37 protein-coding genes and 1 pseudogene are annotated in these 42,439 nt (G+C 59.8%); 24 read left to right on the top strand and 14 right to left on the bottom strand.

Annotated features, from left to right (window positions below; all coding sequences use genetic code 11):
- Window positions 1-140: 140 nt before the first annotated feature.
- Both E1K68_RS01380 and E1K68_RS01375 read right to left on the bottom strand, forming a co-directional pair.
- Window positions 141-1,361 carry a CaiB/BaiF CoA-transferase family protein gene (locus tag E1K68_RS01380; protein WP_212613689.1) on the bottom strand — a complete coding sequence of 407 codons (1,221 nt, stop codon included), beginning with the start codon at window positions 1,359-1,361 and terminating at the stop codon, window positions 141-143.
- 13 nt (window positions 1,362-1,374) lie between these two features.
- Entirely contained in the window at window positions 1,375-2,556 is a 1,182-nt protein-coding gene (locus E1K68_RS01375; RefSeq protein ID WP_003187423.1) for an acyl-CoA dehydrogenase, read from the bottom strand.
- A gap of 157 nt (window positions 2,557-2,713) precedes the next feature.
- Between E1K68_RS01375 and E1K68_RS01370 the strand changes: the two genes are divergently transcribed.
- The 19 genes from E1K68_RS01370 (at window position 2,714) to lptE (ending at window position 23,199) form a co-directional block, all read left to right on the top strand.
- A complete protein-coding gene (locus E1K68_RS01370) occupies window positions 2,714-3,613 on the top strand; it encodes a LysR family transcriptional regulator (protein WP_212613688.1) in 900 nt (299 codons plus the stop codon).
- 452 nt (window positions 3,614-4,065) lie between these two features.
- On the top strand, window positions 4,066-5,187 hold the full coding sequence (locus tag E1K68_RS01365; RefSeq protein WP_003187419.1) for a Re/Si-specific NAD(P)(+) transhydrogenase subunit alpha: 1,122 nt from the start codon (window positions 4,066-4,068) through the stop codon (window positions 5,185-5,187).
- Between the two features lie 15 nt (window positions 5,188-5,202).
- Window positions 5,203-5,523, top strand: a complete 321-nt coding sequence (locus E1K68_RS01360; protein ID WP_003187417.1) for an NAD(P) transhydrogenase subunit alpha — start codon at window positions 5,203-5,205, stop codon at window positions 5,521-5,523.
- Window positions 5,523-6,959, top strand: a complete 1,437-nt coding sequence (locus tag E1K68_RS01355) for an NAD(P)(+) transhydrogenase (Re/Si-specific) subunit beta (RefSeq protein WP_003187415.1) — start codon at window positions 5,523-5,525, stop codon at window positions 6,957-6,959. Before E1K68_RS01360 ends, E1K68_RS01355 begins: the two co-directional genes overlap by 1 nt.
- Window positions 6,960-7,195: 236 nt before the next feature.
- Window positions 7,196-8,689, top strand: coding sequence for an acetyl-CoA hydrolase/transferase family protein (locus tag E1K68_RS01350; RefSeq protein ID WP_212613687.1), 1,494 nt, complete (start codon window positions 7,196-7,198; stop codon window positions 8,687-8,689).
- Window positions 8,690-9,007: 318 nt separating this feature from the next.
- Complete coding sequence (locus E1K68_RS01345; protein WP_212613686.1) at window positions 9,008-9,223, top strand: DUF1127 domain-containing protein; 216 nt, start codon at window positions 9,008-9,010, stop codon at window positions 9,221-9,223.
- Window positions 9,224-9,553: 330 nt separating this feature from the next.
- Window positions 9,554-9,874 carry a DUF2388 domain-containing protein gene (locus E1K68_RS01340; RefSeq protein ID WP_034136006.1) on the top strand — a complete coding sequence of 107 codons (321 nt, stop codon included), beginning with the start codon at window positions 9,554-9,556 and terminating at the stop codon, window positions 9,872-9,874.
- Window positions 9,875-9,980: 106 nt separating this feature from the next.
- Window positions 9,981-10,289, top strand: coding sequence for a DUF2388 domain-containing protein (locus E1K68_RS01335; protein WP_014716356.1), 309 nt, complete (start codon window positions 9,981-9,983; stop codon window positions 10,287-10,289).
- Window positions 10,290-10,328: 39 nt separating this feature from the next.
- A complete protein-coding gene (locus tag E1K68_RS01330; RefSeq protein WP_003187408.1) occupies window positions 10,329-10,649 on the top strand; it encodes a DUF2388 domain-containing protein in 321 nt (106 codons plus the stop codon).
- Window positions 10,646-12,607, top strand: coding sequence for a DUF4105 domain-containing protein (locus E1K68_RS01325; RefSeq protein ID WP_212613685.1), 1,962 nt, complete (start codon window positions 10,646-10,648; stop codon window positions 12,605-12,607). The genes E1K68_RS01330 and E1K68_RS01325 overlap by 4 nt, the downstream gene beginning before the upstream one ends.
- Window positions 12,608-12,985: 378 nt before the next feature.
- Window positions 12,986-14,293, top strand: coding sequence for a CitMHS family transporter (locus E1K68_RS01320; protein WP_212613684.1), 1,308 nt, complete (start codon window positions 12,986-12,988; stop codon window positions 14,291-14,293).
- Between the two features lie 67 nt (window positions 14,294-14,360).
- Window positions 14,361-15,128 carry a TerC family protein gene (locus E1K68_RS01315; RefSeq protein WP_003187403.1) on the top strand — a complete coding sequence of 256 codons (768 nt, stop codon included), beginning with the start codon at window positions 14,361-14,363 and terminating at the stop codon, window positions 15,126-15,128.
- Between the two features lie 272 nt (window positions 15,129-15,400).
- Window positions 15,401-17,059, top strand: coding sequence for a Na/Pi cotransporter family protein (locus E1K68_RS01310; RefSeq protein WP_003187402.1), 1,659 nt, complete (start codon window positions 15,401-15,403; stop codon window positions 17,057-17,059).
- 58 nt (window positions 17,060-17,117) lie between these two features.
- Entirely contained in the window at window positions 17,118-18,500 is a 1,383-nt protein-coding gene (locus E1K68_RS01305) for a pitrilysin family protein (protein ID WP_003187401.1), read from the top strand.
- A gap of 68 nt (window positions 18,501-18,568) precedes the next feature.
- Entirely contained in the window at window positions 18,569-19,600 is a 1,032-nt protein-coding gene (locus E1K68_RS01300) for a DUF5924 family protein (protein ID WP_003187399.1), read from the top strand.
- 54 nt (window positions 19,601-19,654) lie between these two features.
- Window positions 19,655-20,803, top strand: coding sequence for an ABC transporter permease (locus tag E1K68_RS01295; protein WP_034129245.1), 1,149 nt, complete (start codon window positions 19,655-19,657; stop codon window positions 20,801-20,803).
- Complete coding sequence (locus E1K68_RS01290; RefSeq protein ID WP_003187395.1) at window positions 20,800-21,603, top strand: ATP-binding cassette domain-containing protein; 804 nt, start codon at window positions 20,800-20,802, stop codon at window positions 21,601-21,603. The genes E1K68_RS01295 and E1K68_RS01290 overlap by 4 nt, the downstream gene beginning before the upstream one ends.
- A 1-nt stretch (window position 21,604) precedes the next feature.
- Window positions 21,605-22,543, top strand: coding sequence for an MlaD family protein (locus E1K68_RS01285; RefSeq protein ID WP_003187394.1), 939 nt, complete (start codon window positions 21,605-21,607; stop codon window positions 22,541-22,543).
- Entirely contained in the window at window positions 22,540-23,199 is a 660-nt protein-coding gene (lptE, locus tag E1K68_RS01280; RefSeq protein WP_212613683.1) for an LPS assembly lipoprotein LptE, read from the top strand. Before E1K68_RS01285 ends, lptE begins: the two co-directional genes overlap by 4 nt.
- Here the strand turns inward: lptE and E1K68_RS01275 are convergent.
- The 5 genes from E1K68_RS01275 to E1K68_RS01255 form a co-directional block, all read right to left on the bottom strand.
- Complete coding sequence (locus E1K68_RS01275; protein ID WP_003187391.1) at window positions 23,168-24,397, bottom strand: spore maturation protein; 1,230 nt, start codon at window positions 24,395-24,397, stop codon at window positions 23,168-23,170. The two genes, lptE and E1K68_RS01275, sit on opposite strands and share 32 nt — an antisense overlap.
- A gap of 97 nt (window positions 24,398-24,494) precedes the next feature.
- Complete coding sequence (gene gltP / locus E1K68_RS01270; protein ID WP_003187390.1) at window positions 24,495-25,826, bottom strand: glutamate/aspartate:proton symporter GltP; 1,332 nt, start codon at window positions 25,824-25,826, stop codon at window positions 24,495-24,497.
- A gap of 712 nt (window positions 25,827-26,538) precedes the next feature.
- Window positions 26,539-27,006: an inhibitor of vertebrate lysozyme family protein gene (locus tag E1K68_RS01265; protein ID WP_032894297.1), complete on the bottom strand. Its 468-nt coding sequence runs from the start codon at window positions 27,004-27,006 to the stop codon at window positions 26,539-26,541.
- A gap of 2 nt (window positions 27,007-27,008) precedes the next feature.
- On the bottom strand, window positions 27,009-27,173 hold the full coding sequence (locus tag E1K68_RS01260) for a DUF1328 domain-containing protein (RefSeq protein WP_003187386.1): 165 nt from the start codon (window positions 27,171-27,173) through the stop codon (window positions 27,009-27,011).
- An 82-nt stretch (window positions 27,174-27,255) separates the two neighbouring features.
- Window positions 27,256-27,540, bottom strand: a complete 285-nt coding sequence (locus E1K68_RS01255) for a hypothetical protein (protein WP_003187385.1) — start codon at window positions 27,538-27,540, stop codon at window positions 27,256-27,258.
- Window positions 27,541-27,929: 389 nt separating this feature from the next.
- Here E1K68_RS01255 and algB point away from each other — a divergent pair, with 389 nt between their 5' ends.
- The gene (algB, locus tag E1K68_RS01250; protein WP_003187383.1) at window positions 27,930-29,276 is read left to right on the top strand and encodes a sigma-54-dependent response regulator transcription factor AlgB; all 1,347 of its coding nucleotides are present in this window, start codon (window positions 27,930-27,932) and stop codon (window positions 29,274-29,276) included.
- Between the two features lie 10 nt (window positions 29,277-29,286).
- A complete protein-coding gene (locus tag E1K68_RS01245) occupies window positions 29,287-31,074 on the top strand; it encodes a KinB sensor domain-containing domain (protein WP_003187382.1) in 1,788 nt (595 codons plus the stop codon).
- Window positions 31,075-31,187: 113 nt separating this feature from the next.
- Here E1K68_RS01245 and E1K68_RS01240 read toward each other — a convergent pair whose 3' ends face one another.
- The 6 genes and pseudogenes from E1K68_RS01240 to E1K68_RS01215 form a co-directional block, all read right to left on the bottom strand.
- Complete coding sequence (locus E1K68_RS01240) at window positions 31,188-31,964, bottom strand: N-acetylmuramoyl-L-alanine amidase (RefSeq protein ID WP_003187380.1); 777 nt, start codon at window positions 31,962-31,964, stop codon at window positions 31,188-31,190.
- An 89-nt stretch (window positions 31,965-32,053) separates the two neighbouring features.
- The gene (locus E1K68_RS01235) at window positions 32,054-34,102 is read right to left on the bottom strand and encodes a diguanylate cyclase (protein WP_003187379.1); all 2,049 of its coding nucleotides are present in this window, start codon (window positions 34,100-34,102) and stop codon (window positions 32,054-32,056) included.
- Window positions 34,099-34,977 (bottom strand): endonuclease/exonuclease/phosphatase family protein, encoded by an 879-nt coding sequence (locus E1K68_RS01230; RefSeq protein WP_003187377.1) that lies wholly within the window; start codon window positions 34,975-34,977, stop codon window positions 34,099-34,101. The genes E1K68_RS01235 and E1K68_RS01230 overlap by 4 nt, the downstream gene beginning before the upstream one ends.
- 10 nt (window positions 34,978-34,987) lie before the next feature.
- The gene (gene dsbA / locus E1K68_RS01225; RefSeq protein WP_003187375.1) at window positions 34,988-35,623 is read right to left on the bottom strand and encodes a thiol:disulfide interchange protein DsbA; all 636 of its coding nucleotides are present in this window, start codon (window positions 35,621-35,623) and stop codon (window positions 34,988-34,990) included.
- Window positions 35,624-35,790: 167 nt separating this feature from the next.
- Window positions 35,791-36,417: a c-type cytochrome gene (locus tag E1K68_RS01220; protein WP_003187372.1), complete on the bottom strand. Its 627-nt coding sequence runs from the start codon at window positions 36,415-36,417 to the stop codon at window positions 35,791-35,793.
- Between the two features lie 33 nt (window positions 36,418-36,450).
- Window positions 36,451-36,658, bottom strand: a pseudogene (locus tag E1K68_RS01215) (cytochrome).
- Between the two features lie 192 nt (window positions 36,659-36,850).
- Between E1K68_RS01215 and yihA the strand changes: the two are divergent.
- The gene (yihA, locus tag E1K68_RS01210; protein WP_073526417.1) at window positions 36,851-37,492 is read left to right on the top strand and encodes a ribosome biogenesis GTP-binding protein YihA/YsxC; all 642 of its coding nucleotides are present in this window, start codon (window positions 36,851-36,853) and stop codon (window positions 37,490-37,492) included.
- Between the two features lie 271 nt (window positions 37,493-37,763).
- Here yihA and polA read toward each other — a convergent pair whose 3' ends face one another.
- Window positions 37,764-40,559, bottom strand: coding sequence for a DNA polymerase I (gene polA, locus E1K68_RS01205; protein ID WP_212613682.1), 2,796 nt, complete (start codon window positions 40,557-40,559; stop codon window positions 37,764-37,766).
- Window positions 40,560-40,633: 74 nt separating this feature from the next.
- Between polA and E1K68_RS01200 the strand changes: the two genes are divergently transcribed.
- Together E1K68_RS01200 and E1K68_RS01195 are read left to right on the top strand one after the other, a co-directional pair.
- Window positions 40,634-40,924: a DUF2782 domain-containing protein gene (locus E1K68_RS01200; RefSeq protein ID WP_003187366.1), complete on the top strand. Its 291-nt coding sequence runs from the start codon at window positions 40,634-40,636 to the stop codon at window positions 40,922-40,924.
- 56 nt (window positions 40,925-40,980) lie between these two features.
- Window positions 40,981-41,934 carry a homoserine kinase gene (locus E1K68_RS01195; protein ID WP_003187365.1) on the top strand — a complete coding sequence of 318 codons (954 nt, stop codon included), beginning with the start codon at window positions 40,981-40,983 and terminating at the stop codon, window positions 41,932-41,934.
- The last annotated feature ends 505 nt before the right edge of the window (window positions 41,935-42,439 follow it).

The following is a 42,439-nucleotide window of genomic DNA, read 5'->3' as shown; positions in this document are numbered from 1 at the left end:
TTTCGACTGCGCCGGAAGTGGGGCGAATTATAGACAGATATAATTCGCCGTCAACTCTTAATTTTGCTTTCCTATCAATAAGTTAGCTTCGGTTAAAAAACAACCAGCTCACCAGTGCGCTTCTATATAGAAGGGAACGCTCAAATAACACCCGCCTCCTTCAATGCGGCCACATGAGCAGCTCCCAGCCCCAGAACCCCCTGCAGCACCTCAAGCGTATGCTCCCCCAATAGAGGAGGCGCACTCCGGTACTCAACAGGCGTCTTGGATAAGCGTATCGGGCTCGCAACCTGGGGCACCGTCCCCGCCAATGCGTGAGGCAGCTCAATCCCCAAACCACGCGCCTGGACCTGCGGATCGGAAAACACCTGCGCCAGATCATTGATCGGCCCACATGGCACGCCCACTTGCTCCAGCTGCGACACCCACTCAGCGGTCGTCTTGAAGACCGTCGCTTGACGGATCAAAGGAATCAGCTCCGTGCGATTAGCCACCCGCGCGCGATTAGTGGCGAAACGCACGTCATCCGCCCATTGTGGCTGCCCGGCGACTTCAGCGAACTTACGGAACTGCCCGTCATTGCCTACGGTGAGGATGAAATCTCCATCGGCAGTGGGGAAATCCTGATAGGGCACAATATTAGGGTGAGCATTTCCCAAGCGCTTGGGCGGCATCCCAGTTGTCAGGTAATTCATTGCCTGATTCGCCAGGCAAGCCACCTGCACATCCAGCAACGCCATGTCGATATGTTGCCCACCACCATCGTGATCGCGATGAGCTAGCGCAGCCAGGATCGCCACGGTCGAATAAAGCCCGGTCAAGATATCAGTCAAGGCTACCCCAACCTTTACCGGCCCGGCACCTTCATCCCCTTCAGGCCGCCCCGTCAGGCTCATGAGCCCACCCAGACCCTGGATCATGAAATCGTAGCCGGCGCGCATCGCATAAGGGCCCGTCTGACCAAACCCCGTGATGGAACAGTAAATCAGCTCCGGGTTGACCTCTTTGAGGGATTCATAGTCCAGCCCATACGCCGCAAGGCCGCCCACCTTGAAGTTTTCGATCAGTATGTCGGACTTGGCAGCCAGATCGCGTACCAGTTTCTGGCCTTCCGGCCGCGTAAAGTCGATGGTCACCGACTCTTTATTACGGTTGGCCGACAGGTAATACGCCGCCTCACTGGTATTCTCGCCATCCGCACCCTTAAGGAAGGGCGGCCCCCAAGCGCGCGTGTCATCGCCGCTGCCCGGCCTTTCGACCTTGATCACCTCGGCCCCAAGGTCTGCAAGAATCTGCCCGGACCAAGGGCCCGCGAGTACTCGCGACAAATCCAGCACTCGCAGATGCGAAAGCGCGCCCATGCCCATGCTCCTATTAATAGAACGCTTGAAGACCGGTTTGCGCGCGCCCCAGAATCAAGGCATGCACGTCATGGGTCCCTTCATAGGTGTTGACCACTTCCAGGTTGACCAAGTGGCGCGCCACTCCGAATTCGTCGGAGATACCGTTGCCGCCCAGCATGTCCCGGGCCATGCGCGCGATATCCAATGACTTGCCACACGAGTTACGCTTCATGATCGATGTGATCTCAACCGCCGCCGTACCCTCATCCTTCATCCGACCCAGGCGCAGGCAACCTTGCAGGGCCAAGGTAATCTCGGTCTGCATGTCTGCCAGCTTCTTCTGGATCAGTTGAGTGGCAGCTAGTGGGCGACCAAACTGCTGGCGATCAAGTGTGTACTGCCGCGCGGTATGCCAGCAGAACTCAGCAGCCCCCAGCGCCCCCCAGGAAATCCCGTACCGTGCCGAGTTGAGGCAGGTAAAAGGCCCTTTCAAGCCACGCACATCCGGGAAGATATTTTCTTCCGGCACAAATACGTTATCCATGACGATTTCACCGGTAATCGAGGCCCGCAGACCCACCTTGCCGTGGATAGCGGGAGCGCTCAGGCCTTTCCAGCCTTTTTCCAGGACGAAGCCACGGATATCACCTGCATCGTCTTTGCCCCACACAACAAACACATCCGCAATCGGACTGTTGGTAATCCACATCTTCGCGCCGGTCAGGCTGTAGCCGCCATCCACTTTGCGTGCACGAGTAATCATCGCACCCGGGTCGGAACCATGGTTGGGCTCGGTCAGCCCGAAGCAACCGATCCATTCACCAGAGGCCAGTTTGGGCAAGTACTTCTGTTTTTGCGCCTCGGTACCAAACTCATTGATCGGCACCATGACCAGGGAAGACTGCACACTCATCATCGAGCGATAGCCGGAGTCGACACGCTCGACCTCACGCGCAATCAAACCGTAGCTGACGTAGTTCAAACCACTGCCACCGTACTGCTCAGGGATCATCGCCCCCAGCAAACCGGTCTCGCCCATCTCACGGAAAATAGCGGGGTCTGTCTTTTCATGACGGAAGGCTTCGAGCACACGAGGAGCCAGCTTGTCCTGAGCAAATTGCTCGGCGCTGTCACGCACCATGCGCTCTTCTTCGGTGAGCTGTTGATCCAGCAGCAGTGGATCGATCCAGTTGAAGCTTGCCTTGCCAGCCATGAATAAGTCCTCGCGGAAAAAATCAGAAGTCGTGGAACCAGACTAGGCGCGGTCAGCGCAGAGGGCAAACGAGGTTTTTGCATAGGCTTGTGCTAATTTCTCACTTCGTAACACTAAAAAAGCGCAGAAATGCGCTTTATCTGTGAGGGCAACGTACATGCGCCGGAAAATCCCCAGTACCACCGCACTCATCAGCTTTGAGGCAGCAGCCCGGCACGAGAGCTTTACCAAGGCAGCACTGGAGCTTTCCATCACCCAAGGCGCGATTTGCCGACAGATCGCCAGCCTGGAGGAGTTTTTGAGTGTCGAGCTGTTTCGCCGCTCACGCCGTGGAGTGAAGCTGACGGAGGCGGGGCTGTCTTATAGCCGCAGGGTTGCAACGCAACTGGACGCCGTAGAGCGCGACACCTTGTCGGTGATGGGCCAGCAAGGCGCCAATGTCATCGAACTGGCGGTGGTGCCCACCTTCGGCACGCAGTGGCTGATCCCACGCCTGAAAGACTTTCAACACCAGCACCCGGAAGTCACGGTGAACCTGACAAACCGCACGCGCCCCTTCCTGTTCGCTGATACCGAGTTCGATGCGGCGATCTACTTCGGGGATGCCGATTGGTCGGGTACGCAATCCCACCGGTTAATGGGCGAAAACCCGGTACCGGTATGCAGCCCGCGCTTACTCGGCGACCGCACGCATTTCACCCCTCAACAGATCGCCGAGCTGCCCCTGCTGCAGCAGACCACACGTCCCTACGCCTGGCGCCAATGGTTCAACGCCCAACAACTGAACATCCCTCGCGACATGACAGGCCCTCGATACGAGCTATTCTCGATGCTGTCTCAAGCGGCCATGCATGACATGGGCATCGCACTGATTCCTCCCTTCCTCATACAGCGGGAGCTGAAGGAGCAACAACTGGCAATCGCCAGCACCGAAGCACTGACCAGCGAAAAGGCTTATTACCTGATGATTCCTGACAAAAAGGTCGAATCCGCTTCTCTGCATGCATTCAGGGACTGGCTGCTCGACCAGTCAAGACGCTACAACCCATGTAAATGAAGGACACAACGCAAGTGCTGACTTTGTAGTCAAATAAATTCAGAACCTACAGATGTACGTATATGTCGCATTTAAACAGACTGTACTTGTCAGCCAAAAATAAGGCTAAAAGCCATGTATCTCATGGCTCTTAGCGACTCTTACCGGCCAATGCACGACTATTCACACTGGCAATGGAAAAACGGACCGAAAACGCCTGAACACCTTTAAAGGCCTGTATTTAAAGAGGTTATTTCAGCTTGTTGCGACAATCAGTCACAGGGTGACTTGTAGTTAATTTTTCGTCACCCGTCATAATCCCTTGATGGCCGTAAAGTTCGCCTGCAAAATGCCGCGCCCCGCTGTCATTTCAGCGGGATCGTGCTGATCGGCCGCCCCAGTTGCGCCACTCGCGGTGCACTGGCCTTTTTACAAAAAGATCAAAAGCAAAAAGATCATGCAGGAGATTTGACGTGCACATTGGTGTTCCTCTCGAAACCCAGACCGGTGAAACGCGGGTGGCTGCCACCCCGGAAACCATCAAGAAGCTGATCGGCCAGGGCCATAAGGTCACTGTACAAAGCGGCGCAGGCATCAATGCCAGCATCGTCGACAGTGCCTATGAAACGGCAGGCGCCACCATTGGCAGTGCCAACGACGCGTTTGGCGCCGAGCTGATCCTTAAAGTGGTTGCCCCCAGCGACAGCGAACTGGCGCTGATCAAAAGTGGCACCGTGTTGGTGGGCATGCTCAACCCGTTCAGCAACGAAACCATCGCCAAGCTCGCCGAGCGCGGCATCACCGCTTTCGCCCTGGAAGCCGCGCCGCGCACTTCACGCGCCCAAAGCCTTGATGTGCTGTCTTCGCAGGCCAACATCGCCGGTTACAAGGCCGTGTTACTGGCCGCTCATCACTACCCGCGCTTCATGCCGATGCTGATGACTGCCGCTGGCACTGTAAAAGCCGCGCGCGTACTGATCCTCGGCGCCGGTGTGGCAGGCCTGCAAGCCATCGCCACGGCCAAGCGCCTGGGCGCGGTGATCGAAGCGTCCGACGTACGCCCGGCGGTAAAGGAGCAGATCGAATCCCTGGGCGCCAAGTTTGTCGACGTACCGTACGAAACCGATGAAGAGCGTGAATGCGCCGTTGGTGTCGGCGGCTACGCGCGCCCGATGCCCAGCAGTTGGATGCAGCGCCAGGCCCTGGCCGTGCACGAACGCGCCAAACAGGCCGACATCGTCATCACCACCGCCCTGATTCCGGGCCGCAAGGCTCCGACCCTGCTGAGCGCCGATACCGTGGCGCAGATGAAACCCGGCTCGGTGGTCATCGACCTCGCTGCAGCCCAGGGTGGCAACTGCCCGCTGACTGTGGCCGACCAGGTCGTGGTGGAAAACGGCGTGATCATCTGCGGCCCGACCAACCTGGCAGGTGCGGTCGCCGCCGACGCCTCTGCCTTGTATGCGCGCAACCTGCTGGACTTCCTGAAGCTGGTCTTCACCAAGGAAGGGCAGTTTGAAATCAACCTCGAAGACGACATCGTCGCCGCGTGCCTGATGTGCCGCGACGGCCAAGTCATCCGCAAAAACGCCTAAGCAGGGACTCAGACGATGGAAGAGCTTATCTCCCCCGGTATCTACAACCTGATCATCTTTGTGCTGGCGATTTATGTCGGTTATCACGTGGTCTGGAACGTAACACCCGCATTGCACACGCCGCTGATGGCCGTGACCAACGCCATTTCCGCGATTGTTATCGTCGGCGCCATGCTGGCTGCCGCGCTGACCGTCACGCCGTTGGGTAAGACTATGGGCACACTGGCCGTGGCCCTGGCGGCGGTGAATGTCTTCGGTGGCTTCTTGGTCACCCGCAGGATGCTTGAGATGTTCAAGAAGAAAGCCCCGAAAGTAAAAGAAGAGGCGCCCAAGTAATGAGCATGAATCTCGTGACGACGCTCTACCTGATCGCGTCGATCTGTTTCATCCAGGCCCTCAAAGGCCTCTCGCACCCGACCACTTCGCGGCGCGGCAACCTGTTCGGCATGCTCGGCATGGCGCTGGCGGTGCTCACCACCGTCGGCCTCATCTATAAGCTGGGGGCTGAACTGGCGACTGCCGGTATCGGCTACGTCATCGTTGGCCTACTGGTCGGCGGCACCGCCGGCTCGATCATGGCCAAGCGCGTCGAAATGACCAAGATGCCAGAGCTGGTCGCCTTCATGCACAGCATGATCGGCCTGGCAGCGGTGTTCATCGCCATTGCCGCCGTGGTCGAACCGCAGTCCCTGGGCATCGTCAAGCAGTTGGGCGATTCGATCCCGGCCGGTAACCGCCTGGAACTGTTCCTCGGTGCTGCCATCGGTGCTATCACCTTCTCCGGCTCGGTGATCGCGTTCGGCAAGCTGTCGGGCAAGTACAAGTTCCGCCTGTTCCAGGGCGCACCGGTACAGTTCGGCGGGCAACACAAACTGAACCTGGTGCTCGGCCTCGCAACCCTGGGCCTGGGCCTGGCGTTCATGTTCACCGGCAACCTCACTGCGTTCGCGCTGATGCTGGCCTTGGCCTTTGTACTGGGTGTGCTGATCATCATCCCGATTGGCGGCGCCGACATGCCCGTGGTGGTGTCGATGCTCAACAGCTATTCCGGCTGGGCAGCGGCGGGCATCGGTTTCTCGCTGAACAACTCGATGCTGATCATCGCTGGTTCCCTGGTGGGCTCCAGCGGCGCGATCCTGTCGTACATCATGTGCAAGGCGATGAACCGCTCCTTCTTTAATGTGCTGTTGGGCGGTTTCGGCAATGCGCCGGATGCTGGCGCCGCGGCGGGCTCCAAAGAAGCACGCCCGGTGAAGTCCGGCTCCGCGGATGACGCCACCTTCCTGCTGACCAATGCCGATACCGTGATTATCGTCCCAGGCTACGGCCTTGCGGTCGCGCGGGCACAACACGCGCTCAAGGAGCTGACCGAGAAGCTGACCCACCGCGGCGTCACCGTGAAGTACGCGATCCACCCGGTGGCGGGCCGTATGCCGGGGCACATGAACGTATTGCTGGCCGAGGCCGAAGTGCCCTACGACCAGGTGTTCGAGATGGAAGACATCAACTCCGAGTTCGGCCAGGCCGACGTGGTGCTGGTGCTGGGCGCGAACGACGTGGTCAACCCGGCTGCCAAGAACGACCCGAACTCCCCCATCGCCGGTATGCCGATTCTCGAGGCGTTCAAGGCCAAGACCATCATCGTCAACAAGCGCTCGATGGCCAGCGGCTACGCCGGCCTGGATAACGAGTTGTTCTACCTGGACAAGACCATGATGGTCTTCGGTGATGCCAAAAAGGTCATCGAAGACATGGTCAAAGCCGTCGAATAACACTGCGCCAGCGCAATACCCGAAACCCTGGCCTGCTGTAGGCTGGGGTTTTTTTATGGTTCCCAAGCTCTGCGTGGGAACGCGTCCCGGGATGCTCTGCGTCCCGCTTTGCACACACATGAAACCCGACCAAAGGCTCTAAATCGCGACCTGGCATTCGACCATGGTAGCGGGCCGAAACTTTTTGAAATCACTACACTGCCCACCTTGCTTTCCGTAGCCAGAGATAACAATTCATGTACCGTGATCGTATCCGCTTGCCTTCGTTGTTGAACAAGGTCATGAGCGCGGCAGACGCCGCTGCACTGATCGAGGACGGCATGACCGTCGGCATGAGCGGCTTCACCCGTGCCGGTGAAGCCAAGGCCGTCCCCCACGCCCTGGCCGAACGCGCCAAGACTTCGCCGCTCAAAATCACGCTGATGACCGGCGCGAGCCTGGGCAATGACCTGGACAAGCAGTTGACCGAAGCCGGCGTACTGTCACGACGCATGCCCTTTCAAGTCGACAGCACCCTGCGCAAGGCGATCAATGCCGGCGAGGTGATGTTTATCGACCAGCACCTGTCGGAAACCGTCGAGCAACTGCGCAACAATCAGCTCAAATTGCCCGACATCGCCGTGATCGAAGCCGTCGCGATCACTGAGCAGGGGCATATCGTGCCCACCACCTCCGTAGGCAACTCGGCCAGCTTCGCGATTTTTGCCAAACAGGTGATCGTCGAGATCAACCTGGCGCACAACCCGAACCTGGAAGGGCTGCACGACATCTACATCCCGACCTACCGGCCGACGCGCACGCCGATCCCGCTGGTGAAAGTCGACGACCGCATTGGCAGCACTGCGATTCCGATCCCACCCGAGAAAATCGTCGCCATCGTCATCACCAACCAGGCGGACTCCGCCTCCACGGTAACGCCGCCTGATAGCGACACCCAAGGCATCGCCAACCACCTGATCAACTTCCTCAAGCAAGAAGTCGATGCCGGGCGCATGACCAACAAGCTCGGCCCGCTGCAAGCCGGCATCGGTAATATTGCCAACGCGGTGATGTGCGGGCTGATCGAGTCGCCGTTCGAAGACCTGACCATGTACTCGGAAGTGTTGCAGGATTCGACCTTCGACCTGATCGACGCCGGCAAGCTGAGCTTTGCCTCCGGCAGTTCGATTACCTTGTCGGAGCGGCGTAATGCCGATGTGTTCGGCAACCTGGAGCACTACAAGGACAAATTGGTGCTGCGCCCGCAGGAAATTTCCAACCACCCTGAAGTGGTACGGCGCCTGGGCATCATCGGTATCAATACCGCGCTGGAGTTCGATATCTACGGCAACGTCAACTCCACCCACGTCTGCGGCACGCGGATGATGAACGGCATCGGCGGCTCCGGGGATTTCGCCCGCAATGCGCACCTGGCGATCTTCGTCACCAAGTCCATTGCCAAGGGCGGCGCAATTTCCAGCGTGGTACCGATGGTCAGCCATGTGGATCACACCGAGCATGACGTGGACATTCTCGTCACCGAAGTAGGCCTTGCCGACCTGCGGGGCCTGGCGCCACGGGAGCGCGCTCGGGTCATCATCGATAACTGCGTGCACCCAGCCTACCGCGATGCCCTGAACACTTACTTCGATGCCGCCTGCGCCATCGGTGGGCATACCCCGCACATCTTGCGCGAAGCACTGAGTTGGCACATTAACCTGGAAGAAACCGGGCACATGCTCGTGGCTTGATGAATACAGATCCGGGCTGATGCAAATACAGTTTCATCAGCTCGGTGAACCCACTCGTACTTCTGGAAAAAACTGTACTGCTGTACTGGTCATTTCCTACCGAAATATCCCACGCCTCAGCTTAAAAACGCCTATTTCGCACCTTTTAAGTGCGCACAGGTACAGTTGCCCCAATTTCGTACCGTACAGCCCTCTTAAACAGTTAACTGGCCTCTCACAATACAGGTGAACTGTATCTAGAGAGTCTTGCGCTGGAGGAGGATCATTGGCATCAGTTAAACCACTACCTAATCCCGCCACAAGCGGAAGGATGTCATCATGGAACGTACACTCAGTTCCGAACTGTTCATCGAAGAAAAAGCTGTAAACACCCAGGCTTCCCTGCCTTTGCGCGTTCTCGCCAACCTGATGTTGTGGCAGCGCCGCATCTCCAGCCGCCACCAACTGGCTCGCCTGGATTCGCGTCTGCTGGCTGACGCCGGTATCAGCGAAGCTCAACGCTACGAAGAGCTGAGCAAGCCGTTCTGGCGCTAAGTGGCGCCCGCTGGCCCTGACCTGACGGGTCCACTGCCAGCACCCTGATTTGTCAAAGCAAAGCCCGCCCCGGGTAACCGGAGGCGGGCTTTGTTGTATCTGCGATAGCGCATTGGATTGGCTCGATTCAAGCACACAGATACAGTTTTAAATTAATAAAATATGACAGGTACAGTTTAATTACAGGCTTCCGAATAGCTGGGCACACGCCTAATATCGGTTCACCACGTGGCGAACCCTGTAGAGCGTGCGTCTGATGCTCGACAGTCCCAGTCCGTTTCATTGTGGCCGTTTCGCGCCACCTTATTATTCGTCTACAGGAGTTACCCCATGTCCCGTCTTCGCCTGCTGTGCACTGCCGCTGTGCTGACCCTGGCTGCCAATGCCAACGCGAGCAGCCTGATCATGACGACCGACTCGATCGTCGGCGCTCTGAAGGCAACCTCCGATGCTACGTCTGACGCCACCTCATCCCTGCGCGACAACAAGGTCGTACAAGCGGCCCGTGACGACGCCGCCAGCTTTGTCGCCAGCGAAGGCGCCATCCGTGGCGTGAAACTGGAAAGCGCCCTGGCCCAGATCCGCCAACAAGCGCCGCAATTGAATACCGCTACCGATGCACAGCTGGCTCAGGCCATCCTGGCTATCTGACCCACGGCAACCAGACGGGAGCGCCCGCCGCTCCCGAATGGCTCGACGCTGGCTCTCGCCCGGCGGTTGCGCTAGCCTTGGCGCTCGCTTTCCATTGTCGAGTCCCATGGCTTTTTCATACCGTTTATTGATTGTTCCTGTACTGTTTTGCGCCTGCTGGTCACCCATGGCTTCAGCGTTGGATGTGTCCACCCAGAGCACGGTTGTCAGCGTGTATGCCACCAGCAAAGTGACCTCTGCGCCGTTCGACAATAAGTTGGTCCTGGCCGCTCGGGATGATGCTGCCGCTTTCATTGCCACTGACGGCCAATGGCGGGGCGCACGCCTGGAGTCCGCGCTGGACTATCTACGCCGTACCCAGCCAAAACTTCATGCAAGCGACCTTGAACTGGCGCAGGCAATTCTCGTCCAATAATCATCGTTGTATTTCTATCTTTGTCATTGGAGTCATCCCATGCGTAGCCCGCTGATCGTCGCCGCCCTCGGCCTGCTGTTTTTGGCCGATGTCGCCCAGGCGCAAACCTTGAAGGCCACCAGCAACATCGTCGTGCGTGCCTCGGCACGCACCATTGATTTCACCTCGGACACCACCACCTCCATCCGCGACTCCAAGATCGTGCGCGAAGCCCACGATGACGCCGCCAGTTTTGTCGCCACCAATGGCGAGATCCGTGGCGCCCAGCTGGAAGCCGCGTTCGATACCCTTCGCACCCGCGTGCCAGAAGCCCGTGATGCCAGCGACCAGACCCTCGCAGAAGCTATCCTCGCTCTGTGAGGCGCTTCAAAACCTGGCTCCTGGCCGGGGCCGTGCTGCTGTGCGCAAGTACGGCCCAGGCCGGCCTGCAACTGCGGCTCAAGACCGAAGGCTTGAGCCCGGCCGAACAGCAGGCCAGCCAGGCACTGCTCGATGAAGCGCTGCGCTCCTTACCGCCGCGCTTTGTCGAGCAGTTGGATCGACGTATTGATGTCGGCTGGACCGACAAGATGCCTGAAAACGCTTACGGCCAGGCATCCCTGGTGTCAGAACTGGACCTCAACCAGAACCTGCTCGCCAGCCTGACTGACGGCAGTGCCGCCACCCAGAAAACCAATCGCCCCCACGGTACTGTGCGCCGGGAAATGCTCGCCACCGTGCTGCATGAACTGACCCACATCTATGACCGTGCGCGCCTGTGGTCCAAGGACGAGCGCACGCTGATCCAACGCTGCAGCCGTCAGAACAACATCACCGGCTTGATCGGCTTGCCCGACCAGTGCCGTGGCCAGAACGACCGCCGCTTTACCCTCAGTGACGACCCGCGCCTGCTGGACCTTGCCGGCTGGCCACAATATGTGGGTCGGCGCGGCGAGCGTGAGCAGCACAACCATCAGGTGGTACGCAGCCCGGACATCTACGAAACCACCAGCCCGCTGGAGTTCGTGGCGGTCAACATGGAGTACTTCCTCCTGGACCCCAGCTACGCCTGTCGCCGCCCCGCGCTGTTCCGTTATTACAAGGATCACTTCGGCTGGGCTCCACCCGAACAGGACACCTGCGCCAGCACCTATGCCTTCCTGAACGCAGGCAACGATTTCGCCAAGACGCCCCTGGGCCAGATCGATCCGGAACGCGTGTATGAAATCGACTATTTGCTGGCCGAAGCCAACCAGAACCTGGTGAGCCGTTGGGGCCACAGCATGTTGCGCCTGGTGATTTGCGCCCCGGGCCGCCCGCGTGGCCCGGATTGCCGGCTAGATCTGGACCGGCACCTGGTCTTGTCTTATCGCGCCTTCGTCGGTGACGTTCAGCTGTCGAGCTGGGATGGCCTGGTGGGCAAATACCCGTCACGGCTGTTCGTGCTGCCGCTGGCCCAGGTCATTGATGAGTACACCAAGACCGAACTGCGTGGCCTGGCGTCGGTGCCACTGAAGCTCAGCCGCCAGGAAATCAACGACACCGTCGAACATGCCGCCGAGATGCACTGGAGCTACGACGGCAACTACTTCTTCATTTCCAACAACTGTGCGGTCGAAAGCCTGAAACTGTTGCGCAGTGGCAGTGCCAACCCGCAATTGACCGGCCTGGACAACATCACCCCCAACGGCTTGCTGGAAGTGCTCAGCGCCCGCGGCCTGGCCGATACCAGTGTATTGAACGACAAGCGCGAAGCCCTGCGCCTGGGGTATCACTTCGACTCGTTCCGCGAGCGCTACCAGGCCATGTTCGATGTGCTACGCAAGCAACTGCCTATCAAGCAGACCCAAGTCGAAGACTGGTTGTCCCTGGACGCGCAAGCGCGTCGCCAATGGTTTGCCCAGGCCGACCTGCGTACCAGCGCCGCACTGTTGCTGCTGGAGCAGGCCAGCTATCGCAAACAACTGATGCTCGCCCAGGATGAGGTCAAACAACGCTATCTCAATGCCCGCGAGCTGAAATACGGCGGCATGGAGAAAGCCAACAACACGCTGCAGCAAATTCTCGCCAACAGTGGCTTTCTGAGCCGCCCGGCCGAGTTGCTGGACAGTGGGGGTTATGGCCTGCCGCAACCTTCGGAAGCCAAGCGCCTGGAATCAGAAAGCGCCGAACGCCAGAAGCAGTTGCAGTCGTTGACCGGCGAGCTGGATAAGGAGGTGAGGGCGCTGCTCGATCCGTCTCGCGCCGCCGAGATTGCCGCCTGTGAGGCCAACCTCAAACAAGTGGGTGAGCATTTGCGGGCGCTGCATAAAGCCGCCGGCGGCCTCGAACTGCCCTGAATTTTATTAGCAACCACCTTCCAAATGTGGGAGCTGGCTTGCCTGCGATGACGGCGTCACAGCCATAAGAGATATTGGCTGATACACCGCCATCGCAGGCAAGCCAGCTCCCACATTTTGTTCTGCGCCAACCTGAAGATTGGTGCCTGCCCTTCATCAGCTGTTTTCCCAGCGAAAGCTGGCTGAAAGCTTCCCCGTCTAGGATCGCCTCCACTGCCGGCAACAGACCGGCTGTTAACAACAACAATGGTGATTCCCGATGTCCGCTCGTACCCGCCTGTTCGCTCCAACTCCACCCGTACGCCTCGTGCCTTTCGTTCTGCGCTGACCGCCACTCGGTCCGCCATTCCCTAGCCGCGCTACGCCTGGAGTATTCCTATGCTGACTTTCCTTGGCTTTGCCATGGTCATCACGTTCATGTTCCTGATCATGACCAAGCGCCTGTCCGCGCTGATCGCCTTGATCATCGTGCCGATCCTGTTCGCGCTGTTCGGCGGTTTCGCACCGAAGATCGGCCCGATGATGCTCGAAGGCATCACCAAGCTTGCGCCGACCGGCGTGATGTTGATGTTCGCCATCCTCTATTTTGCTTTGATGATCGACTCCGGCCTGTTCGACCCGGCCGTGCGCAAGATCCTCAAGATGGTCAAGGGCGACCCCCTCAAGGTGTCGGTCGGCACTGCCGTGCTCGCGTTGGTGGTATCCCTGGACGGTGACGGTGCCACCACCTACATGATCTGCGTCGCGGCCATGCTGCCGCTGTACCAGCGCATCGGCATGAGCCCACGGATCATGGCCGGCCTGATCATTCTCGCCGGTGGCGTGATGAACATGACCCCCTGGGGCGGCCCGACGGCGCGCGCCGCCAGTGCGCTGCATGTAGACCCGTCGGACATCTTCGTACCGATGATCCCGGCCATGGCCGCCGGTGTCGTGGCGATCCTGGTGATTGCCTACATGTACGGCAAGCGCGAACGTGCGCGCCTGGGTGAATTGCACCTGCAGGGCGACGAGATCGACCACAGCGAAATCAGCGTGTCGCAATTCCCCGACGCTCGCCGCCCAAAACTGATCTGGTTCAACGGCGCCCTGACCCTGGCGTTGATGTGCACCTTGATTGCCGGCCTGTTGCCGCTGCCGGTGCTGTTCATGGTGGCGTTCAGTATCGCCATGATCGTCAACTACCCGTGCCTGCAGCAGCAGAAAGACCGCGTCGCGGCTCACGCCGGTAGCGTGTTGGCGGTGGTGGGTTTGATCTTCGCCGCCGGTATCTTCACGGGCATCCTGTCGGGCACCGGCATGGTCGACGCCATGTCCAAGAGCCTGCTGGCAGTCATCCCCGAAGCCATGGGCCCTTACCTGGCGGTGATCACCGCGCTGGTGAGCATGCCGTTCACCTTCTTCATGTCCAACGATGCGTTCTACTACGGCGTACTGCCGGTACTGGCCGAAGCCGCCAGCCATTACGGCATCACCCCGGTGGAAATGGCGCGGGCGTCGATCGTCGGGCAACCCGTGCATTTGCTCAGCCCACTGGTACCCTCGACGTACTTGCTGGTTGCCCTGGCGGGTATCGAATTCGGCGATCACCAGCGCTTCACGCTCAAGTGGGCAGTGCTGGTGTGCCTGTGCATAATGTTCGCCGCATTGCTGATGGGGATTTTTCCGCTGTTCAGCACTCTATAATCGTACCGACTCACTCACCGCGCGGCGCTACAGCTTGCGCGGTTAACACTTGCTCAAAGGAATACACATGGAATGGCTGACCAATCCGGAAATCTGGATTGCCTTCTTCACCCTGACGGCCCTTGAGATCGTCCTGGGCATCGATAACATCATCATGATTTCGATCCTGGTCAGCCGCATGCCCAAGCATATGCAGGCGCGCACTCGGATCTTCGGCCTGGCGTTGGCCATGGTCACGCGCATCCTGTTGCTGCTGTCGATCACCTGGGTCATGCAACTGACCGCCGACCTGTTCGTGGTGTTTGGCCAGGGCATCTCCGGTCGCGACCTGATCCTGTTCTTCGGTGGCCTGTTCCTGCTGTGGAAAAGCTCCCAGGAGATGTACCACGCCCTGGAAGGTGAAGATGAAACCCAGGACGAGCCCAAAGGCGCCGGTGGCAAATTCATCTACACCATTATCCAGATCGCCATCATCGACATCGTGTTCTCCCTGGACTCGGTGATTACCGCCGTCGGCATGGTTTCCCACGTGCCGGTGATGGTTGCCGCCATCGTCGTTGCGGTATTGGTGATGATGCTGGCTGCCGGCACTATCAGCGAATTCATCGACAAGCACCCGTCGCTGAAAATGCTCGCGCTGTCGTTCCTGCTGGTCGTGGGTACCGTGCTGATCGCAGAATCCTTCGACGTGCACGTGCCAAAAGGCTACGTCTACTTCGCCATGGCGTTCTCGCTGGCGGTGGAAGCGGTGAACATCAAGATGCGTACCGCCATCGCGAAAAAGAAGAAACAGCAGGACCCAGTGAAACTGCGCAAGGACATTCCGGGTCAGTAAATTTGACCCGCGAGTGATCGTTCCCACGCTCCGCGTGGGAATGCCCTCTCGGACGCTCCGCGTCCGCAAAGTGACGCAGAGCGTCACAGGATGCGTTCCCACGCCGAGCGTGGGGAACGATCTTCATGACAGTTTTGTTTCAATCCAAAGTTTAGCTATGCGATGCTGGCGCAGAGCCCATTCGCCAACTACAGCTTAGGTACAAGACGTAGAGCGGCACGCGGTAACTTTCCTTCGCTCCTTTTGGAGCGCACCCACACGGGGGGCCGAGCATGCTGACCTTGCTCAATCTGCTTTCCGCCGTGACCCTGCTTATCTGGGGCACGCATATCGTCCGAACCGGCATCCTGCGGGTCTACGGTTCCAACTTGCGCCAAGTCATCGGGCAGAACATGTCCAAGCGCTGGCTGGCATTTGTCGCCGGTATCCTGGTGACGGCCATGGTGCAAAGCAGTAACGCCACCGCGATGCTGGTGACTTCGTTCGTCGGCCAAGGGCTGATGAGCCTCACGCCGGCCCTGGCCACCATGCTTGGCGCCGACGTCGGTACGGCTTTGATGGCGCGGGTGCTGACGTTCGATTTGTCCTGGCTGTCGCCGCTGCTGATCTTCCTCGGAGTGATTTTCTTCCTGTCGCGCAAACAGACGCGGGCAGGGCAGTTGGGCCGGGTCGGGATCGGCCTGGGCCTGATCATCCTCGCGCTGCAATTGATCGTCGAAGCCGCCGGGCCCATTACCCATGCCCAGGGCGTCAAAGTCATCTTCGCTTCGCTGACCGGCGATATCTTGCTGGACGCCCTGGTCGGCGCGCTGTTCGCGATGATTTCCTACTCCAGCCTTGCCGCCGTGTTGCTCACGGCCACCCTGGCCGGTGCCGGCGTGATCGGCTTGCACGTGGCCATCGGCCTGGTGATCGGCGCCAACATCGGCAGCGGCGTACTGGCTTTTCTCAGCACCAGCATGCAAAACACTGCCGGTCGCCAAGTGGCCCTGGGCAGCCTGTTGTACAAATTGATCGGTCTGTTGCTGATCATTCCGGTGCTCGACCCGCTCGTAGGCTGGATGGACGGCCTGGACTACAGCGTTCAGGGCATGGTCATCACCTTCCACCTGCTCTACAACGTCAGCCGTTGCCTGATCCTGTTGCCCACCATCGGGCCGATGGCACGCCTGTGCGAATGGCTGCTGCCGGAACGCCCCGAAACCAATGGCAAAGCCAAGCCACGCCATCTGGACCTGGCCTCATTGAATACCCCAAGCCTGGCCCTGGCGAACGCCGCCCGCGAAACCCTGCGCCTGGGCGACTTGATCGACAATATGCTTACCTCGATGCAGGAAGTGCTGCGCGGCAATCAAACCGCCGTTACCCAAGAAATGCGCAGCCTGAGCGATGACGTCGAAGCGCTCTACAGCGCGATCAAACTCTACCTGGCGCAAATGCCCCGTGAAGACCTCAGTGAGCAAGACAATCGCCGCTGGGCCGAGATCATCGAGCTGTCGATCAACTTGAAATTGGCCGGTGACCTGATCGAACGCATGCTGCGCAAGGTCCAGCAACAGAAGACCTCGCAGCGCCGGCAATTTTCCGAAGTGGGCCTGGAGGAACTCAGCGGCCTGCACAGCCAGTTGATCGCCAACCTGCGCCTGGGCCTGTCGGTGTTTCTCAGCGGCGACCCGGAAAGCGCCCGCCAATTACTGCGAGAAAAGCGCCGCTTCCGCGCCCAGGAACGCCGCCTGGCCCACGCCCATGTCAGCCGCCTGCAGCGCAAGATCGTGCAGAGCCTGGAAACCAGTTCCCTGCACTTGGAACTGATTGCCGACATGAAACGCTTGAACTCATTGTTTTGCAGCAGTGCTTATGTAGTGTTGGAAACGTCCGACACTGGCGCGCTCTCGGCTGAAAGTATTGCCGACATTACCCATTCGCCCTGAACGTACGCCCGCGAGCGAAGTCAGTTAACAATGGACCTCATTCGCCAGGAAGCTTGTTATGCGTCGCCTGTTACTCGCCTGCCTGCTCTTGGGCTCGGCACACGCCTTTGCCTTTGACCGTCTGCAAGTCGAGGGCTACACCTTGCCCAACGGCCTGCAACTGCTGCTCAAACCGGGCACCGAGCGTGGGCATGTCGCTATTCGCCTGGTGGTTGGTGTGGGCCTGGACGACTTCGGTTGCGAAGAAAAAGAACTGCCGCACTTGTTCGAGCACTTGCTGTTCAGCGGCATCGACGGCGGCGGCGAGGGCGACCTCGAAGACCGCATGCAAGCCCTGGGCGGCGAGTGGAACGCCTACACCAGCAACGCCGATACCACCTTCGTGATCGAGGCGCCCGCGCAGAACCAACGCAAGGTGCTGGACCTGCTGCTGGCAATCCTCACGCGCACGCGCCTGACCGACGCCCATATCAACGCCGCCAAACAGGTGGTGGAGCGCGAAGACGGCGGCCATTACTCACACTTGCAACGCCTGCTGGACCGCCAGGACCTCGGTCACAGCGCCAGCAACCAATTGGCCGTGGAGTTGGGCCTCAAGTGCGCCGAACGCGCCGAGGTCAGCCACCTCACCCGCGATCAGTTGGAGAAGCTGCGCAACGAATGGTACGCGCCGAACAACATGACCCTGATCGTCGTCGGCGATCTCGACAAACTGCTGCCTGCCTACCTGGAACGCACCTATGGTCAACTCGACCCCGTGGAGCCGAGCGAACATCGCCCGCTTCCGGAAATCCAGCACACCGCCGCCAGCCACCGCGACCTGATCCGCGGCTGGGTGGGCGATGGCGCCAAGCTGCACTGGCTGTTCCCCGAGCCGGTGTTGGATGACCAGCATGATGAAACCTACAACCTGCTCAAGGATTACCTCGACTGGGCACTGTACCGGCAACTGCGCCTCAAGCACGGTTTGTCCTACGGCCCCTGGGTAGAACGCGAAGTGCTCGGCGGCGTTGGATTCCTCAGCTTGAATGCCGACCTTGAGCGAGAAAACCTCCCTGAAGCCGAGCAGGTCTTGCAAGACCTCAAGGCCCAACTGCTCAAGGACGGCCTCGACCCAACAGTATTCACACGCCTGCAGCAAGCCGCCATTGCCCGGCAGGCTTGGGCGGTGCAGGGCAACAGCGCGCTGGCCGACTATTATTGGAGTGCGGCCGGCGACTACAGCAACGGGCGTTTCAGCGATCCGGTCAAACGCATCAAGGCTGTAAGCCTGGCGCAAACCAACCAGGCCATGCGCGAAGCGTTCCAGCAGCCGGGCTACTGGCGCATCGAAAAACCGCTGTTGAGTTATGACGCGTTGACCTGGATCGGTGCGGGCGTGCTGGGCCTGATCATCCTTGGTTTGATCGGCTTGAGGCTTTATCGCAAACCTGTTGAGTAATGACGCACAGAATATCGGGCTAAGGCGTTATTCTGTCTGAGATTTTTCCCACAACCAGTGAACCGCCCATGCCGAACTTGCCGCCCCTCATCCAGCGCGTTATAGAACTGATCAAGCGCTACCCAGGGGTGATTGCACTCGGCGGTTTCATCTCGGGGGTCGGCAGCTTCATTCTGGTAGACCGCCAGCAGGGCATGGCCAGTTGGATCGCGGTGATCATGCTGGTGAGCTGGTTGTGGCTGATGCTGGAGAACAGCTTTACGCAACTGTTCACCAAGGTCTTCAATCGCGAGATCCCTGAACCGCTGCTGCGCTACGCCACCCAGATGATTCACCAGGAAAGTCTGTTTTTCGTGCTGCCCTTCTTTTTCGTCACCACCGCTTGGAACAGCGGCCAATCGCTGTTCACTGGCCTGCTGGGCGCGGCGGCGCTGGTGTCGATCATCGACCCGCTGTATTACAAATGGCTGGCGCCCAAGCGCTCGCTGTTCCTGGCCCTGCACACCCTGACCCTGTTCGCCGCGTTGCTGACCGCGCTGCCGATCATCATGCACCTGACCACCGCCCAGAGTTACAAACTGGCGTTGGGTGTAGCCATGGTCTTGTCGATTCCCAGCCTGGCCGTGAGCCTGCCGCTGCGTAGCCTCAAGGGCTGGGCGATGCTGCTGGGGGTAACGGCCGCCATCGGCTGCGCCGGCTGGTTCCTGCGCAGCTGGGTACCGCCCGCCACCCTGTGGATGACCGAAGTCGCCATCAGCACCCAACTGCAAGACCGCACGCCGGGCGACGACCTCAAGCAAGTCACCGCCGCCCAATTGCGCAGCGGTGGGCTGTACGCCTACACCGCGATCAACGCGCCACGCGGGCTGGATGAGCGCATCTACCATGTGTGGAAATTCAACGGCCAGGAAGTCGACCGCATTGCCCTGGACATCCACGGTGGGCGCAAGGAAGGCTATCGCGCCTGGACCCACAAGCAGAACTTCCCGGGTGACGCCGTGGGGCGCTGGCAGGTGCAGGTGCTCACCGAAGACGGGCAAGTCATCGGCGTTCTGCGCTTCAAGGTGATAGACACAGCACAAGCGGACAACCCAAAGTAAACCGGATCGTGCTATTACGTAGCAATTGTGGATAGCCAAACAAGCTCGGAGCTTATGACCACTCGCACGACGGCCGGCGCGGCCCATCTTGATACGTCCAGCACCCCGCCTTCGCTACGGATTACCGGCGACTGGACGCTGGCCCACTACGCCCACCTGAAAAAGCTGTCGGCCACACTCGACGGCCAATACGACGCCGGCGCCCGCATTGACCTCAACGGCCTCGGTGCGCTGGATACAGCCGGCGCCTCGCTGCTGGTGGAGTTGCTGGGCCCCGCGCGCATCGAACACTCTGCCGAACAGACCGATTGCACCCTGGCAGCCGCCGACCGGGCACTGCTCAAGACCGTCTACCGCTCCCTGAATGACTTTTGCGTACCGATCAAAGAGCCAGAAGAGGCCGCCGGCATTCAAGTGCTGGCCCGTATCGGTCGCGCAGTAGACACGGTCTGGCAAGACGCAATGAAGCTGTTGGGCTTTATCGGCCTGATCCTCGAAACCTTCGCCCGCGGCATTTGGCGGCCCAAACGCTGGCGCCTGACGCCCATGGTCGCCCACATCGAACAGACCGGCCTGGATGCGGCGCCTATCGTTGCGCTGTTGACCTTTCTGGTGGGCGCCGTCGTGGCCTTCCTTGGCGCCACCGTGCTCAAGAGCTTCGGCGCGACGATCTTTACCGTGGACCTGGTGGCCTTCTCCTTCCTGCGCGAATTCGGCGTGTTGCTCACCGCAATCCTCATCGCCGGCCGTACCGCCAGTGCATTCACCGCGCAAATCGGCTCCATGAAAGCCAACGAAGAAATCGACGCCATCCGCACCCTGGGCCTGGACCCTATGGAGCTGTTGGTATTACCCCGCGTGCTGGCGCTGCTGGTGGCGTTGCCGATGCTGACGTTCCTGGCGATGCTCTCGGGGATCGTCGGCGGTGGTGTGGTGTGTGCGGTGGCCCTGGATATTTCGCCGGCGATGTTTCTTTCGCTGCTGCAATCGGACATTGGCGTGCAACACTTTCTGGTGGGCATGGTGAAGGCACCGATCTTTGCCTTTTTGATCGCGGCCATTGGCTGCCTGGAAGGTTTTAAAGTCAGCGGCAGTGCCGAGTCAGTCGGCGCGCACACCACGTCGAGCGTGGTGCAATCGATCTTTGTGGTGATCGTGCTGGATGCGGTCGCGGCAATGTTTTTCATGGAGATGGGCTGGTGAGTCGTCTACACCGTGCGCCCACTGAGGCGGTGATTGAAGTGCGTGGCCTGTGCAACCGTTTTGGCAGCCAAAGCGTGCACGAGAACCTCGACCTGGATTTGTACAAGGGCGAGATCCTGGCGGTGGTGGGCGGCTCTGGCAGCGGTAAATCCGTGTTGTTGCGCAGCATCGTTGGCCTGCGTCGCCCCAGCGAAGGCGAAGTACGGGTGTTCGGCAAAAACCTGCCGAGCCTGCCCGAACATGAACGCTCGCTGGTGGAGCGCCGCTTTGGCGTGCTGTTCCAGAAGGGCGCTCTGTTTTCCTCGCTGACGGTGACCGAAAACGTGGCCCTGCCCTTGATCGAGCACGCCGGCCTCAGCCGCGCCGATGCCGAGCACTTGGCGGCGGTGAAGCTGGCCCTGGCAGGGTTGCCGCTGTCGGCGGCCGATAAATACCCGGCCTCGTTATCCGGCGGCATGATCAAGCGTGCAGCCCTGGCCCGCGCACTGGCCTTGGACCCGGACATCCTGTTCCTGGACGAACCCACCGCCGGTCTCGACCCGATTGGCGCGGCGCAATTCGACCAACTGATCCTCACCCTGCGCGATGCGTTGGGCTTGAGTGTGTTTTTGGTCACCCACGACCTCGACACGCTGTACACCATCACCGACCGTGTGGCGGTGCTGGCGCAGAAGAAAGTGCTGGTGGCCGACGCCATCGATGTCGTGTCGGAAACGAACGACGCCTGGATTCACGAATATTTCCACGGCCCCCGGGGCCGCGCGGCATTGGATGCCGCTCAATCGCTCAACGAGGTATGACATGGAAACCCGAGCCCATCATGTGATGATCGGACTGTTCAGCGTAATTGTGGTGGTCGGCGCGATGCTGTTTGGCCTGTGGCTGGCCAAGTCCAGCGTCGATACCGCCTTCCAGGATTACGAAGTGATCTTCAACGAGGCGGTCAGCGGCCTGTCCCAGGGCAGTGCGGTGCAGTACAGCGGCATCAAGGTGGGCGACGTGATCAGCCTGCGCCTGGACCCCAAAGACCCGCGCCGCGTTCTGGCTCGCATTCGCCTGGCCGGGCAAACGCCGATCAAGGAAGACACCCAGGCCAAACTGGCCCTGACCGGCATCACCGGCACCTCGATCATCCAGCTCAGTGGCGGCACCCCACAGAGCCCGGAACTCAAGGGCAAGGACGGCAACCTGCCGGAAATCATCGCATCGCCATCGCCCATCGCGCGCCTGCTCAATAACAGCAACGACCTGATGACCAGCGTCAACCTGCTGCTGCACAACGCCAACCACCTGTTCTCGCGGGAAAACGTCGAACGCCTGAGCAACACCCTGGACAACCTGCAACAAACTACCGGCGCCATTGCCGAGCAACGCGGCGACATCAAGGTGGTGATGCAGCAATTGATGCAGGTGAGCAAACAGGCGGGCGCGGCGCTGGAGCAAACCACCGTGCTGATGCGCAGCGCCAATGGCTTGCTCAGCGAACAAGGCAAGCAAGCCTTCGGCAGCGCCGAGCAGGCGATGAAATCCCTGGAGCAAAGCACCGCCACCATCAATACCTTGCTGACCAATAACCAGGACTCGGTAAACAGTGGCATGCAGGGCCTCAACGAACTGGCACCAGCCGTGCGCGAGCTGCGTGAAACCCTCGGCTCGCTGCGCGCCATCTCTCGCCGCCTGGAAGCCAACCCCAGTGGTTACCTGCTGGGCAGCGATAAGAACAAGGAGTTCACGCCATGAAGCGTGCTTACCACATGATCGTCCCTATGGCCCTGGCACTGGTCAGCGCCTGCTCGATCCTGCCCAAGCCGGACCCGTCGGACGTGTACCGGCTGGCGTCCGCCCAACCGGCCAGCCAAGGCACGCCGGTGAGTTGGTCGCTGCGCGTGACCAAGCCGCAGACCAGCGAGTTTCTCGACAGCCCGCGCATCGCCGTGGTGCCTGACGGGAACCTGATCAGCAATTACGCGAACTCGCGCTGGAGCGACCCGGCGCCGGTGTTGCTGCGTAATCGCCTGCTGGATGGCTTCCAGCGCGACGGGCGCGTGACATTGTTGAGTACCGACGAGACCAACCTGCAAGCCGACTATGAGCTGGGCGGGCAGTTGCAGGCGTTTCAGAGCGAGTATCGGGGCACGGCAGTGGAGGTGGTGATTCGTCTCGACGCGCGATTGGTGCGTGGGCGTGATCAAAGGATTATCGCCAGCCGTCGGTTTGAAGTGAGGCAGCCGGTGAATGACGCCAAGGTGCCGACGGTGGTGGCTGCTTTTGGCCAGGCCGGGGATCAGTTGAATAAGCAGGTGGTGGATTGGGTAGTGAGTCAGGGCAATACAGCACTGAAACCCTGCGATAGCGATTGTAGCCTTAACCAAAAAACCAGTAGCACACGGAGATAGCCGCCACTACACCGGCAAACTCAGCCAGCAACGCACAACCGACGGCATGTCGAGCCCGCTGGATACCCACCGAACCAAAGTACACCGCCAACACATAGAAAGTGGTTTCCGTACTGCCCTGTATCGTCGCCGCCACCAACGCCGGAAAACTATCCACACCCTGGGTCTGCATGGTCTCGATCAGCATCGCCCGCGCCGCGCTGCCGGAGAACGGCTTGACCATCGCGGTCGGCAGCGCGTCGACAAAGCGCGTATCCAGGCCCGTCCAGGCCACCACATGGCGAATCCCCTCAAGGCCGAACTCCAAGGCCCCCGAGGCACGCAACACGCCAACCGCGCACAGCATCGCCACCAGATAGGGCAACAGGTTCTTGGCTACGTCAAAGCCTTCCTTGGCGCCTTCCACAAAGGCCTCGTACACCTTGACCTTGCGCAACGCGCCGATCACCAGGAACAGCATGATCAAGCCAAACAGTGTGAGGTTGCCCAAGATCGACGACAAACCGGCCAGCGCCGTGGCGGACAAGGTCGCCAGCAGCGCCATGAAGCCACCCAGTATCAACGCGCCGGGGACCAGATAGGCCAGCACCACCGGGTCCCACAGCCGCAGGCGCTGCATGACTGCCACCGACAGCAGGCCCACCAGCGTCGACGCACTGGTGGCCAACAGGATCGGCAGGAACACCAGCGTCGGGTCCGCAGCGCCTTGCTGGGCGCGGTACATGAAGATAGTCACCGGCAATAGCGTCAGCGAGGAGGCGTTGAGCACCAGGAACAGGATCTGAGCGTTGGTCGCCGTATTGGGGATGGGGTTGAGCTCTTGCAGCGCCTTCATGGCTTTCAGACCGATGGGCGTGGCAGCGTTGTCCAGGCCCAGGCCGTTGGCGGCAAAGTTGAGGGTGATCAAACCAATCGCGGGGTGCCCGGCAGGCACTTCCGGCATCAGGCGGCGAAACAGCGGGCCCAGGGCCTTGGCCAGCCAATCGACGATCCCGGCTTTTTCGGCGATCCGCAGAAAACCCAGCCATAACGTCAGGGTACCGAACAGCAGCACCATGACTTCCACCGACAATTTGGCCATGGCGAAAATGCTTTCGACCATCGCCGCGAAGATCAAGGCGTTACCGCCCACCAGCCATTGCGCCAGTGCTGACACCATTGCCACGACAAAGAAGCCAAGCCACAGGCCATTGAGCATCAGATAAGTCCCCCGAAAGATGGGGCGAATGATAACGGGGCTGGCAGAAACGACAAACCCCGGAATTCTCCGGGGTTTGTTTTCGATCAATTGGTAATCAGCTACGGGTGGCTTGTGCCGTAGGCAGGGCTTCCTTGCTGCGCCAGTGTGGCAGGGAATTCCAGTAGCGCTCGCCCTTGGCATCGTCGTACATGCCTTCCCAACGGGAGATAACCAGTACGGCCAAGGCGTTGCCGATCACGTTCAGGGCGGTACGCGCCATGTCCATCACACGGTCGACACCGGCGATAAACGCCAAGCCTTCCAGCGGGATGCCCACGCTGCCCAGCGTCGCCAACAACACCACGAAGGACACGCCCGGCACGCCGGCGATACCTTTGGAGGTCACCATCAGGGTCAGTACCAGCATCAGTTGCTGGCCGATCGACAGGTCGATGCCATACAGCTGGGCAATGAAGATTGCTGCAATGCTCTGGTACAGGGTCGAACCGTCGAGGTTGAACGAATAACCGGTCGGCACCACGAAGCTGCAGATCGCTTTCGGCGCGCCGTAGGCTTCCATCTTTTCGATCACACGCGGCAGCACGGTCTCGGAGCTGGCGGTGGAGTAAGCCAATACCAACTCATCCTTGAAGATGCGGATCAGCTTGAGGATCGAGAAGCCGAACAGGCGTGCGATCAAACCCAGTACCGCGAAGGCGAAGAACAGGATCGCGACGTAAACCAGGATCACCAGCTTGGCCAGTGGCAGCAGCGAGGCGAAGCCGAAGTTGGCGACCGTCACCGCGATCAGCGCGAATACACCGATAGGGGCGTACTTCATGATCATGTGGGTGACTTTGAACATGCTCTCGGACACGCCCTGGAACATGGTCACCAGCGGCTCGCGCAGCTCAGGCTTGAGGCTCGACAGCCCCAGGCCAAACAGCACCGAGAAGAAGATGATCGGCAGCATCTCGCCACGGGCAACAGCGGCGAAGATGTTCGAAGGGATCAAGTTAAGAATGGTCTCGATGAACGCATGTTCATGCTGCACTTCGGCAGCAGTCGCCTGGTACTTGGAGATATCGACGGTACCCAGGGTACTCATGTCGATGCCAGCGCCTGGGTGGAACAGGTTGGCGAGCAACAGGCCCACCACGATGGCGATGGTGGTGACGATTTCGAAGTAAAGAATGGTTTTGACGCCGATACGACCGAGCTTTTTCGCGTCGCCGACACCGGCAATACCGACGATCAGCGAAGAAATCACAATCGGGATCACGATCATCTTGATCAAGCGGATAAAGATATCGCCCGCTGGCTGCAACACATTGCTGATCCACCAGGCCTTTTCAGCACTGAAATGGTTGAGCACTGCACCGATTGCAATACCCAGTACCAAACCGATGAGGATCTGCCAGGCGAGGCTTAGCTTTGCCTTCTTCATGTCATTACCCTTGCTTCAAGTGGACTTACGGCAAATGCGCCAGCTGCAACGCTCGAGAGCGAAAAAGTGTGTGCATCTGCCTCCATGGAAGGTCACCGCAGCGTGGCCGAAATGGCTTACTGGCAGGCGAAAAAAGGCGCAACTATTCCCATGCAAGGGAGCGGCGTCTAATGCCGTAAACGCCTACCCTATGCCGAATCGGCATGGCTTTTTTTGAAAATATTTGTCCAAACGGTCAGTTCGTATCCGCCATTCGAGCGGGTGAATATGCCGTTAAGCGGCCAAATCAGGCTCGCTCAGAGATACTGGACGACTTCGATTGATTGGCAGAAATGTCTGAGAAATCCATCACCTAGCGCCAGAAAGATCCTATAGCGCGGATGAAAAATTCTCGATAGATGGTCACGCCGACATACCCGGTAATGGTTGGCCAGAGGCAAAAAGCAAAACTGCGGCTATGGGCGGCATGAAACGCGAGCATGAGAGCGATAAGCCCGCCGCAAGTTCAGCAAGCTTGAGGTCTTGTGAACTTGCGTCGCAGCTTTTCGCCTGACCCGGCCCTTGCGCAGGTACTCCCTGTACCCGTAGGTCACGCCGATCCTGATCGATCAGAGCAACCCGGCCCCCTGGTCATGCATCACTCAAGGAGCGATGCAAACAGAAAGAAGCACAAGGGCTTCTTTCTATGGACGCCGGCTCCGTCAGACGGAACCTAGTACCAATTCGGATCTTTCTTGAGCTGCTCCATCAGCAGCTTTTGCATACCCTCGTCCGGCTTACCGATAAAACGGTAATCGGCGTGCCGCGTCGGGGACTTGTCCGCCGGCAAACCGGCCGGGACTTCCACCAACATGGCGTAGGCATCTTCCTTGTCGAGGCTGAAGGCAACGATCAGGCGCTTGTTCAGGCAGGTATCTGCGGTTTCGCAGAGCGGCCCGACCAAGTACTTGTCGCCATCTTCCTCAACGGCATTCATTTGCTCGGCCGTGCCCGACAGGTTCATCACCCACTCGGGCAGGCGCTCTTCTTTCTTCACCACGTCTTGCCAGGTTTCACGGTACTGCGGATCCGCGCTGAGCAATTCGTTAGCCCGGGATTGGCCGTCATTGGCGGCCAAGGCCAAGCCGCTACCGCCCAACAGCAGGGCGGCAGCAAGGGCTTTAAAAGGCAGGTTGGCCATATTCAACCTCGGCCTTTGCGACCAAAGAAGAACGAAGCGATGAACATCACCAGGAAGACCACAAACAGGATCTTGGCGATGCCGGTAGCGGTGCCAGCGATACCACCGAAGCCCAGGACTGCAGCCACAATGGCGATGATCAGAAATGTGATTGCCCAACTCAACATGGTGATTCTCCTTATGCTTCTCTTCTATAGGGGTAACAGCGGTGATGCCGTGCAGCCGCTCAACACAAGCGACGTTTTTTGCCTAGAACACCCAACGGTCATGGGCCGGTAGTTCGTCCAGGGTAGAACCCTGATCTACCAGGCTCAATTGCGGGGCAGTCACATCGGCGCTGGCGCTGCCAATGGAACGAAAATGAGTCTGGGTCATGGCAGGACGTTCAAATTGCGGGGCTGGCTGCGCGCGCTCTTGCCAATGCTGCAACTGCTGGCCAGCAATCAACGTGACCATCAAGGCCAGGCTGGCAAACAGGCCCTGCTGCAAGCGCAGCGGCGATACACGCAATTGGCTGAGGCTTTGGCGAGTCATACTGCATTGCTCCCGCATTCTGATTATTCGTTCATGACGCTCTTGGGGGAGATATTGCAGAGTGCATGCCAGCTTTATTGCAAAATAAAACTCAATAAAATCAAATGCTTACACTTGATCAATAGATTCGTCGCCTAGCATCCTGCACGATGCCTCCTTGCAGGCCGTGCGAAATGCACGATGGCAAGTGGTCGGAACCAGCAACCCAGCGCACACATCGAAGGATCGAAGGGCGAACGGAAGGGAAAATGCGCTCAGACGACGTCTGTAGGAAGGCGCGCAGATAGCTGCACGAAGAAGCCTTTTATGAATCAGAATAAACCATGCAACTTGCCCGATTATTCCGGGACTAAACACCATCACATTTATAGTTAAGGAGTGCGGGACAGATGGAATCAGCCAAGGAACTTCAAGGCCGCATTCTTTTAGTGGATGACGAATCTGCGATCCTGCGCACCTTCCGCTATTGCCTGGAAGATGAAGGCTATACCGTCGCCACCGCGAACAGTGCCGCTCAGGCCGATGCCCTGATGCAGCGTCAGGTGTTCGACCTGTGCTTCCTCGACCTGCGCCTGGGCGAGGACAATGGCCTGGACGTGCTGGCCCAGATGCGGGTGCAGGCACCGTGGATGCGCGTGGTGATTGTGACCGCCCATTCGGCCGTGGATACCGCCGTGGACGCCATCCAGGCTGGCGCCGCCGACTACCTGGTCAAACCTTGCAGCCCAGACCAACTGCGCCTGGCCACCGCCAAGCAACTGGAGGTGCGTCAGCTCTCGGCGCGGCTGGAAGCGCTGGAAGGCGAGGTGCGCCAGCCCAAAGACGGCCTGGACTCCCATAGCCCGGCAATGATGGTGGTGCTGGAAACCGCGCGGCAGGTGGCCGGGACGGACGCCAATATCTTGATTCTCGGCGAATCCGGCACCGGTAAAGGTGAGTTGGCCCGGGCGATACACGGCTGGAGCAAGCGCTCGAAGAAGTCCTGCGTGACCATCAACTGCCCGTCACTGACCGCCGAACTGATGGAAAGCGAACTGTTCGGCCATAGCCGCGGCGCATTCACCGGCGCCAGTGAAAGCACCCTGGGCCGAGTGAACCAGGCGGACGGCGGTACGCTGTTTCTCGACGAGATCGGCGATTTCCCCCTCACGTTGCAACCCAAGTTGCTGCGGTTTATCCAAGACAAAGAGTATGAGCGGGTGGGCGACCCGGTCACCCGCCGAGCCGATGTGCGCATCCTTGCAGCCACCAACCTGAACCTGGAAGACATGGTGCGCGATGGCCGCTTCCGTGAAGACTTGCTCTACCGCCTGAATGTCATCACCTTGCACTTGCCGCCGCTGCGCGAACGCAGTGAAGACATCCTGACCTTGGCCGACCGCTTTCTCGCCCGCTTCGTCAAGGAATACGCACGACCGGCGCGCGGCTTCAGTGATAATGCCCGCGAAGCGCTACTCAATTATCGCTGGCCCGGCAACATCCGCGAACTGCGTAACGTGGTGGAACGCGCCAGCATCATCTGCCCTCAGGAAAAGGTGGAGATCAGCCACCTGGGGATGGCCGAGCAACCGGCCAACAATGCACCGCGTATCGGCGCGGCTTTGAGCCTGGATGAGCTGGAGAAAGCCCATATCGGCGCCGTACTTGCGACCAGCGACACACTGGACCAAGCGGCCCGCACACTCGGCATCGATGCGTCGACGCTGTACCGCAAACGCAAGCAGTACAACCTTTGAACAGGACCTTATGAAGCTCGCGATGAAACTGCGCACCCGGTTATTCCTGAGCATCTCAGCGCTGATCACCGTGGCATTGCTGGGGTTGATCCTGGGCTTGGTCAGTGTCATGCAAATGGCCAAGACTCAGGAATCGCTGATCCGCAGTAACTTCATCACCCTGGACCTGGGGCTCAAGTTGCGTCAGAGCCTGGGCGACCAGTTGATCATGATGCTGGAGAAGCGCCCCGACCCGGACGCCCTGCAAGCCTCCAAGCAACATTATTTCGACCTGTTGGACCAGGGCATCGCCCATGAGCAGGTCGACGGCACAAACCATGGCTTCAGCCAGGCACGCTCCGATTACCAGAAGCTACTGGAAGCGTTTGACCAATCCCAACAGGCATCACCGCCCGCAGGCAGCAAAGAAAAGCTGACTGAAACCTTCAACATATTGCGCAACGGCCTGATCGCCGATCACAAGCGGGCGCTGGAAAATATCAGTACCAGCGAGCATAAATCCCGCGAGCGCGCGTTGTTGATTGCCGGCCTGCTCGGGCTGGTAGGGCTCGCGGTGCTGATCATCGGTTTCGTCACGGCCCATGGCATCGCCCGGCGCTTCGGTGGCCCCATCGAGGCGCTGGCCAAGGCCGCCGACAAGATCGGGCAGGGCGATTTCGAAGTCACCCTGCCGATCTCCTCCGCAGCGGAAATGAACCTGCTGACCCGCCGTTTCGGCATCATGGCCGAAGCGTTGCGCCAACATCAGGCCACAAACATCGATGAGCTGCTGGCCGGCCAACAGCGCCTGCAAGCGGTGCTCGACAGTATCGATGACGGCCTGTTGATGATTGATCGCCAAGGCTGCCTGGAGCACCTCAACCCTGTGGCGCAGCGCCAATTGGGCTGGGATGAGGAGCGGCTCGGCCAAGGTCTTGGCGAAGCCATGGGTCGCGCAGAAATGGATGAACAGCTGCAACTGGTGCTGCGCGGCGGCAACCTGGAGCGGGCCCCGGATGATCTCGAAGTGGAAGTCGAGGGTGAATTGCGCCTGCTGACCTACAGCCTGACCCCGGTCAGCCATACCCAGGGGCATATTCTGGGGGCCGTGATGGTGCTGCATGACGTGACTGAACAGCGCGCCTTCGAGCGGGTGCGCAGCGAGTTCGTGTTGCGCGCGTCCCATGAGCTGCGCACGCCGGTCACCGGCATGCACATGGCCTTCGGCCTATTCCGTGAGCGGGCCAAGTTCCCACCGGACTCCCGTGAGGCGGACCTGCTGGATACGGTCAATGAAGAGATGCAGCGCCTGATGCAGTTGATCAACGACCTGCTCAACTTCTCGCGCTACCAGAACGGCCTGCAAAAACTCACCTTGGGCACGTGCGATGTCACCGACTTGCTGGAGCACGCACGGGCTCGATTTGCTGAGCCTGCGAACGCCCAGCACATTGAGTTGCTGGTGGAAGCCCAACCTGAGTTGCCACGGCTATATGCCGACCAGGTGCAACTGGAGCGGGTACTCGACAACCTGCTGGGCAATGCCCTGAGGCACACCGCCGAAGGCGGGCAGATCCGCCTGCAGGCACGACGCCATGGCGAGCGGGTGATTATCAGCGTCGAGGATAACGGCGAAGGTATCGCCTACGGCCAGCAAGGGCGGATCTTCGAGCCCTTTGTGCAGGTGGGCCGCAAGAAAGGCGGTGCGGGCCTGGGCCTGGCACTGTGCAAGGAAATCGTGCAATTGCACGGCGGCCGCATGGGCGTGTACTCACGGCCGGGACAGGGCACGCAGTTCTATATGGCATTGCCCCTGTAGGAGCGAGCTTGCTCGCGAAAAACGTCAACGATAACGCTGTGCTGTCAGGCAGCCCGCGTCGTCTATGCGTTCTTCGCGAGCAAGCTCGCTCCTACATTATTATTTTTACACCATCAGCGGTGATTCAAGGCCCGCAGGATCGCGGCGCTTTCAGCATCCGGGGTGCCATCAAACAATGACGGGCGAAAGCGCATCTGGAACGCAGCGATGACATGCCGCGTGGCCACATCCAGCTCGCCAGTCTGCGGCGTCTGGTAGCCCAGGCGCGCCAGCTCTTCCTGGAACCAGGTAATGCTCGGCAACTGCGCGGCGTACTGCACCTGAAACCGAGCCACTGCCTGGGCATCCGGCCACACGGCCAGACCTTCTGCCGCCAAGCGCTTCCAGGGGAACAACGGGCCTGGGTCCAGCTTGCGCAGCGGGGCGATATCGCTGTGCCCGATGATGTTCTTCGGGTCGATGCCGTTACGCTTGCTGATGTCCTTGAGCAGCACGATCAGCGACTGCACCTGCGCTTCGGAATACGGGTACCACACACGCCCCGTCGGGGTATCGCTGAACCCTGGGTTGACGATCTCGATACCGATGGAGCTGGAATTGAGCCAGGTGCGCCCCATCCACTCGCTTTCCCCCGCGTGCCAGGCGCGCTGGCTTTCATCCACCAGCTTGTAGATGGTGCCGGAGGCATCGTCGCCGATCAGGTAATGGCTGCTGACCTGGCCATGGGTCAACAGCGCCAGGGAACGTTCAAGGTTGGTCGAGGTGTAATGCACCACAACGAACTGCACGCGATTGTCGTGGTTGACCGAAGGATGGCTGGTGTTCAGGCGCGGGCCATTGGCGCAGCCGGCGAGCAGAAGAAACGCTAAAGCGATATACAAGGATTTCATGGCGAGAGGCAGTACACTGAAAGACGATAATGCAACAGTGTAACGTACGACTCACGGCCAGGCGGTCAAATTACAAAATGGAACATCTTTTATGCCGCCTGCACCTGATTACGCCCCGCGGCCTTTGCCCTGTAGAGCGCTTCATCGGCACGCTTGAGCGCCAGGTCACTGCGCTCGCCGGGTTGAAACTGCGCCACGCCCATGGACACCGTGATCGTTACCGGCTCACCCTTGAAGTGGAACGGGCACGCGGCAATGGCCTCACGCAATACTTCACCTACGGCCAAGGCATCCGCCAAGGTCGAGTCGGGCATGAGCAGCACAAACTCTTCACCACCAAAACGCGCGATGAAGTCCGTCGGTCGCAGGCGCTTGCTCAGCACATTGGCGATGATCTTCAAGACTTTGTCCCCCGCCAGGTGCCCGTAACCGTCGTTGATGCGCTTGAAGTGGTCCAGGTCAAGCATGGCCAGCGACAGGCTGTTACCCCGCTGATGCCACGCGTTGACTTCGTAATCGAGGCGTTCGCTCCACGCCGCACGGTTGGGCAAGCCGGTGAGCGGATCGATCAAGGCCTTCTGGCGCTGCACCTCCAGGTGCTCGCGGTAGCCCTGGGCTTCCTGCTCCATATGGGCCACGCGTTCAGCCAGGCCTTTGAGGCGTGCGGCCACTTCCTGCTCGCGCAGGTCACGCTGCTGCTGGTGTTCGTCCATGGTGCCGAGCAAGCCTTCAAGGTGGCTTTCGAGCACCTGCTTGAGGCTGTCCAGGTCGGCGGCGTCCTGCACGCTGCTTTGCAGGCCGTCGACCTGCTCACGAATCTGCGTGTCCAACTCCCGCGCGGCCAGGCTGCTGTCGGCGTGGCCCTCGCTGGCGACCTGCAGATGGCCCTGGAATGCCTCGAGACGCTCGTTGAGCTGCTTGAGATAAGCCTCGAACTCATGCTGGCCACTGTCGGTGATCGCCAGCATCAGCACCGCCAGGTCATCGAGGATCGGCAGCAGTTCGTACCAGTTCAAGCCGTGGGCGAGACGCTCACGCATTGCCTCGGCCTGGGGTTGGTGACGTTCGGGCAGGGAAAGATCTTCCAGCAGGCCGAGTAAAGTGCCTTCAATGTGTTTGGCCACCGAGCTGTAGGACGGTTCAGGCGAATCGGGCAGGGCGTAGGTGCCGTCCGGTTGCAGCTCGTCGGGCTCGGGGCTTTCCTGCACGGGTGGTAGCGACAGGCTGCCGATGCGGGTCTCATCCGGCGTTTCGACTGGAACCGGCGGCGGTTCGATAAAGGCGGCGAGTGCGCTTTCGTGAGCAGGCTCCGCAACTGGCGGCGCCTGCACGTCGGGTTCAGGTAGTTGCGCAGGCGCCGCAATCGACGGCAGCTCTGGAGCGTCGAATACCGGCGTTTCGCTGGCGACCTCTTGCACTTCGGCCACTGCAACAGGCACAGGCTTCAAGGGTGGCAACGGCGCAAAGGCACGCAAGGCTTGGGTCAATTCTTCCGATTGCCCAGGTTCTTCCGGTTTGGGTGTGGGTTTGGGCGCTGCGGGCGTTGGCGGTGCCGATTGCGCTGCTGGCAGTGGCTCGGCATCAACAGGAGGCGCTTCACTGGCGGCCTCTTTACTGCCAAACAGACGTTGCAACAGTCCCGGCCCTGGGCGTGTGGTTTCGCCATCCGGCTCCAGATTATTCAGCGCCTGCCCCTGTAGGCTGCTCAGCTCACTGAGCAGCAGCGGTATCTCCCGCGCTTGTGCCACGCGACCATCGAGTTGCTTGGCGAAGGTTTTCAGCGGACGAGCCACCTCGCGGGGCAGCGGCAGCTTTTGCAACTGGGTGACCAAGGCGGTGAGCGCAGTGCTGATCTGGTCGACGCGGGTTTCGCGGCGTTGCTCCGAATCCAGCACGGCCTTTTCCAGGCGCGGCAGTAAAGCGGCGAGAGCAGCGTCCATGTCGTCCGTGCGCACAACATCGCGCATTTCCTTCATGCATTGATCGACGGCGCGGTCAGTCCCTTCAGCGGCCAGCGTGCTGCGCACCAGCCCGCGGCGCAGCAAATCGAGGCGGGCGGCCCAGCGGCGTTCGAGTTTGTCTTGTTGCTCGATGCTTTGGAGGTATTTCTCTTTCCAGCGCTGGGCGTCGTCGCTCATGCAAGGGGTCCGCGAGGGCCTGGGCTCAACGCGGGTAATGCATCAGCCGTGAGCGAGCCCGGCAGACGAATCTCTACCGCGACCGGCAGGTGATCGGAAATGGGCTGCGCCAGCACCTGCACACTTTCCAGTGTGAGGCTTGGGCTGAGCAGGATATGGTCAAGACAGCGCTGCGGGCGCCAGCTGGGAAACGTGGCTTCGACTTGCGGCGCCAGTAACCCCAGGTCGCGCAGCGGAGAATTCTGCAGCAGGTCGTTGGCATGGGTGTTCATGTCACCCATGAGCACCTGGTGCTTGTAGTTGCCAATCAATTCACGCACGTAGGCCAGTTGCAGGTTGCGCGTACGCCCCCCGAGGGCCAGGTGCATCATCACCACCACCAGGGCTTCCGGGCCTTCGCCAAAACGCACAAGGATCGCCCCGCGCCCTTTGGGGCCTGGCAAGGGGTGATCTTCAATGGCAGTGGGTTTGAGACGGCTGAGCACGCCGTTGCTGTGCTGTGCCAGGCGCCCTAGATTACGGTTGAGTTGCTGATACCAGTACGGAAAAGCACCCAACTGAGCCAGGTGTTCCACCTGGTTGATATAGCCGGAGCGCAGGCTGCCGCCGTCGGCTTCCTGCAGGGCGACCAAGTCGAAGTCGCTGAGCAGGTCGCCGATTTTCTGCAGGTTACCGGTACGCCCCTTGTGGGGCAGCAGGTGCTGCCAGCCACGCGTGAGGTAGTGCCGATACTTTTCGGTACTGTTGCCCACCTGGATGTTGAAGCTGAGCAGGCGCAAGCGGCTGTCTGCCGGCAGGCCCGTGGACTCCAGGTGATGCTCGTTGACCTGCGGCTCATGCAGGCCAACGACACGCTCGGTACCCCAGCGGCGCATGGCGAGCCCCTTACTTGGCAGCGCGTTCTTTGGCAATCAGCTGGTCAGCAACGTTCAGGGTCGCTTCAGGACCACCGGTGCTGCCCAGGTCGAAACGGTATTTGCCGTTGACGATCAGGGTTGGAACGCCTTGCACGCCGTACTTCTGCGCGAGTTCCTTGGCCTGTTTGATCTGGCCCTGGATAGCGAAGGAGTTGAAGGTCGCCAGGAACTTGTCCTTGTCGACACCCTGAGTGGCAACGAAGTCAGCCATTTCGTCCGGCTTGGTCAGGCGCTTGCCTTGTTTCTGGATCGCTTCGAAGACAGCGTTGTGGACCTTGTGCTCAACACCCATGGCTTCCAGGGTCAGGAACAGCTGGCCGTGGGCGTCCCATGGGCCACCGAACATGGCGGGAATGCGACGGAAGTTAACGTCCTTGGGCAGCTTTTCAGCCCATGGGTTGATAGTCGGCTCGAAGGCGTAGCAATGCGGGCAGCCGTACCAGAACAGCTCCACCACTTCGATCTTGCCCGGCACTGCAACGGGAACCGGGTTAGCCAGCTCAACATAGGTTTTACCGGCTTCAAGCGGCACATCGGCAGCTTGTGCGGTCATGCCGAAGAGGCTGGCAGTGACGAGAGCGGCGCTGAGGATCAGATTACGCATGCTTTACTCCTGGACAAATAAAGTCGCCTCACGCGACCTTTGTTGTGACAGGTCTACGCGGACATGAGTTCGTTAGTGTAACGGCAGCGGCCACAAAAAAGGGCGGCCTAAGCCACCCTTTTTATGCTTGCATCGCGGGATTAATCGAGCGTTAACGCCCAGCCCCGTCAGTGCAGGCCCTGGATATAACTGGAGAGGGCTGCGATGTCTTCGTCGCTCAGCTTGCGAGCGATGGTGCGCATGGTCATCGCGTCGCCATCGTTGGCCCGGCCGGCTTCTTCCTTGCGAAAGTCGGTCAACTGCTTGGCGATGTAGGTGGCGTGCTGGCCGCTCAGGCGCGGGAAGCTGGCAGCAGCGTTGCCTGCGCCATTGGGCGAGTGGCAACCGGTGCAGGCAGGCAAGCCTTTTTCCAGGTTACCGCCACGGAACAACTGCTCTCCGCGGGCGACCAATTTAGGATCGGCAGCTCCCACGCTACCCTTCTGGCTGGCAAAATACGCCGCGAGGTCCGCCAGGTCCTGATCGTTGAGATTGGTTAGCATGCCGGTCATTTCCAGCACCGTGCGCTTGCCGCTCTTGATGTCGTGCATCTGCTTGCTCAGGTAACGTTCACCCTGGCCGGCCAGTTTGGGGAAGTTCGGCGCCGGGCTGTTACCATCCGGCCCGTGGCAGGCACCACACACGGCGGCCTTCGCTTGACCGGCAGTGGCATCACCTTTGACGGGGCCCTCTGCAGCGACGGCAGCGCCTGTGATGCCCAAGGTCAACAGCAGACTCACGATCAGTTTGTTCATCAGCTAATCCAACTACGGCTAAGGGTTTAAGAGTTATCTACCGGGTTTACTCACCATCACATCAGTGACGGCCTGGTAATCCTCAGTACTGCAGTCCATGCACAAACCACGCGGCGGCATTGCCTTGAAACCCTGGGTCACGTGCTGCGTCAGCCTGACCATGCAAACTCGGTTGATCCTGTGTAGCCTGAGCGCCGTAAAGCGGAATCAGGGCAGCAGAAGCGAGCAACCGTCGGTCCATACATCGACCTTTTCAGGGTTTGAGAGCGTTTTGCGTTCTAATGCGCAATAAAGGTCTTTCGCTCCCGTGAACTTCATCCTTCGCTGGGACAAAGCACACACAAAATCTGCGGCATTATATACTGGCGCTACTGAAACGGAAACGACACCGCTTGCCGCACCCTTTCTCGGCACCGCCCACATCGGAAATCTCATGCAACTCAAGAACCCCATCCTCGGCCTGTGCCAACAGTCCACCTTCATGCTCAGCGCCGCCAAAGTGGACCAATGCCCCGATGACGAGGGCTTTGAAGTCGCCTTTGCCGGCCGTTCCAACGCCGGTAAATCCAGCGCACTGAACACCCTGACCCACGCCAGCCTGGCGCGCACCTCGAAAACCCCGGGCCGCACGCAACTACTCAATTTCTTCAAGCTAGACGATGATCGGCGTCTGGTCGACCTGCCGGGCTACGGTTATGCAAAAGTACCTATCCCGCTGAAGCTGCACTGGCAGCGTCACCTCGAGGCTTACCTGGGCGGTCGCGAGAGTTTGAAGGGTTTGATTCTGATGATGGATATACGTCATCCAATGACCGACTTCGACTTGCTGATGCTCGACTGGGCTGTCGCCAGCGGCATGCCGATGCACATTTTGCTGACCAAGGCCGACAAGCTCACCTACGGTGCAGCCAAGAACACCCTGCTCAAAGTGCAGTCCGAAATCCGTAAGGGTTGGGGCGACACCATCACCATTCAGCTGTTCTCCGCCCCCAAGCGCATGGGTCTGGAAGAGGCTTACACCGTACTGGCCGGCTGGATGGAATTGGCGGACAAGGGCACAGAAATCGCCGAATAACTTTTCTGCGGGCAAAAAAAACCCCGGACTTCTTTTGGGGAGGGGAAGTTCGGGGTTCAAGTTCCGGACCGCTAGGGCGGGGTCCGGAATTATCTGCCAACACTTAACACAACATAGGAGCATTGAAGGGCTTCACCACCCATTCAGTAACTCTGAGTGGCAGTTCACAGGTTAAGTTCCGACAGGCTCAAAAAACTATTGGAAATAACTGACCGCGGTTTGCGCTCTAAACCGCCTCGCCACCGCGCAAGGTGATGGCGAAGCCGCAGAATCAGTGCGCCTCGTCCCAGTTATCGCCTACGCCTACGTCCACCACCAAAGGCACGTCCAACTGCGCCGCCGCGCTCATATGCTCGCGAATCTTCTCGCTGACCTGCGCGACCAAGTCTTCGCGCACCTCCAGCACCAATTCGTCGTGCACCTGAAGGATGACCTTGGCATCCAGGCCCGACTCAGTCAGCCAGTTATCCACCTGCACCATGGCTTTTTTGATGATGTCCGCCGCCGTGCCTTGCATCGGCGCGTTGATCGCTGTGCGTTCGGCCGCCGCGCGCTCCTGGGGCTTGTTGGAGTTGATGTCCGGCAAGTACAGGCGTCGCCCGAAGAAGGTTTCGACATAGCCCAGATCCGCCGCCTGGGCGCGGGTGCGCTCCATGTATTCGCGCACCCCTGGATAGCGGGCGAAGTACACATCGATGTAAGCCTTGGCGGTCTTGGTATCGACGCCGATGTCCTTACCCAGCTTCTGGGCGCCCATACCGTAAATCAGGCCGAAGTTAATCGCCTTGGCGCTGCGGCGCTGGTTGGACGTGACCTCATTCAACTCGACCTTGAACACTTCGGCCGCCGTGGCCGTGTGTACGTCCAGGTCATTGCGGAAGGCGTTCATCAAGCCCTCGTCCTTGGACAAATGCGCCATGATCCGCAGCTCGATCTGCGAATAGTCCGCCGCCAGCAGCTTGTAGCCCTTGGGCGCGACAAACGCCTGGCGAATGCGCCGCCCCTCGGCGGTGCGCACCGGGATGTTCTGCAAGTTCGGATCGCTGGAGGACAAGCGCCCGGTCGCCGCGACGGCCTGATGGTAAGACGTATGAATACGCCCGGTACGTGGGTTGATCTGTTCCGGCAGGCGGTCGGTATAGGTACTTTTGAGCTTGCTCATGCTGCGGTACTGCATGAGTACCTTGGGCAGCGGGAAATCATCTTCGGCCAGTTTGGCCAGCACTTCTTCAGCCGTGGAGGCCTGGCCCTTGCCGGTTTTTTTCAGCACCGGCATGCCAAGCTTTTCGTAGAGAATCGCCCCAAGCTGCTTGGGCGAACCCAGGTTGAATTCTTCACCGGCGATCTCGTAGGCCTGGCGCTCCAGCTCAACCATCTTGTTACCCAGCTCGATGCTCTGGATGCCGAGCAGGTCCTTGTCTACCAGTGCGCCCTGGCGCTCGATGCGGGCCAGCACCGGCACCAGCGGGATCTCGATGTCCGTCAGCACACTGGCCAGGCTCGGGATCGCTGCCAGTTGCGCGTAAAGGTACTGATGCAGGCGCAAGGTCACATCAGCATCTTCGGCCGCGTAAGGGCCGGCTTGCTCAAGGGCGATCTGGTCGAACGTGAGTTGCTTGGCGCCTTTGCCGGCGATGTCCTGGAAGCTTACCGTGTCGTGGTCCAGGTACTTCTTCGCCAGGCTGTCCATATCGTGCCGCGTCGCGGTGGAGTTGAGCACGTAGGATTCGAGCATGGTGTCGAAGGCGATGCCGCGCACGGTAATGCCCTGGGCAGGGTCGCCACCAATGGCGCAGTTGGCCAGGATATTCATGTCGAACTTGGCATGCTGGCCCACCTTGAGTTTGGTCGGGTCTTCCAGCAACGGTTTCAAGGCCAGTAGCACGGTGTCGCGGTCCAGTTGTTCCGGTGCACCGATGTAAGCGTGCGTCAGCGGAATGTAGGCAGCCTCATGGGGCTGCACCGCGAACGAAACCCCAACCAATTGCGCCTGCTGGGCGTCGATCCCGGTGGTTTCGGTATCGAAGGCAAACAGCTTGGCGTCGTTGAGTTTTTTCAGCCACAGATCGAACGTGGCCTGGTCAAGAATGGTGGTGTAAACCGTCTCTACGGGCACCGATACCACCGCCTCCACTGCGACACCCGCGACGGGCGCAACTTCATTGGCCGCCTTCAGCTCGACACGCTTGGTATCGCGCTGGATCTCGTCGTACCAGCTCTTGAACTCCAGCAATGTGTACAGCTCAAGCAGCTTTTCGCGGTCCGGTTCGATCAGGTGTAAATCATCCAACCCAACATCCAGCGGCACATCGATCTTGATCGTCGCCAACTGATAGGACAGGAATGCCATCTCTTTATGCTCTTCCAGCTTGGCCGGCAGGGTCTTGGCCCCACGGATAGGCAGGGTCGGCACAATATCCAACTGCTCATAAAGCTCTTTGAGGCCGCCATTGACCCCCACCAGCAAGCCGGAGGCGGTCTTGGGGCCAATGCCCGGAACGCCGGGAATGTTGTCGGACGAATCTCCCATCAACGCCAGATAGTCGATGATCTGCTCCGGAGCGACGCCGAATTTCTCCTTAACGCCCTCGATGTCCATGGAGCTACCGGTCATGGTGTTGACCAAGGTAATGTGGCCGTCCACCAGTTGCGCCATGTCTTTGTCACCGGTCGAGATCACCACCGGGCGGCTGGCGGCCGCGCTGCTGCGGGCCAGGGTGCCGATCACGTCATCGGCCTCCACACCCTCGACGCACAGCAACGGGAAGCCAAGAGCGATCACGCTTTGATGCAGCGGCTCGATCTGCAGGCGCATGTCATCGGGCATGCTCGGGCGGTTGGCTTTGTATTCGGCGTACATCTCATCGCGAAACGTCCCACCCTTGGCGTCGAAAACCACGGCAAATGGGCTGTCCGGGTACTGCTTGCGCAGGCTTTTGAGCATGTTCAACACGCCCTTGACCGCACCGGTGGGCAGGCCTTTGGAGGTGGTCAGCGGTGGCAGCGCGTGGAAGGCGCGGTACAGATAAGAAGAACCGTCCACCAGGACGAGGGGCGCTTGGCTCATGAGCAGGATCAACCTTTTCGGCGGGTCAGGCGCTAGAATAGCCGGACCAATGAAAACAAAGGGACAAGGTTATCATGCGTACATTCAATCGCCTGCTGTTGACCGGTTTGATTGCACTCGCTCCGATGGCTGCCATGGCGGCAGACGATGCCCCGTCGGCAGACCCGGAAGTTACCATTCGCACGGAAGGCGACAAAACCATCCAGGAATACCGCCAGAACGGCTTCCTGTACGCAATCAAAGTCACCCCGAAAGGCGCACCGCCGTACTTTCTGGTACGTGCGGACGGCACCGACGCGAACTTCATCCGCTCTGACCAGCCGGATATGCTGATCCCGTCATGGAAGATCTTCGAATGGAAATGATTTCTTAATTTTAACCGGCGCTGCCCACCGCAGCGCCCGTAACGGCAGTTTTAACCATGTCTGTGTTCACCCCCCTGGCTCGGCCCGAGCTGGAAACCTTTCTCGCCCCTTATGGGCTCGGCCGCCTGCTTGATTTCCAGGGGATTGCCGCCGGCAGCGAAAACACCAATTTCTTTATCAGCCTGGAGCAGGGCGAGTTCGTCCTGACCCTGGTTGAGCGTGGCCCGGTGGCAGAAATGCCGTTCTTCATCGAACTGCTCGACGTGCTCCACGACGCCGACCTGCCCGTGCCGTACGCCCTGCGCACCACCGACGGCATCGCTTTGCGCGAACTCAAGGGCAAACCGGCCTTGCTGCAACCACGTCTGGCGGGCAAGCACATCAAGGAGGCCAATGCGCAGCATTGCGCCCAGGTTGGCGAACTGCTCGGCCACCTGCACCTGGCCACCCAAGGCGAAAAGGTACTTGAACGCAAGACCGACCGCGGCCTGGAGTGGATGCTCAGCGAGGGCGCGCAGCTTATTTCGCACCTTAACGAGGCCCAGCAACGCCTGTTGCGCGATGCGCTGGCCGAGATCGACGCCCACAAGGCCGACATCCTCGGCCTACCACGGGCGAATGTGCACGCCGATCTGTTTCGCGATAACGCGATGTTTGAAGGCACGCACCTGACGGGCCTGATCGACTTCTACAACGCCTGTTCGGGGCCGATGCTCTACGACGTGGCCATCGCCTTGAATGACTGGTGCTCGGATGCCGAGGGCGTGATTGACGGCCACCGTGCCCGGGCGCTGCTGGGCGCTTACGCAGGGCTACGAGCGTTTACCGCGAAGGAAGCCGAGCTATGGCCGACCATGCTGCGCGTGGCGTGCGTGCGGTTCTGGCTGTCGCGGCTGATCGCGGCCGAGTCATTTGCCGGGCAGGATGTGTTGATTCATGACCCGGCTGAGTTCGAGCACCGCTTGGCGCAGCGTCAGCAGGTCACGGTCCACCTGCCGTTCGCACTTTAAAACACCGACTCGGTCAATGTGGGAGCTGGCTTGCCTGCGATAGCGGTATCGACTGAGCCAACGCTATCGCGGCATAGGTATCTACACAACTTCGGTACGACGCTAAACCTGTGGCGAGGGAGCTTGCTCCCGCGACGGCCTGGCAGCCGACGCTGATCTAACTGACGCACCGCGATCCAACTGTGGGAGCTGGCTTGCCTGCGAAGACGGCTTGACAGTCAACACAGTTGGACCGTGTACATATCCATTCCTGCGGTAACGGCCACTTAGGGTTCCGCCCTGACGGCGGCTCACTTTGCAAAAGCCGGGATGCCGGCCCAGGCCAAAGTAAGCAAAACGCTCTTGCCCCACCACTCGGCACCTCGCCCAGGCTCGGTGTGCCCGTAATCCGCCAGTGATTTGGGGGTCGCCTAAGATCAAAAGCAGATCAAGATCAAGAGCGTCTCGCGTCGCATCGTGGTTACCGTCGGCTGCTACAGCCTACAAAGTTGTGTAGATACCTATG

This window comes from Pseudomonas sp. B2021 (assembly GCF_018135665.1).
GTDB lineage: Bacteria > Pseudomonadota > Gammaproteobacteria > Pseudomonadales > Pseudomonadaceae > Aquipseudomonas > Aquipseudomonas lactis.
This window is presented reverse-complemented; position numbering and strand designations above follow the sequence as displayed.

Coding starts and splice junctions, on each gene's coding strand:
- E1K68_RS01300 (WP_003187399.1), top strand. CDS start 18,569: ATGCCGAACTTGCCGCCCCTCATCCAGCGCGTTATAGAACTGATCAAG.
- E1K68_RS01380 (WP_212613689.1), bottom strand. CDS start 1,361: ATGGGCGCGCTTTCGCATCTGCGAGTGCTGGATTTGTCGCGAGTACTC.
- E1K68_RS01335 (WP_014716356.1), top strand. CDS start 9,981: ATGGCTTTTTCATACCGTTTATTGATTGTTCCTGTACTGTTTTGCGCC.
- E1K68_RS01355 (WP_003187415.1), top strand. CDS start 5,523: ATGAGCATGAATCTCGTGACGACGCTCTACCTGATCGCGTCGATCTGT.
- E1K68_RS01230 (WP_003187377.1), bottom strand. CDS start 34,977: ATGCGCCGCTGGGGTACCGAGCGTGTCGTTGGCCTGCATGAGCCGCAG.
- E1K68_RS01265 (WP_032894297.1), bottom strand. CDS start 27,006: ATGGCCAACCTGCCTTTTAAAGCCCTTGCTGCCGCCCTGCTGTTGGGC.
- E1K68_RS01235 (WP_003187379.1), bottom strand. CDS start 34,102: ATGAGCGACGACGCCCAGCGCTGGAAAGAGAAATACCTCCAAAGCATC.
- dsbA (WP_003187375.1), bottom strand. CDS start 35,623: ATGCGTAATCTGATCCTCAGCGCCGCTCTCGTCACTGCCAGCCTCTTC.
- E1K68_RS01330 (WP_003187408.1), top strand. CDS start 10,329: ATGCGTAGCCCGCTGATCGTCGCCGCCCTCGGCCTGCTGTTTTTGGCC.
- E1K68_RS01220 (WP_003187372.1), bottom strand. CDS start 36,417: ATGAACAAACTGATCGTGAGTCTGCTGTTGACCTTGGGCATCACAGGC.
- gltP (WP_003187390.1), bottom strand. CDS start 25,826: ATGAAGAAGGCAAAGCTAAGCCTCGCCTGGCAGATCCTCATCGGTTTG.
- E1K68_RS01350 (WP_212613687.1), top strand. CDS start 7,196: ATGTACCGTGATCGTATCCGCTTGCCTTCGTTGTTGAACAAGGTCATG.
- E1K68_RS01345 (WP_212613686.1), top strand. CDS start 9,008: ATGGAACGTACACTCAGTTCCGAACTGTTCATCGAAGAAAAAGCTGTA.
- E1K68_RS01275 (WP_003187391.1), bottom strand. CDS start 24,397: ATGCTCAATGGCCTGTGGCTTGGCTTCTTTGTCGTGGCAATGGTGTCA.
- E1K68_RS01370 (WP_212613688.1), top strand. CDS start 2,714: ATGCGCCGGAAAATCCCCAGTACCACCGCACTCATCAGCTTTGAGGCA.
- E1K68_RS01295 (WP_034129245.1), top strand. CDS start 19,655: ATGACCACTCGCACGACGGCCGGCGCGGCCCATCTTGATACGTCCAGC.
- E1K68_RS01245 (WP_003187382.1), top strand. CDS start 29,287: ATGAAGCTCGCGATGAAACTGCGCACCCGGTTATTCCTGAGCATCTCA.
- E1K68_RS01360 (WP_003187417.1), top strand. CDS start 5,203: ATGGAAGAGCTTATCTCCCCCGGTATCTACAACCTGATCATCTTTGTG.
- E1K68_RS01305 (WP_003187401.1), top strand. CDS start 17,118: ATGCGTCGCCTGTTACTCGCCTGCCTGCTCTTGGGCTCGGCACACGCC.
- algB (WP_003187383.1), top strand. CDS start 27,930: ATGGAATCAGCCAAGGAACTTCAAGGCCGCATTCTTTTAGTGGATGAC.
- yihA (WP_073526417.1), top strand. CDS start 36,851: ATGCAACTCAAGAACCCCATCCTCGGCCTGTGCCAACAGTCCACCTTC.
- E1K68_RS01310 (WP_003187402.1), top strand. CDS start 15,401: ATGCTGACCTTGCTCAATCTGCTTTCCGCCGTGACCCTGCTTATCTGG.
- E1K68_RS01240 (WP_003187380.1), bottom strand. CDS start 31,964: ATGAAATCCTTGTATATCGCTTTAGCGTTTCTTCTGCTCGCCGGCTGC.
- E1K68_RS01340 (WP_034136006.1), top strand. CDS start 9,554: ATGTCCCGTCTTCGCCTGCTGTGCACTGCCGCTGTGCTGACCCTGGCT.
- lptE (WP_212613683.1), top strand. CDS start 22,540: ATGAAGCGTGCTTACCACATGATCGTCCCTATGGCCCTGGCACTGGTC.
- E1K68_RS01285 (WP_003187394.1), top strand. CDS start 21,605: ATGGAAACCCGAGCCCATCATGTGATGATCGGACTGTTCAGCGTAATT.
- E1K68_RS01315 (WP_003187403.1), top strand. CDS start 14,361: ATGGAATGGCTGACCAATCCGGAAATCTGGATTGCCTTCTTCACCCTG.
- E1K68_RS01260 (WP_003187386.1), bottom strand. CDS start 27,173: ATGTTGAGTTGGGCAATCACATTTCTGATCATCGCCATTGTGGCTGCA.
- polA (WP_212613682.1), bottom strand. CDS start 40,559: ATGAGCCAAGCGCCCCTCGTCCTGGTGGACGGTTCTTCTTATCTGTAC.
- E1K68_RS01195 (WP_003187365.1), top strand. CDS start 40,981: ATGTCTGTGTTCACCCCCCTGGCTCGGCCCGAGCTGGAAACCTTTCTC.
- E1K68_RS01375 (WP_003187423.1), bottom strand. CDS start 2,556: ATGGCTGGCAAGGCAAGCTTCAACTGGATCGATCCACTGCTGCTGGAT.
- E1K68_RS01200 (WP_003187366.1), top strand. CDS start 40,634: ATGCGTACATTCAATCGCCTGCTGTTGACCGGTTTGATTGCACTCGCT.
- E1K68_RS01255 (WP_003187385.1), bottom strand. CDS start 27,540: ATGACTCGCCAAAGCCTCAGCCAATTGCGTGTATCGCCGCTGCGCTTG.
- E1K68_RS01320 (WP_212613684.1), top strand. CDS start 12,986: ATGCTGACTTTCCTTGGCTTTGCCATGGTCATCACGTTCATGTTCCTG.